The sequence below is a fragment of the Streptomyces sp. NPDC056628 genome (genome assembly GCF_042792555.1).
Taxonomy (GTDB): Bacteria; Actinomycetota; Actinomycetes; order Streptomycetales; family Streptomycetaceae; genus Streptomyces.
Window position 1 is genome coordinate 1 of record NZ_JBHTWG010000003.1, and the last position, 55,661, is coordinate 55,661.

General features: G+C 74.0%; 56 protein-coding genes and 1 pseudogene. 24 read left to right on the top strand and 33 right to left on the bottom strand.

The features are described 5' to 3' along the window. Window positions 1-275: 275 nt before the first annotated feature. Both ACFRAC_RS05605 and ACFRAC_RS05610 read right to left on the bottom strand, forming a co-directional pair. The gene (locus ACFRAC_RS05605) at window positions 276-938 is read right to left on the bottom strand and encodes a response regulator transcription factor (RefSeq protein ID WP_055621971.1); all 663 of its coding nucleotides are present in this window, start codon (window positions 936-938) and stop codon (window positions 276-278) included. A gap of 229 nt (window positions 939-1,167) precedes the next feature. After that, window positions 1,168-1,845 carry a DUF3000 domain-containing protein gene (locus ACFRAC_RS05610; protein WP_382921174.1) on the bottom strand — a complete coding sequence of 226 codons (678 nt, stop codon included), beginning with the start codon at window positions 1,843-1,845 and terminating at the stop codon, window positions 1,168-1,170. Window positions 1,846-1,950: 105 nt separating this feature from the next. Between ACFRAC_RS05610 and hemE the strand changes: the two genes are divergently transcribed. Beyond that, window positions 1,951-3,006, top strand: coding sequence for a uroporphyrinogen decarboxylase (gene hemE / locus ACFRAC_RS05615; protein ID WP_382921177.1), 1,056 nt, complete (start codon window positions 1,951-1,953; stop codon window positions 3,004-3,006). Window positions 3,007-3,043: 37 nt separating this feature from the next. On the opposite strand, the gene ACFRAC_RS05620 is transcribed toward hemE, so the two are convergent. Beyond that, on the bottom strand, window positions 3,044-3,862 hold the full coding sequence (locus ACFRAC_RS05620) for a rhomboid family intramembrane serine protease (protein WP_382921180.1): 819 nt from the start codon (window positions 3,860-3,862) through the stop codon (window positions 3,044-3,046). A 125-nt stretch (window positions 3,863-3,987) separates the two neighbouring features. Between ACFRAC_RS05620 and ACFRAC_RS05625 the strand changes: the two genes are divergently transcribed. Further along, window positions 3,988-4,311: a hypothetical protein gene (locus ACFRAC_RS05625; RefSeq protein ID WP_382921183.1), complete on the top strand. Its 324-nt coding sequence runs from the start codon at window positions 3,988-3,990 to the stop codon at window positions 4,309-4,311. A gap of 17 nt (window positions 4,312-4,328) precedes the next feature. Here ACFRAC_RS05625 and ACFRAC_RS05630 read toward each other — a convergent pair whose 3' ends face one another. Beyond that, window positions 4,329-5,726, bottom strand: coding sequence for an FAD-dependent oxidoreductase (locus ACFRAC_RS05630; RefSeq protein WP_382921184.1), 1,398 nt, complete (start codon window positions 5,724-5,726; stop codon window positions 4,329-4,331). A 27-nt stretch (window positions 5,727-5,753) separates the two neighbouring features. Further along, on the bottom strand, window positions 5,754-6,749 hold the full coding sequence (locus ACFRAC_RS05635; protein WP_382921187.1) for a DUF4349 domain-containing protein: 996 nt from the start codon (window positions 6,747-6,749) through the stop codon (window positions 5,754-5,756). Window positions 6,750-6,936: 187 nt separating this feature from the next. Between ACFRAC_RS05635 and hemG the strand changes: the two genes are divergently transcribed. Next, a complete protein-coding gene (gene hemG / locus ACFRAC_RS05640; protein WP_382921190.1) occupies window positions 6,937-8,415 on the top strand; it encodes a protoporphyrinogen oxidase in 1,479 nt (492 codons plus the stop codon). Between the two features lie 5 nt (window positions 8,416-8,420). Continuing rightward, entirely contained in the window at window positions 8,421-9,152 is a 732-nt protein-coding gene (gene hemQ, locus ACFRAC_RS05645; protein WP_382921193.1) for a hydrogen peroxide-dependent heme synthase, read from the top strand. Between the two features lie 68 nt (window positions 9,153-9,220). Here the strand turns inward: hemQ and ACFRAC_RS05650 are convergent, their stop codons facing one another. The 12 genes from ACFRAC_RS05650 to zapE form a co-directional block, all read right to left on the bottom strand. Then, entirely contained in the window at window positions 9,221-10,864 is a 1,644-nt protein-coding gene (locus ACFRAC_RS05650; RefSeq protein ID WP_382921196.1) for an alpha/beta hydrolase, read from the bottom strand. A 104-nt stretch (window positions 10,865-10,968) separates the two neighbouring features. Continuing rightward, window positions 10,969-11,784 (bottom strand): TIGR04222 domain-containing membrane protein, encoded by an 816-nt coding sequence (locus tag ACFRAC_RS05655; RefSeq protein ID WP_382921199.1) that lies wholly within the window; start codon window positions 11,782-11,784, stop codon window positions 10,969-10,971. Window positions 11,785-11,886: 102 nt separating this feature from the next. Continuing rightward, the gene (locus tag ACFRAC_RS05660) at window positions 11,887-12,696 is read right to left on the bottom strand and encodes a DUF4142 domain-containing protein (protein ID WP_382921202.1); all 810 of its coding nucleotides are present in this window, start codon (window positions 12,694-12,696) and stop codon (window positions 11,887-11,889) included. A gap of 144 nt (window positions 12,697-12,840) precedes the next feature. Then, window positions 12,841-14,148 (bottom strand): DUF692 domain-containing protein, encoded by a 1,308-nt coding sequence (locus tag ACFRAC_RS05665; RefSeq protein ID WP_382921205.1) that lies wholly within the window; start codon window positions 14,146-14,148, stop codon window positions 12,841-12,843. A gap of 168 nt (window positions 14,149-14,316) precedes the next feature. Continuing rightward, the gene (locus ACFRAC_RS05670) at window positions 14,317-15,048 is read right to left on the bottom strand and encodes a peptidyl-tRNA hydrolase (RefSeq protein WP_382921208.1); all 732 of its coding nucleotides are present in this window, start codon (window positions 15,046-15,048) and stop codon (window positions 14,317-14,319) included. Window positions 15,049-15,114: 66 nt separating this feature from the next. Continuing rightward, on the bottom strand, window positions 15,115-15,294 hold the full coding sequence (locus ACFRAC_RS05675; protein WP_382921211.1) for a hypothetical protein: 180 nt from the start codon (window positions 15,292-15,294) through the stop codon (window positions 15,115-15,117). A gap of 18 nt (window positions 15,295-15,312) precedes the next feature. Further along, window positions 15,313-16,173 carry a polysaccharide deacetylase family protein gene (locus tag ACFRAC_RS05680; protein ID WP_382921214.1) on the bottom strand — a complete coding sequence of 287 codons (861 nt, stop codon included), beginning with the start codon at window positions 16,171-16,173 and terminating at the stop codon, window positions 15,313-15,315. Window positions 16,174-16,305: 132 nt separating this feature from the next. Then, complete coding sequence (locus tag ACFRAC_RS05685; protein ID WP_382921216.1) at window positions 16,306-17,703, bottom strand: PhoX family protein; 1,398 nt, start codon at window positions 17,701-17,703, stop codon at window positions 16,306-16,308. Window positions 17,704-17,795: 92 nt separating this feature from the next. Next, window positions 17,796-18,707, bottom strand: coding sequence for a slipin family protein (locus ACFRAC_RS05690; protein ID WP_382921219.1), 912 nt, complete (start codon window positions 18,705-18,707; stop codon window positions 17,796-17,798). 98 nt (window positions 18,708-18,805) lie between these two features. Continuing rightward, entirely contained in the window at window positions 18,806-20,260 is a 1,455-nt protein-coding gene (locus tag ACFRAC_RS05695) for a SulP family inorganic anion transporter (protein WP_382921222.1), read from the bottom strand. Window positions 20,261-20,268: 8 nt separating this feature from the next. Continuing rightward, complete coding sequence (locus ACFRAC_RS05700; RefSeq protein ID WP_382921226.1) at window positions 20,269-20,847, bottom strand: carbonic anhydrase; 579 nt, start codon at window positions 20,845-20,847, stop codon at window positions 20,269-20,271. A gap of 427 nt (window positions 20,848-21,274) precedes the next feature. After that, the gene (gene zapE, locus ACFRAC_RS05705) at window positions 21,275-22,384 is read right to left on the bottom strand and encodes a cell division protein ZapE (protein ID WP_382921229.1); all 1,110 of its coding nucleotides are present in this window, start codon (window positions 22,382-22,384) and stop codon (window positions 21,275-21,277) included. Between the two features lie 126 nt (window positions 22,385-22,510). Here zapE and ACFRAC_RS05710 point away from each other — a divergent pair, with 126 nt between their 5' ends. The 5 genes from ACFRAC_RS05710 to ACFRAC_RS05730 all read left to right on the top strand — a co-directional run bounded on the left by ACFRAC_RS05710 (window position 22,511) and on the right by ACFRAC_RS05730 (window position 26,703). Then, on the top strand, window positions 22,511-23,317 hold the full coding sequence (locus ACFRAC_RS05710; RefSeq protein WP_382921232.1) for a pyrimidine reductase family protein: 807 nt from the start codon (window positions 22,511-22,513) through the stop codon (window positions 23,315-23,317). Window positions 23,318-23,455: 138 nt separating this feature from the next. Further along, a complete protein-coding gene (locus ACFRAC_RS05715) occupies window positions 23,456-23,929 on the top strand; it encodes an indole-3-glycerol phosphate synthase (RefSeq protein ID WP_382921235.1) in 474 nt (157 codons plus the stop codon). Between the two features lie 89 nt (window positions 23,930-24,018). Further along, window positions 24,019-25,410 carry a UDP-N-acetylmuramate--L-alanine ligase gene (gene murC / locus ACFRAC_RS05720; RefSeq protein WP_382921238.1) on the top strand — a complete coding sequence of 464 codons (1,392 nt, stop codon included), beginning with the start codon at window positions 24,019-24,021 and terminating at the stop codon, window positions 25,408-25,410. A gap of 14 nt (window positions 25,411-25,424) precedes the next feature. Then, entirely contained in the window at window positions 25,425-25,832 is a 408-nt protein-coding gene (gene msrB / locus ACFRAC_RS05725; RefSeq protein ID WP_382921241.1) for a peptide-methionine (R)-S-oxide reductase MsrB, read from the top strand. Window positions 25,833-25,956: 124 nt separating this feature from the next. Then, on the top strand, window positions 25,957-26,703 hold the full coding sequence (locus ACFRAC_RS05730; RefSeq protein ID WP_382921244.1) for a PP2C family protein-serine/threonine phosphatase: 747 nt from the start codon (window positions 25,957-25,959) through the stop codon (window positions 26,701-26,703). A gap of 149 nt (window positions 26,704-26,852) precedes the next feature. Here the strand turns inward: ACFRAC_RS05730 and ACFRAC_RS05735 are convergent, their stop codons facing one another. Next, window positions 26,853-27,098: a hypothetical protein gene (locus tag ACFRAC_RS05735; RefSeq protein ID WP_382921247.1), complete on the bottom strand. Its 246-nt coding sequence runs from the start codon at window positions 27,096-27,098 to the stop codon at window positions 26,853-26,855. Window positions 27,099-27,307: 209 nt separating this feature from the next. On the opposite strand from ACFRAC_RS05735, the pseudogene ACFRAC_RS05740 reads away from it, so the two are divergent. Further along, a pseudogene (locus ACFRAC_RS05740) lies at window positions 27,308-27,494 on the top strand (hypothetical protein); the annotation flags it as partial. A gap of 64 nt (window positions 27,495-27,558) precedes the next feature. Then, a complete protein-coding gene (locus ACFRAC_RS05745) occupies window positions 27,559-28,140 on the top strand; it encodes a hypothetical protein (RefSeq protein ID WP_382921250.1) in 582 nt (193 codons plus the stop codon). Between the two features lie 33 nt (window positions 28,141-28,173). On the opposite strand, the gene ACFRAC_RS05750 is transcribed toward ACFRAC_RS05745, so the two are convergent. Next, window positions 28,174-28,923, bottom strand: coding sequence for a DUF4142 domain-containing protein (locus tag ACFRAC_RS05750; RefSeq protein ID WP_382921253.1), 750 nt, complete (start codon window positions 28,921-28,923; stop codon window positions 28,174-28,176). A 140-nt stretch (window positions 28,924-29,063) separates the two neighbouring features. Further along, window positions 29,064-30,440: a hypothetical protein gene (locus ACFRAC_RS05755; RefSeq protein WP_382921255.1), complete on the bottom strand. Its 1,377-nt coding sequence runs from the start codon at window positions 30,438-30,440 to the stop codon at window positions 29,064-29,066. A 114-nt stretch (window positions 30,441-30,554) separates the two neighbouring features. Here ACFRAC_RS05755 and ACFRAC_RS05760 point away from each other — a divergent pair, with 114 nt between their 5' ends. From ACFRAC_RS05760 to ACFRAC_RS05780, 5 genes are all read left to right on the top strand, one after another. Then, window positions 30,555-31,781, top strand: coding sequence for a molybdopterin-dependent oxidoreductase (locus ACFRAC_RS05760; RefSeq protein ID WP_382921258.1), 1,227 nt, complete (start codon window positions 30,555-30,557; stop codon window positions 31,779-31,781). Continuing rightward, the gene (locus tag ACFRAC_RS05765) at window positions 31,781-32,230 is read left to right on the top strand and encodes a hypothetical protein (protein ID WP_382921261.1); all 450 of its coding nucleotides are present in this window, start codon (window positions 31,781-31,783) and stop codon (window positions 32,228-32,230) included. Before ACFRAC_RS05760 ends, ACFRAC_RS05765 begins: the two co-directional genes overlap by 1 nt. A gap of 91 nt (window positions 32,231-32,321) precedes the next feature. Further along, complete coding sequence (locus ACFRAC_RS05770) at window positions 32,322-33,011, top strand: response regulator transcription factor (RefSeq protein ID WP_382921264.1); 690 nt, start codon at window positions 32,322-32,324, stop codon at window positions 33,009-33,011. Then, complete coding sequence (locus ACFRAC_RS05775) at window positions 33,008-34,462, top strand: ATP-binding protein (RefSeq protein WP_382921267.1); 1,455 nt, start codon at window positions 33,008-33,010, stop codon at window positions 34,460-34,462. The genes ACFRAC_RS05770 and ACFRAC_RS05775 overlap by 4 nt, the downstream gene beginning before the upstream one ends. Window positions 34,463-34,514: 52 nt before the next feature. Beyond that, window positions 34,515-35,525, top strand: coding sequence for an NAD-dependent epimerase/dehydratase family protein (locus ACFRAC_RS05780; protein WP_382921270.1), 1,011 nt, complete (start codon window positions 34,515-34,517; stop codon window positions 35,523-35,525). Between the two features lie 33 nt (window positions 35,526-35,558). Here ACFRAC_RS05780 and ACFRAC_RS05785 read toward each other — a convergent pair whose 3' ends face one another. Further along, window positions 35,559-36,671, bottom strand: coding sequence for a sensor histidine kinase (locus tag ACFRAC_RS05785; RefSeq protein WP_382921273.1), 1,113 nt, complete (start codon window positions 36,669-36,671; stop codon window positions 35,559-35,561). Window position 36,672: 1 nt separating this feature from the next. Continuing rightward, the gene (locus ACFRAC_RS05790) at window positions 36,673-37,401 is read right to left on the bottom strand and encodes a response regulator transcription factor (protein ID WP_382921276.1); all 729 of its coding nucleotides are present in this window, start codon (window positions 37,399-37,401) and stop codon (window positions 36,673-36,675) included. Window positions 37,402-37,505: 104 nt separating this feature from the next. On the opposite strand from ACFRAC_RS05790, the gene ACFRAC_RS05795 reads away from it, so the two are divergent. From ACFRAC_RS05795 to ACFRAC_RS05820, 6 genes are all read left to right on the top strand, one after another. Next, window positions 37,506-38,243 carry a glycosyltransferase family 2 protein gene (locus ACFRAC_RS05795; protein ID WP_382921279.1) on the top strand — a complete coding sequence of 246 codons (738 nt, stop codon included), beginning with the start codon at window positions 37,506-37,508 and terminating at the stop codon, window positions 38,241-38,243. After that, a complete protein-coding gene (locus tag ACFRAC_RS05800) occupies window positions 38,240-38,851 on the top strand; it encodes a DUF2064 domain-containing protein (RefSeq protein WP_382921281.1) in 612 nt (203 codons plus the stop codon). The genes ACFRAC_RS05795 and ACFRAC_RS05800 overlap by 4 nt, the downstream gene beginning before the upstream one ends. Then, window positions 38,848-39,567, top strand: a complete 720-nt coding sequence (locus tag ACFRAC_RS05805) for a class I SAM-dependent methyltransferase (protein WP_382921283.1) — start codon at window positions 38,848-38,850, stop codon at window positions 39,565-39,567. Before ACFRAC_RS05800 ends, ACFRAC_RS05805 begins: the two co-directional genes overlap by 4 nt. Window positions 39,568-39,641: 74 nt before the next feature. Then, entirely contained in the window at window positions 39,642-40,778 is a 1,137-nt protein-coding gene (locus tag ACFRAC_RS05810) for an ABC transporter ATP-binding protein (protein ID WP_382921286.1), read from the top strand. Beyond that, on the top strand, window positions 40,775-41,461 hold the full coding sequence (locus tag ACFRAC_RS05815; RefSeq protein WP_382921289.1) for an ABC transporter permease: 687 nt from the start codon (window positions 40,775-40,777) through the stop codon (window positions 41,459-41,461). Before ACFRAC_RS05810 ends, ACFRAC_RS05815 begins: the two co-directional genes overlap by 4 nt. Beyond that, window positions 41,458-42,126 carry an ABC transporter permease gene (locus ACFRAC_RS05820; protein WP_382921292.1) on the top strand — a complete coding sequence of 223 codons (669 nt, stop codon included), beginning with the start codon at window positions 41,458-41,460 and terminating at the stop codon, window positions 42,124-42,126. The genes ACFRAC_RS05815 and ACFRAC_RS05820 overlap by 4 nt, the downstream gene beginning before the upstream one ends. 37 nt (window positions 42,127-42,163) lie before the next feature. Here ACFRAC_RS05820 and ACFRAC_RS05825 read toward each other — a convergent pair whose 3' ends face one another. The 4 genes from ACFRAC_RS05825 to ACFRAC_RS05840 are packed head-to-tail and all read right to left on the bottom strand — an operon-like array spanning window position 42,164 to window position 46,154. Next, the gene (locus tag ACFRAC_RS05825) at window positions 42,164-42,766 is read right to left on the bottom strand and encodes an ATP/GTP-binding protein (protein WP_382921295.1); all 603 of its coding nucleotides are present in this window, start codon (window positions 42,764-42,766) and stop codon (window positions 42,164-42,166) included. Next, window positions 42,753-43,178, bottom strand: coding sequence for a DUF742 domain-containing protein (locus ACFRAC_RS05830; RefSeq protein WP_382921298.1), 426 nt, complete (start codon window positions 43,176-43,178; stop codon window positions 42,753-42,755). Before ACFRAC_RS05830 ends, ACFRAC_RS05825 begins: the two co-directional genes overlap by 14 nt. Before the next feature lie 25 nt (window positions 43,179-43,203). After that, a complete protein-coding gene (locus tag ACFRAC_RS05835; protein ID WP_382921301.1) occupies window positions 43,204-43,686 on the bottom strand; it encodes a roadblock/LC7 domain-containing protein in 483 nt (160 codons plus the stop codon). Further along, window positions 43,683-46,154 (bottom strand): ATP-binding protein, encoded by a 2,472-nt coding sequence (locus ACFRAC_RS05840; RefSeq protein ID WP_382922102.1) that lies wholly within the window; start codon window positions 46,152-46,154, stop codon window positions 43,683-43,685. Before ACFRAC_RS05840 ends, ACFRAC_RS05835 begins: the two co-directional genes overlap by 4 nt. Before the next feature lie 345 nt (window positions 46,155-46,499). Between ACFRAC_RS05840 and ACFRAC_RS05845 the strand changes: the two genes are divergently transcribed. Beyond that, complete coding sequence (locus ACFRAC_RS05845) at window positions 46,500-47,450, top strand: ABC transporter substrate-binding protein (RefSeq protein WP_382921303.1); 951 nt, start codon at window positions 46,500-46,502, stop codon at window positions 47,448-47,450. 74 nt (window positions 47,451-47,524) lie between these two features. Here the strand turns inward: ACFRAC_RS05845 and ACFRAC_RS05850 are convergent, their stop codons facing one another. The 6 genes from ACFRAC_RS05850 to ACFRAC_RS05875 all read right to left on the bottom strand — a co-directional run bounded on the left by ACFRAC_RS05850 (window position 47,525) and on the right by ACFRAC_RS05875 (window position 53,171). Continuing rightward, on the bottom strand, window positions 47,525-47,905 hold the full coding sequence (locus ACFRAC_RS05850; protein ID WP_361351728.1) for a DUF742 domain-containing protein: 381 nt from the start codon (window positions 47,903-47,905) through the stop codon (window positions 47,525-47,527). Further along, the gene (locus tag ACFRAC_RS05855; RefSeq protein WP_361351726.1) at window positions 47,886-48,305 is read right to left on the bottom strand and encodes a roadblock/LC7 domain-containing protein; all 420 of its coding nucleotides are present in this window, start codon (window positions 48,303-48,305) and stop codon (window positions 47,886-47,888) included. The genes ACFRAC_RS05850 and ACFRAC_RS05855 overlap by 20 nt, the downstream gene beginning before the upstream one ends. Before the next feature lie 11 nt (window positions 48,306-48,316). Continuing rightward, a complete protein-coding gene (locus tag ACFRAC_RS05860; protein ID WP_382921308.1) occupies window positions 48,317-50,665 on the bottom strand; it encodes a nitrate- and nitrite sensing domain-containing protein in 2,349 nt (782 codons plus the stop codon). Between the two features lie 204 nt (window positions 50,666-50,869). Then, the gene (locus ACFRAC_RS05865) at window positions 50,870-51,865 is read right to left on the bottom strand and encodes a substrate-binding domain-containing protein (protein WP_382921311.1); all 996 of its coding nucleotides are present in this window, start codon (window positions 51,863-51,865) and stop codon (window positions 50,870-50,872) included. 236 nt (window positions 51,866-52,101) lie between these two features. Beyond that, on the bottom strand, window positions 52,102-52,512 hold the full coding sequence (locus tag ACFRAC_RS05870; protein WP_382921314.1) for a DUF6114 domain-containing protein: 411 nt from the start codon (window positions 52,510-52,512) through the stop codon (window positions 52,102-52,104). Further along, window positions 52,512-53,171: a DUF6230 family protein gene (locus tag ACFRAC_RS05875; RefSeq protein WP_382921317.1), complete on the bottom strand. Its 660-nt coding sequence runs from the start codon at window positions 53,169-53,171 to the stop codon at window positions 52,512-52,514. The genes ACFRAC_RS05870 and ACFRAC_RS05875 overlap by 1 nt, the downstream gene beginning before the upstream one ends. A 604-nt stretch (window positions 53,172-53,775) precedes the next feature. Between ACFRAC_RS05875 and ACFRAC_RS05880 the strand changes: the two genes are divergently transcribed. Continuing rightward, on the top strand, window positions 53,776-54,429 hold the full coding sequence (locus ACFRAC_RS05880) for a Tat pathway signal sequence domain protein (protein ID WP_382921320.1): 654 nt from the start codon (window positions 53,776-53,778) through the stop codon (window positions 54,427-54,429). 18 nt (window positions 54,430-54,447) lie between these two features. Here the strand turns inward: ACFRAC_RS05880 and ACFRAC_RS05885 are convergent, their stop codons facing one another. Continuing rightward, a complete protein-coding gene (locus ACFRAC_RS05885; protein ID WP_382921323.1) occupies window positions 54,448-55,410 on the bottom strand; it encodes a lytic polysaccharide monooxygenase in 963 nt (320 codons plus the stop codon). Window positions 55,411-55,661 lie beyond the last annotated feature (251 nt).

The window sequence follows — 55,661 nt, forward strand, 5'->3', positions numbered from 1 at the left end:
CCCGCGGCCCCGCCGCGGGTGGTTCCCTGAGCTGCTACGGGGGGGCTCCTTGGGGCCGCTCTACTCTTTTCTGGTTAACGGGGTGGGCCCGCCCCCCCCCCCCCAACCTACCGCGCGGCCGCCGCCGGAGGGTCGTAATCCAGTCAGTCCGGTGAGGGAGCGGGTTCACGACGAGGGTGGAGGCGGGAGAGGGGGGAGGGAGCCGTTCGCCTCGGAGGACGGGCGGGCGGATGGGCTGGACGGGCGGGAGCTCAGTCGGCTGGACGGGTGGAAGCTCAGTGGATGATGCCGGTCCGCAGGGCCACGGCGACCATGCCGGCGCGGTCGCCGGTGCCGAGCTTGCGGGCGATGCGGGCGAGGTGGCTCTTGACGGTCAGGGCGGACAGGCCCATCGAGACGCCGATGGCCTTGTTCGACTGGCCCTCCGCCACCAGTCGCAGGACCTCGACCTCACGGCCGGACAGTTCGCGGTAGCCGCCCGGGTGGCTCGGGGCACCCGGGTGGCGGCGGTGCATGCGGGCGGCGGCGGAGCCGATGGGGGCGGCACCGGGGCGGGTGGGGAGCCCGACGTTGGTGCGGGTGCCGGTGACGACGTAGCCCTTCACACCGCCCGCCAGGGCGTTGCGTACGGCGCCGATGTCGTCGGCGGCGGAGAGGGCGAGGCCGTTCGGCCAGCCCGCGGCGCGGGTCTCGGACAGCAGGGTGAGACCGGAGCCGTCGGGGAGGTGGACGTCGGCGACGCAGATGTCGCGGGGGTTGCCGATGCGGGGACGAGCCTCCGCGACGGACGAGGCTTCGATGACGTCGCGCACACCGAGCGCCCAGAGGTGGCGGGTGACGGTGGAGCGGACGCGGGGATCGGCCACGACCACCATGGCGGTCGGCTTGTTCGGGCGGTAGGCGACCAGGCTTGCGGGCTGCTCGAGGAGAACGGACACCGGGCCTCCTGGGGGTGCGGGGACGGCTTTCAAGGTCACAGACGTCTTCGGCACCAAACCTCTGGCCCTTTAGGGAAAGATCACGATTTAGTGAGTAACAATTGGGGCAATTCGGACAGGTGGTCGATCGTTCGAGGCCGGTATCGGTTCGATCGCGGACAGTTTCCTGACCGAAAGTGGCCGTATCGACAAAGTGACGGTCAGGCGGACCCCTCGGTCCGCCCCCGCGTCAGCGTGCCTGCGGGTCGCGGCGCTGGGGCAGCGTCACCACCGAGGCGTCCCCGGGACCCGCCGGCGGCAGCCCCGCGACCTGGGCGAGCAGATCGCACCACGACGTCAGATGGGCCGCCGTGTCGGGGACGCCGCCCAGGCCCTCCCGCGGGGTCCAGGAGGCGCGGATCTCGATCTGCGAGGCCGCCGGGCGCTCCGACAGCCCCCCGAAGTAGTGGGAGCTCGCCCGGGTCACGGTGCCGCTCGGCTCGCCGTACGACAGCCCGCGCGCCTGGAGCGCGCCGGTCAGCCAGGACCAGCACACCTCGGGCAGCAGCGGATCGGCGGCCATCTCCGGCTCCAGCTCCGCGCGCACCAGCGTCACCAGCCGGAACGTCCCCCGCCAGGCGTCGTGCCCGTCCGGGTCGTGCAGCAGCACGAGACGGCCGTCGGCCAGGTCCTGGTCGCCGTCGACGACGGTCGCCTCCAGTGCGTACGCGAAGGGGGCGAGACGCTGGGGTGCCTTGGTCTGCTCCACCTCGATCTGCGGGCGCAGCCGGCTGCCGCGCAGGGCTTCCACCGAGGCGCGGAAGGCAGGCGGGGCCGTACTGCGCGCATTCCGGTCCCCCTCTTCGCCGCCCTTCGTGTCATCCGCTCCGCCAGTGCCGTCCGACAGTCTTCCCTGAGCCGCAGCCATGCCGGGAAGATTAAGGGGAACACGGGCTGCGTGCAGGGAGGGACACCCGGAGATCACCGCCGCCCCCGGCCCCCGGCCCTGTCCGGCCATGCGAGACTTGGGCCCGTGAGTGCCAACCAGACGCCGCCTTCCGCCCCGTACGACTCCGCCTTCCTCAAGGCGTGCCGGCGCGAGCCCGTGCCGCATACACCGGTGTGGTTCATGCGGCAGGCCGGGCGCTCACTGCCGGAGTACCGCAAGGTCCGCCAGGGCATCGGGATGCTCGACTCCTGCATGCGGCCCGACCTGGTCGCCGAGATCACCCTGCAGCCCGTCCGCCGGCACGGCGTCGACGCGGCGATCTACTTCAGCGACATCGTCGTCCCGCTCAAGGCCATCGGCGTCGACCTCGACATCAAGCCGGGCGTCGGCCCCGTCGTGGAGCAGCCCGTGCGCACCCGCGCCGACCTGGCCCGGCTGCGCGACCTCACCCCCGAGGACGTCTCCTACGTCACCGAGGCCATCGGCCTGCTGACGGACGAGCTGGGCACCACGCCGCTCATCGGTTTCGCCGGTGCGCCCTTCACCCTCGCGAGCTACCTCGTCGAGGGCGGTCCGTCCCGCACCTACGAGAACGCCAAGGCGATGATGTACGGCGACCCGGAGCTCTGGGCCGACCTGCTCGACCGGCTCGCGGAGATCACGGCCGCCTTCCTCAAGGTGCAGATCGAGGCCGGCGCCTCCGCCGTCCAGCTCTTCGACTCCTGGGCCGGCGCACTCGCCCCCGCCGACTACCGGCGCTCGGTGCTGCCCGCCTCCGCGAAGGTCTTCGACGCGGTCGCCGGATACGGCGTCCCGCGCATCCACTTCGGCGTCGGCACCGGCGAACTGCTGGGCCTCATGGGCGAGGCCGGCGCGGACGTCGTCGGCGTCGACTGGCGCGTCCCGCTCGACGAGGCCGTCCGCCGGGTCGGCCCCGGCAAGGCGCTCCAGGGCAACCTCGACCCGACCGTGCTGTTCGCCGGGACCGAGGCCGTGGAGACGAAGGCCCGTGAGGTGCTCGACGCCGCCTCGGGTCTGGAGGGGCACGTCTTCAACCTCGGCCACGGCGTGATGCCGTCCACCGACCCGGACGCGCTGACCCGGCTCGTGGAGTACGTCCACACCCGGACGGCCGTCTGACCCTTCCGGGCCCCCGCCCGCTCCCTGCGGCGCCCCCTCACCACCCGGGCCGCGCCCGCCGGCCGAACAGCAGGCCGCGCGGCTCGGGTGGCGGGGGCGTCCCCGGGCGCAGCGGCCACGCGATGGCCATGCCCGCCAGGAAGCCCACGACATGCGCCGCGTACGCCACCGTGCCCGCGTCCGAGACACCCTCGCCGTTGGAGTACACGGCCTGGAGCACGAACCAGAAGCCGAGCACCAGCCACGCCGGCAACCGCAGCGGCAGGAAGACGAGGAACGGCACGAGGACCCACACCCGGGCCCTCGGGTACAGCACCAGATAGGCGCCCAGCACCCCGGCGATGGCCCCGGACGCGCCGATCAGCGGTTCCGCCGAGTCGTCGTTGAGCAGTGCGAAGCCGTACGAGGCCGCGTAGCCGCAGACGACGTAGAAGAGCAGGAACCGCACATGGCCCATGCGTTCCTCGATGTTGTTGCCGAAGATCAGCAGGAACAGCATGTTGCCCAGCAGGTGCAGCCAGCCGCCGTGCAGGAACAGCGCGGTGAACACCGACAGCGCGGGGGACTTGTCGTAGTCCGGCGGGCCGATCACACAGCCCGGGCCGTGCGGCCCGACGGCGACACCGCCCGTGGGGACCACCGCGGGCAGCTGACCGTGTATCAGCTCCTGCGGGACGGCCGCGTACTGCTCCAGGAACGCCTGCAGATGGCACAGCTGCGCCAGGCTGCCCTCCCCGGCCACGGAGCCGGCGCCGCCGGGCATGAAGAGGAAGACCAGGACGTTCGCGATGATCAGCGCGTAGGTCACATGGGGCGTACGGCTCACGGGATTGACGTCATGGACGGGGATGACCACGACACATATGTGCCCCCGATCGCTACGTCGAACCGGTGAACACCGGCGTGTCCCGCTGCGTATGTCTCGGCAACCGCCCGCGGCACGGGGAAGGCGGGCCGCGGGGACGACGTGAGGAACAGGCGATGAGCGACCGAGTAACTCCTCCGATACACGCACTGCCCGACGGGGAGGCCGAGATCGCCGTGGTGCTGCGGCTGCCGTGGGAGGACGTGGCACGGCTGGGCCAGGACGCCGGACGTCTCGCGACGCAGATGCAGCGGCCGGTGACGCTGGACGAGGCGGTCAGCCACCGGCTGCGGTCCGCGCGGCCCGCCGCCGCGCACGCCAAGCCCGCGGCGGAGCAGCCCGCCGCCATGCCGAGCAGCGCGTCCGTGTCCTCGCTGCCCTCGCGGCCGCCGGCCGAGCAGGCGCGGCAGGCCATCGAGAGGATCAACGGCAGCGCGTGAGCCGCCCGGCCGCCGGCTCAGGAGACGCCGTGCACCGCCTTGGACGCCTTGCGGGCCGCCACCAGGACCGGGTCCCACACCGGGGAGAACGGCGGCGCGTACCCCAGGTCCAGTGACGTCATCTGCTCCACCGTCATCCCGGCCGTCAGCGCCACCGCCGCGATGTCGACCCGCTTGCCCGCGCCCTCACGACCGACGATCTGCACGCCGAGCAGCCGTCCCGTACGGCGCTCGGCGAGCATCTTGACCGTCATGGGGGAGGCACCCGGGTAGTACCCGGCCCGGCTCGTGGACTCGATGGTGGCGGTGACGTACCGCAGGCCCGCCCTGCGCGCGTCCCTCTCGCGCAGGCCCGTGCGGGCGATCTCCAGGTCGCACACCTTGCTGACGGCCGTGCCGACCACCCCGGGGAACGTGGCGTACCCCCCGCCCACGTTGGTGCCGATGACCTGCCCGTGCTTGTTGGCGTGGGTGCCGAGCGGAACATGGCGCTCCTGACCGGAGACCAGGTCGAGGACCTCCACGCAGTCGCCGCCGGCGTAGATGTCGACGTGGCCGCGCACCCGCTGGGACCGGTCGGTGAGGAGTCCGCCGTGCCGGCCCAGCGGCAGGCCCGCCGAGCGCGCCAGGGTGGTCTCCGGGCGGACGCCGACGCCCAGGACGACCACGTCCGCCGGGTACTCGGCGCCCTCGGTGGCCACGGCCCGTACGTGCCCGTCGTCGCCCGTGAGGATCTTGGTGACCTCGGTGTCGCCCACCATGGTGATGCCGAGTCCCTCCATGGCCTCGTGCACCAGGCGGCCCATGTCCGGGTCCAGCGTCGACATGGGCTCGCTGCCCCGGTTGACGACCGTCACCTCGTAGCCGCGGTTGATGAGGGCCTCGGCCATCTCCACGCCGATGTACCCGGCGCCGACCACCACCGCGCGCCGGCCCGGCGTGCGCGACAGCGTGTCGATCAGGGCCTGCCCGTCGTCGAGGGTCTGCACCCCGTGCACCCCGGGCGCGTCGACGCCCGGCATGTCGGGCCGGATCGGCCGGGCCCCGGTCGCGATCACGAGCTTGTCGTACGGCGTCCAGGACTCGTCCCCCGAGTGGAGGTCACGCGCGCGTACCCGCCGCCCGGCCACGTCGATCTCGACGACCTCGGTCCGCAGCCGCAGATCGATGTCCCGCGCGCGGTGCTCCTCGGCGGTCCGCGCGATCAACTGCTCGCGCCCGGCGACGTCACCCCCCACCCAGTACGGGATGCCGCAGGCCGAGTAGGAGGTGAAGTGGCCGCGTTCGAAGGCCACGATCTCCAGGTCCCCGGCGTCCCTGAGCCGGCGTGCCTGCGACGCCGCGGACATCCCCGCGGCGTCGCCTCCGATCACGACCAGCCGTTCCCGCACACCCCGCGCAGCGCTCATGTCCATGCGAACACGCTACGGGGGCCCGGCATTTCAGTGCCGCTCGCCACCCTGTTCGCCGCCCGCGCGCGTGGCGTCCGGCGCCGGGCGGGCCGCCGGCAGCGGCCCGGCCGCGCCCAGCGGGTCCGGCACCACGGGCCGGGCCGGCCTGCGCGGCCGCACGACCTTCACCCACAGCAGCACGAGCAGCGCCGCCACCGCCAGGAACGGCAGCACGGCCCCGAACACCACGGCCAGCCAGCGCAGCATCGTCACGAACGCGTCCCAGCCGCCCGCGAGCGCGTCCAGGAAACCCGGGTCGTCGTCCCCGGGAGCCGCCTTCTTCACCGGGGTCTCCGACAGGGACAGGGTGATGGTCGCGAGCCCGGCGCGGTCCTTCAGGGACGCCTGCTGGGCGAGCAGCGCCTCCAGGTCGGCCTGCCGACTGCTCAGCTCACCCTCCAGCGTCACCACGTCGCTGAGCTTGGTCGCGCGGTCCATCAGCTCCCGGATCCGGGCCACGCTGGCCCGCTGCGAGGTGATGCGGCTCTCCACGTCGACGACCTGGTCGGTGACGTCCTGCGCCTTGGCGCTGCGCTCGACGAGCTTCCCCGTGCCCTCCAGGTCGTCGAGGACCTCGGCGTACCGGTCGACCGGCACCCGCAGGACCACGCGCGTGCGTTCGTGGCCGTCGCCGTCCCGGCGGGTGGTCTCCTCGCCGACGAAGCCGCCCGCGTTCTCCACCGTGGCGCGGGCCTTGTCCAGCGCCTCGGGCACGTCCGCGACCCGCACGGTCAGCGAGGCGGTGCGGATGATGTGGGTGGCGGCCTTGGGCGCCGTGGACGGCTGCCTGCGGGCCGCGCCGCCCGACCCGGAGTCGGCGGCGCCGCCCGGGGCGGCCCCCTTGGCGTCCGACTGCGCGGCCTCGCCCGCCGCCGAGTCGGACGAGGAGCTGTCGCCGGCGCCGCTGCATCCGGTGAGCGCGAGTGCGGTGGCCAGCAGGAGGCCGGCGAGGGCCTGGACGGGTCGTGCGGAACGGCGTGCGCGCATGTGGACTGCCCCCGAGGGTTCGTCGTGGACGACTGACGCCTCTTCGACGCCCGGGCCTGCCGGAACGTTGGCGGCGTACGGTCCCGATGAGGTCACGGTCGGGACTCGGCGCGGGCACACCGGGCCCGGCGCGGGTGGGCCGTACGGCCCTGGCGGGGGTGCCGGTGCCGTTTGAGAGAGTGGGATCATGCGCGAGCACACCGAGGAGCATGAGGAGACCCGCACGGGGCCCGGCCGGGTCGTCGTCATCGGCGGCGGCATCGCCGGGCTGGCGGCCGCCCACCGGCTGCTGGCCGGCGGCAGCGACGTCACCGTGCTCGAGGCGTCGGACCGCGTCGGCGGCAAGCTGCTGCCCGGCCGGATCGCCGGTGTGCGCGTGGACCTCGGCGCCGAGTCGATGCTCGCCCGCCGCCCCGAGGCCGTCGGCCTCGCCCGCGAGGTGGGCCTCGCCGGGCAGCTCCAGCCGCCCGCCACCGCGACCGCGTCGATCTGGACACGCGGCGCCCTGCGCCCCATGCCCAAGGGCCATGTGATGGGCGTCCCCGGCACCGCGGCCGCCCTGACCGGCCTGCTCTCGCCGGAGGGCCTGGCCCGGATCGAGCGCGACGCCGACCTGCCGCGCACCGAGGTCGGCGACGACGTCGCCGTCGGCGCGTACGTCGCGGCCCGCCTCGGCCGCGAGGTCGTCGACCGCCTGGTCGAACCCCTGCTGGGCGGCGTGTACGCGGGCGACGCCTACCGCATCTCGCTGCGCTCCGCCGTCCCCCAGCTCTACCAGGCCGCGCGGACGCACGACTCGCTCACCGGGGCCGTGCGCGAGATCCAGGCCGCGGCCGCCGCCCGGCAGCAGACCGGGCCGGTGTTCATGGGCATCGAGGGCGGCGTCGGACAACTCCCGCTCGCCGTCGCCGCGTCCGTCCGCGCGCGCGGCGGCGAGATCGTCACCGGCGCGCCGGTCACCGAACTGCGCCGCGAGGGGCCCACCGGATGGCGCGTCGTCGCCGGCGACCGGGTGCTGCGCGCCGACGCCGTCGTGGTCGCCGTGCCCGCCCCGGCCGCCGCGACCCTGCTGCGGGCCGAGGCCCCCGAGGCCGCCGCCGAGCTCGACACCGTCGAGTACGCCTCGATGGCCCTGGTCACCCTGGCCTACCGGCGCGCCGACGCCGCGACCCTCCCCGACGGCAGCGGCTTCCTGGTGCCGCCCGTCGACGGCCGCACCATCAAGGCGTCGACGTTCGCCTCCCGCAAATGGGGCTGGATCGCCGACGAGGACCCGGAGGTGCTGGTGCTGCGCACCTCCGTCGGACGGTACGGCGAGACGGAGATCCTGTCCCGCGACGACGCCGACCTCGTCGCCGTCTCCCGGCGGGACCTCCAGGAGGCGACGGGCCTCGCCGCCACGCCCCTGGAGACCCGCGTCACCCGCTGGACCGGCGGGCTGCCCCAGTACCCCGTCGGCCACCACGCGCGCGTGGCCCGCGTCCGCGCGCGCGTCGCCGAACTCCCGGGCCTGGCCGTGTGCGGCGCCCCGTACGACGGCGTCGGCGTCCCGGCCTGTATCGCGAGCGCCTACGCGGCGGTCGACCAGCTGGCCGGAGACCTGGGCGGTGTGCAGCAGCTCACCGCCCACCCGGTGCAGAGTCTGCACGGAGGAGCAGGAGAATGAGGGACATGAGTGACGACGCCTCCACCCCCGAGACCGGCAGGATCCCGAACAAGGGCAAGCTGGCCAAGGACCTCAACGAGGTCATCCGCTACACCCTCTGGTCGGTCTTCAAGCTGAAGGACGTGCTCCCGGAGGACCGCACGGGCTACGCCGACGAGGTGCAGGAGCTGTTCGACCAGCTCGCCGCCAAGGACGTGACCATCCGCGGCACCTACGACGTCTCCGGTCTGCGCGCCGACGCCGACGTCATGATCTGGTGGCACGCGGAGACCAGCGACCAGCTCCAGGAGGCGTACAACCTCTTCCGCCGCACGAGGCTGGGCCGCGCCCTGGAGCCCGTCTGGTCGAACATGGCGCTGCACCGCCCCGCCGAGTTCAACCGCTCGCACATCCCGGCGTTCCTCGCCGACGAGACGCCCCGCGACTACGTCAGCGTGTACCCGTTCGTGCGCTCCTACGACTGGTACCTGCTGCCCGACGAGGACCGCCGCCGCATGCTCGCCGACCACGGCAAGATGGCCCGCGGTTACCCCGACGTCCGCGCCAACACGGTCGCCTCGTTCTCCCTCGGCGACTACGAGTGGATCCTCGCGTTCGAGGCCGACGAGCTGTACCGCATCGTCGACCTGATGCGTCACCTGCGCGGCTCGGAGGCGCGCAGGCACGTCCGCGAGGAGGTCCCCTTCTACACCGGCCGCCGCAAGTCGGTGGCGGACCTGGTCGCCGGACTGGCCTGACCCGCGACACACGGAGGCCCGGGGGATCACCCCGGGCCTTCGTGCGAGTGCGGTGGTGCGGTGGCCGGTCAGCCGGCGGCCTTCGGCCGCTCACCCGGCTTCGTCGCGGCCGGCCGCTTGGACGTGCGGGAGTCCGCGCGCTGCGGTTCGGGCTGCGGCCGCCCCTCGCACGACGCCCGGCGCGCCGGGAGCCGCCCTTCCAGCAGATAGGCGTCGACGTGCGCGTTGACGCACGCGTTGGGCCCGTACGCGATGCCGTGCGTCCCGGCGTTGCGCTCGGTCACCAGCACCGAGCCGGCCAGCCGGCGGTGCATCTCCAGCGCCCCGTCGTACGGAGTGGCCGCGTCCCGCTCGGCCGCCAGGATCAGGATCGGGGGCACCTCGCCCGGCCCGGTCCGCACGTCCACCGGCTGCTGCCGCGGCGCCTTCCAGAACGCGCACGGCAGGTTCATCCAGGCGTTGTCCCAGGTCTCGAAGGGCGCCACCCGCGCGAGACGCGTGTTGTCCCGGTCCCAGACCCGCCAGTCGGTCGGCCAGGGCGCGTCGTTGCACTCCACGGCCGTGTAGACGGCGTTGGTGTTCTCCTCCTCGGCCGCCGCCTCCGTCACCGGCGACGCCAGTTCCACCAGCGGCTTGGAGTCGCCCTTCAGATACGCCGACAGCGCCTGCGCGCGCGAGGGCCAGTAGTCGTCGTAGTAACCGGCCTGCAGGAACGCCTCCTGCAACTGCCCCGGACCGATCCGCCCGCCGGCCGGCTTCGCGGCCAGCCGGGCCCGAGTCTTGTCGTAGCTGCGCAGGACCGCCTCCGGGGTGCGGCCCAGCCCGTAGTCGGCGTGGTGCTCGGCCACCCACTCCCGGAAGTCCGCCCAGCGGCTCTCGAACGCCACCGACTGGGCGAGGTTGTTGTGGTACCAGATCTGCGCGGGGTCCGGGTTCACCGCCGAGTCGAACACCATGCGCCGCACGTGCGTGGGGAACAGGTGCGCGTACAGCGCGCCGTAGTAGGTCCCGTACGACGCTCCCATGAACGTCAGCTTCGGCTCGCCCAGCGCGGCGCGCAGGACGTCCAGGTCGCGGGCGTTGTTCAGGGAGTTGTAGTGCCGCAGTGCGCTGCCCGCGCGCCGGGCGCAGCCGCGCGCGTACGCCTTGGCCCGGGCGATCCGCTCCTTCTTGTGCGCCTCGGACGGGTGGACCGGCGCGAGGGTCGGCGCCTTGAGGCGCTCCGCGGGGTCCTGGCAGGACAGGGGAGCGGACGGACCGACCCCGCGCGGGGCGTAGCCCACCAGGTCGTAGGCGCCCGCCAGGCGCTTCCAGGCGGGCAGCACCCCGATCAGCGGGAAGTGCAGTCCCGAGGCGCCCGGACCTCCCGGGTTGTAGACCAGGGCGCCCTTGCGCGGCACCCGGTGCTTGCTGTTGCCCGGGTCCCGGTGGGTGGCGCGCACCCGGCTGACGGTGAGCCGGATCTGCTTGCCGTACGGGCGCGCGTAGTCGAGGGGGACGGACACCGTCCCGCACTTCACGTTCTCCGGGAGGCCCTGGCTCTTGGGGCAGGCGCCGAAGTCGATGCCGGCGGTCTCGGCGCGCAGGGCGGCGATCGCGGTGCCGTGTCTCTCGCTCCAGCCGGGCGCGGCTCCGGTGGCCCCTGCCGGTGCGGCGGACAGGGTCGTCAGGAGCAGTGCCCCCGCGGCCGGATAGAGGACGGCAGCTCGCATCGCGTATCCCTTCGGTGCACGGCAGCAACAGAAGGGATATTTCGTTCGCTGGTTGAAGAAGTAAAGCACCGCCCGCCGGTGTCGGCGTCAATGCCCCCTATGCGTCACGCGATCCCGGATGTGCCGTCGCGGTGACGGTCCGTCCGGTGCGCCGGGCCGCGGTGCGCGAAGGCCGCCCGCAGCTCCGGCTCGCCGACGGCCCGCACCCCGCGTACGGCGACGGCGGTCAGGAAGGTGCGGTCGTCGGAGTCGCGGGAGCGCCGGACGAGGGAGTTCAGCAGCCGCTGCCCGGCCGGGGAGGCCCACTGGGCGTACGGGGAGATCTCGACGCGGGCGATGGCCAGGCAGCTCAGGGCGAGGATCAGGGGCAGCGCGAACCAGAGCGCGACCAGTTCCCCCGGCATGTCCGAGCGGCCGGGCGTCAGCAGCGCCAGGGCGCCGAGCACCGGCACGGCCAGGGCGGCGAACCGCACCTGACGGATCGCCGCCGCGATGTCGCGGCGCGGGCCGTCGGGGACGGCGAGGCCCGCGCCCACCAGCCGGTCGGCGAGGCTGCCGACGGCGTCGGCGGCGGCCGCCGCGTCCCGCACCGGCGCTATCCGCGACTGGCCCTCGGGTCCGATGGCCCCGATCACCGAACGCTCCATCTCGTCGCGCCCGCGCGGGTCGACGACCGTCGCCCACCCGGTGTGCGCGAGCAGGAGCCGTCGCTGCCGGGCCATCGAGACGAGGGTCAGATCGGCGACCCGGCGGGGGCCGCCGGACAGGAACGCCGCCTCGTACAGGGTCAGATCGTGCCGCCGGGCGGCGGGCGCGCCGTTCACGTCCGCGGCCGCGGCGTGCACGGCGGCGAGGCACAGCCGGGTGCAGGCCGTGCCGGCGACGGCCCAGGCCAGCAGCAGGAGGAGGACCCACAACATGCCGTTTTTCTATGCCAGAAGCACGGCGTGGCGCCATGGTTTGTTCACCATCCGGACACGGATGTGCGAGGTTGCGACATTCCGGATCGGGACGGGTGGCGATCAGGAGGTCCCCGAACCGTCCTGCGGCTCCTGGGTGGTGAGCGGGCGCGGACTGCTGGCCGCCGGCGGCAGCGAGTACGTCGGCGACGGATCCGGGTTCGCCGGCACCGCCGGGGACGGGTCGGCGACCGGACCGGGCGGGGCCGGGGAGGGGACGAGCGGAGGCGTGCTGCCGGCGGCCAGGTCCCGGGCCAGCGCCTCGTAGTCGACGTGACCGGTGGCCTCCAGGACCGTGATGTGGTCCAGGACGGTGGTGTTGGCGTCGTCGGCCAGCTTGCGGACCAGCGCGTTGCGGGTGCCGGCCCGCACCTCGGCCACGACCGTGAACACCTTGCCGTGCGCCAGCCGCGCGATGTTGGCGAACTTCCGGTCGAACTCGGTGCCTTCGGCCCCGCTCAATTCCCTCAGCCACGCGCGCTGCTGCTCCGTGGGCTCGTCGGGCAGCTCGAGGCTGAGCTCGGCCGCCACGTCGCGCACCCGGTCGTCGAGGAACGTGTGCCCCTCGACGAGGTGCCGCCCGGCGGTCCGTACGGCGTCGGTGGTGCCCTTCTGCTGGGCCAGCCGGCCGGCGGGCAGCTCCCACAGGCCCGCGAGCCGGACCTTCGTGATGAAGTCGCGGTCGAGGGCCGACAGGGGGCCGTAGCCGGTCGTGACGCTCTGGGCGTCGAGCACGGCGAGCCCGGTCCCCGACCGGTCGGCGTACGACCAGATCGGCAGGATCATCGCCGCGAGGGTGGCCACCAGGCCCGTGACGATGAGACCGGTGCCGCTGAGGACGCCTCGGCCCTTGAGGTGAGGTCGCGGTCGCATGAGGTGCCTCCTGCTGCGGCACCGCACGTCAGTGCGCTTCGGGGATGGGATGGGCATACTACTTCGAGCCCACGCCGGCTGCCGTCGGCCGTCACGGAGTCCGACGTACCGGGAGGAAACGCCCGAACGCGGGCCGGGCGACCGTCAGCGGCGCAGCAGCACCCGGCGCGTGGCCCGCGCCAGCCGTACCGCGGGGCGGCGCGAGCGCGGCTTCGGACCCGACCGCTCCAGCCACCACTCCCGCAGCTCCGCCCGGGCGTCCGCGTCCGCCGGCCGTCCTTCGTCCAGCAGGTGCCCCGCGAAGTCCAGCGCGTCCCGCCGGTAGCCGCCGGTCATCGGGTGCCGCTGCGCGTACGCGAGGAACGCCGGCCGGTAGCCGTCCCCGAGGATCACCGGCAGTTCGGGTGCCACCTTGGCGACCACGTCCGCCCGCTTCCCGGCGAGCGCCCGCGCCTGCACCCCGAGCCGCACCCGGTCGAAGCCCTCCGGCGCGGGGGTCCCCGCGACGAGAGCGGACAGCAGCGCCGTCTGCGCCAGCGCCAGCCGCTCCCGGACCGGCGCGGGGGCCCCGGCGACCACGGGAGAGCCCGTCCGCGCCGGTTCCGCCGGGGCCGCCGCCCGCCGGGCCCCGCCCGTCGCCAGCGCCTCCCGGACGGTGTCCAGCTCCCGCTCCAGCTCCGCCGGCTCGGGGAAGTTCTCGTCCCGCTCCAGCAGCACCCCCGGCGGGGACACCCGGGACGCGAGGTCCGTCAGGATGTCGAGGACCGGCCGCGGCACCGGGTGGGCGTGGCTGTCGTGCCAGACCCCGTCGCGCTCGAAGCCGCCCGCGACATGCACGTACGCGATGGCCTCCAGCGGCAGTTCGGCGAGCGCCTTGGCGGGGTCCTCGCCCCGGTTGACGTGGTTGGTGTGCAGGTTGGCCACGTCGATGAGCAGCCGTACGCCGGTGCGGTCGGCCAGCTCGTACAGGAACTGGCCCTCCGTCATCTCCTCACCGGGCCAGGAGAACAGCGCCGCGATGTTCTCCACGGCGAGCGGCACCGGCAGCGCGTCCTGCGCGATCCGCACGTTCTCGCACAGCACGTCCAGGGCGTCCCGGGTGCGCGGCACCGGCAGGAGGTGCCCCGCCTCCAGACGCGGGGACGCGGTCAGCTCGCCGCCCGCCCGGACGAACGCGATGTGCTCGGTGACCAGCGGCGAGCCCAGCGCCCGCGCCCGCTCGGCGAGCGCGGTCAGCCGCCCCTCGTCGGGCCGTTCGGCGCCGCCCAGGCCGAGGGAGACGCCGTGCGGGACCACGGTCACCCCGCGCTCCCGCAGCCGCAGCAGCGACTCCGGGAGGTGTCCGGGGCAGACGTTCTCGGCGACCGTCTCGACCCAGTCGATGCCCGGCATGCGCTCCACGGCGTCCGCGATCTCCGGACGCCACCCGATCCCGGTCCCCAGCCGCACCATCGTCCCCACCTCCACCTCGTGCCGGTCCGCCGTCCGCCTCCCCGGGCGTGCCGGACGTGCCGGGGGTATGGCCCCGCGCGGACCCGCCCGAACCCTCGGGATGCCACCTTCAGAGCAACATTTGAGGTTCGCCGCCCCCGTCCCGTACGCGGGGGACGCCGGGAATGTTCAGGCGCCGGGCGCGCGGCGCAGCGCCGGGTGGTCGGCGACGACGGTGCAGGAGCCCGGCGCGATCTCCGTGAACCCGGCGTCCCGCACCAGCGGCAGGCCGGACTCCGTCAGCTCGCGCCAGCGCGCCGGGTCCGCGGTCCGCACGGCCAGCGGGAACCCCGCCGCGCGCCAGGCGTCCCGGTCCGCGTCCGGCAGCTCCCACCAGGCGAGCTGCGCCGCGTGCCCGGTCTGCGCCATGGCCTTGCCGGCCGACATGGCGAGGTCGGGGTTGAGCCACAGCACCGGCTCGGCGGGCCCCGGAGGCAGGGGCGACTCCGGGTCGTCGAGGTCGGTGCCGGAGACCTGGAGCTTGGCCAGATCCCTGGGCCAGCCGTCCAGCGGGACCGGCGGGAAGACCCGCACCTCGGCGGACTTGCCGGTGACGGTGATGCCGGGCAGCTCCTGGACGCGCCGCCACTCGGCGCCGCGCGCCCGCCGCACGACCTTGCGGATCCGGGCGTCCTCCCAGTCCCGGACGGCTTGGGCCCACTCGCCCTCGCCGAGGGAGCGCTCGTCGCTCAGGAACACCAGGACGGCGCGCGCCGACGTCTCCAGCGCGTCGGTGCGGGCCGGGGGAGCGGCACGCTCGATCCGTACGACCAGGGGCATGACGAATTGCGGGGCGCTGTCGCGCGCCTCCGACTCGGAGCGGAAGGGGCTGTCACCGGAGGGCGTGGGCTCACTGTTCACACGCTCCAGTCTGCCAACCCGGCGCGCGGACCGACGACGCCGCCGGCATCCGTACGCCCCGCGCGGTCAGCCGGAGCAGGCCGTGCGCTGCGCCTCCTGCCACTCGCAGACGGGGCAGAGGGTGATGCCCTTGTACGACTGCGGGTACTCCGTCGGCTCCCGGCACAGCACGCACTCCGCGTACGGCGGCCCGTCCGCCTTCGGCGGCTTCACCACGTCGGCGATCGTGCAGTAGTCCTCGCTCATGCCTCCAGCGTAGATCGGTCAGCGGCGGCCGCCCGAGGCGCCGATCAGCTCGGACACCCGCACCAGCCGGAAGCCCTTGCGGCGCAGTTCCGGCACCACCTCGCGCACCACGCGCTCGGTCGTGGGGGCCGCGCTCAGTGTGCAGTGCAGCACGACCACGGACCCGGGCCGCACCCCGTCCAGGACGTCCCGGGCGACGGCGCCGGCGTCCGTGGCGAACGCGTCCCCGCTCACCACGTCCCACTGCACGGCCGTGACACCGGCCGGGGTCAGCGCCCGCAGCGCCCGTGCGTCGTGGCAGCCGCCGGGGAAGCGGAAGTACGGCATCGCACTGCGGACGCCGGCCTTGCGGAAGGCCGCGTAGGCCCGCTCCACGTCCGTGCGCATCCGCTCCTCGTCCACGGTCGGCAGGCCGTAGCAGTCCTCGGTGAAGGCGTAGTGGCTGTAGGAGTGGTTGGCGATCTCGAAGAGGGGGTCCCGGCCGAGGGAGCGGGCCTGCCGCGGATACTGCTCGGCCCACCGGCCCGTCATGAACACGGTGGCCGGCACCTTCAGCTCCCGCAGGGCCGCGATCAGCCCCGGGTTGTCGAACCGCTCGCCCCGGGCCGCGCGCGGGCCCTGGTCGGCGGTCATGTCGGCGTCGAAGGTCAGCGCGACGGCCCGGTCGCCGCTGCGGGGCCCGTGCGCGAAGACCGGGGTCAGGCCGGCCGGGCCGGGGGCGAGGGTCGGCGGCCCGGCCGCGGGCGAGGCGGAGGCGACGGCGGAGCCGGGGGTGGCGCGCGGGGCGCGGACCGGCTGCGGTGCCGAGCACGCGGCGAGTGCGGTGAGCGCCGTGCCGAGGGCGCAGACGGCGGCGATGTGCCGGACGCGAGTGATCACCGGTCGACGATATGAGGATCAGATGGACATTCCGGTGCGCCGGCGGGGGTGCCGGGCCGGAGTCACCCGGCCGGTCGGCGGCGGCCGCCGCGCGGCGAGGCCGCCGCGCGGCGCCCGGCCGGGTCCGCCGGGTCAGCGGCGCCAGGGTCCCGTCACCGCGAACGTCGTCCCGGGGTCGTAGCAGTTGACGTACATCGTGTCGCCGTCGGGGGAGAAGGTGACGCCGGCGAACTCGCCCCACTCCGGCTCCTGCGGGGTGTTGATGTTCTGGGCGTTGCGCGCCATCGCGTACACCTCCCCGCGCCGGGTCACGCCGAAGACGTGCTGGGCGCCGTTGCCGTCCTCGCACACCATCAGGCCGCCGCTGGGGGCGAGGCAGATGTTGTCCGGGGACTCGCCGGGGAGCTGGACGTCCGTGTCGGGGCCGAAGACGATCACCAGGGTGAGCCGGCGCTCGGTGGGGTCGTAGCGCCAGATCTGCCCGTAGTGGTCCGCCGCCGAGCCGTCCGAGCGGCGGGCGAAGGAGGAGACGAAGTACACCGCCCGCCCGCCCCAGTAGCAGCCCTCGAGCTTCTGCGCGTGGGTGATGCCCTTCGGGCCGAAGTCCTGGAAGCGGATCGGGGTCCCGGCGGCGAGCGGGTCGGGCACGTCCACCCACTCGATCCGGTCGAAGGTGGTGCCCGTCTCCTGGATCGTGGACAGGTCCGGCACGCCCGGCACCCGCATGGCCTGCAGGCGCCCGCCGGCGCGCAGCGAGCCGAGACCGCCTCGCGGCCGTTCGGGCAGGAAGCGGTAGAACAGCCCGAAGGGCCGCTCGAACGCGTCCTCGGTCTCGTAGACGACCCCGCGCTCGGGGTCGACCGCGATGGCCTCGTGCTGGAAGCGGCCCATGGCGGTGAGCGGGACCGCGCCCGAGCGGTGCGGGTTGTCGGGGTCGACCTCGAAGATGAAGCCGTGGTCCTTGGTGTAGCCGTTCGTGCCGGCCCGGTCCTCGGTCTCCTCGCAGGTCAGCCAGGTGCCCCAAGGGGTCGGGCCGCCCGCGCAGTTGACGGCGGTGCCGGCGATGGCGACCCGCTCGGACAGCACGTGGTTGTGCCGGTCCAGGGTCAGCGCCGTACAGCCGCCCTTGCCCGCCGGGTCGTAGGTCAGGCCCTTGACGGTGGGGACGGCGATCGCGGCGTTCGCGCGGTTCTCGTGGTTGCGGACCAGATGGACGCGGCCGGAGCGGGCGGCGAAGGCGGACATGCCGTCGTGGTGGGAGGGGACCTTGCCCTCACCGGAGCGGAGCTGGTCGCCCTCGCGGGAGAGCACCCGGTAGGAGAAACCTTCCGGCAGGTCGAGCAGGCCGTTCGGGTCGGGGACCAGCGGGCCGTAACCGGAGTGACCCAGGTTCTGTGCGGCGGCGGTGCCGGTGAAGAGTTCGGTGACATTGCCGGCGAAGGCGATGGAGACGCCCAACGCGCCGGTACGGGCCAGGAGCTGACGGCGGGTCGAGCCGGAGCCGCCGGGTGCGGACGCGGTTGTGGACATGGGGAACAACCTTCCTGCTGGCGGACAGGAGCTGTGACCCAGCCGTGTCTATCACCTGGCGGGACTCGCGGGAACCACGCGTGTAGCTCGTGTCACTTCCCTTGCGCGTCACCGATGATATCGTCGATCGTCCGTTCGACCTCGCGCTCCGGCGGGTCCCCGGCCTTCGGCGGCTCCACGGCCTCCGGAGGGTCCTCGGCCGGGCGGCCCGCGGTCGCGGGCGCGGGCGCCTGGCGCTCCCCGTGGTCCTCGCCCCGCTCCAGGAAGCGCAGCAGCTCCACCGGGATCGGCAGGACCAGCGTCGAGTTCTTCTCCGCGGCCACCGCCATCACCGTCTGCAGCAGCCGCAGCTGGAGCGCGGAGGGGGTCTCGGCCATCTGGCGGGCGGCGTCGGCCAGCTTCCGGGAGGCCTGGAGCTCGGCGTCCGCGTTGATGATCCGGGCCCGCCGCTCACGGTCCGCCTCCGCCTGGCGGGCCATGGAGCGCTTCATCGACTCCGGCAGGGACACGTCCTTGATCTCGACGCGGTCCACCTGCACGCCCCAGCCGATCGCCGGGCTGTCGATCATCAGCTCCAGGCCCTGGTTGAGCTTCTCCCGGTTGGAGAGCAGGTCGTCCAGGTCGCTCTTGCCGATGATGGAGCGCAGCGACGTCTGCGCCATCTGCGAGACCGCGTACTTGTAGTCCTCGACCGTGATCAGGGCGCTCGCGGCGTCGACCACCTTGAAGTACACGACCGCGTCCACCCGCACGGTCACGTTGTCGCGGGTGATGCCCTCCTGGCCCGGCACCGGCAGCGTGACGATCTGCATGTTGACCTTGTGCAGCCGGTCCACGAACGGAACGATCATCGTGAACCCCGGAGGGCGCACGTCCCCGGCGAGCCGCCCCAGCCGCAGCACCACCCCGCGCTCGTACTGCTTGATGACACGGGCCGCGGCGGACACGTAGACGGCTCCGGCGGCGGCCACTCCGGCGACGGCGCCCAGCAGCTCCTCGACCATGTCGACCTCCTCGCTCAGAGGCCCGCTCGCATATCCCTGCCACGATATGCCCGCCCACCGGTCCGGGGCCATCAGTGCGCCGGACCGGCGGGCGGGGGTCAGCGCGCGGTGAGGCGCACGGGCGTGGTGCCCGCCGCGCTGTGCCGTTCGGCCCAGGTCTCCAGGGCCGTACGGCAGGCGTGGTCGAGGTGGTGCAGGCCGGACAGGTCGAGCTCCACCGGGCGGTCCTGCGGCAGGGCCTCCAGGCTGTCGAGCATCTTCGGCAGCCGTAGGAAGGTCGCGTTGCCCGACAGCCGCGCCCGGACCGGTCCGGCGCCCAGGTCCCGCACCTCCAGCCGTACCTGCGAGGCCCCCCAGGCGGCCTTGGCCACCGACAGCACGAGACCGACGAGCACGCCCTCGAACATGTTCAGCGCGACGATCGACACCGCCGTGGCGACGAGGATCAGCGCCTCGCCCCGCTCACCCCGCCACAGCGTCAGCAGCCCCCGGAACGGGATCAGCCGCCAGCCCGCGTGCAGCAGGACACCGGCCAGGGCGGGCAGCGGCAGCAGTCCCAGCGTGGCGGGCAGCAGCGCCGCGAACACCAGCAGCCACACGCCGTGCAGGACACGTGCCGCCCGGGTCCGCGCCCCCGCCCGCACGTTGGCGGAGCTGCGCACGATGACCGCCGTCATCGGAAGGGCGCCCAGCAGTCCGCAGACGGTGTTGCCCGTGCCCTGCGCCATCAGCTCCTGGTCGTAGCGGGTGCGGGGACCGTCGTGCATCCGGTCCACGGCCGCGGCGCTGAACAGCGACTCGGCGGAGGCGATCAGCGTGAAGGCGACGATCGTCGCGCAGACCGCCGGGTCGGCCAGGGCGGCGAGGGCGTCGGCGCCCGGCGGCTGGACCGCGCCCAGCAGGCCCTCGACCTCGACGGTCGCGACCGGCAGCGAGAGGGCGGCCGCGGCCGCCGTCGCCAGCGCGACGGCCGCGAGCGGACCGGGGACCGCCCGCACCCGGCGCGGCATCCGCGGCCACAGCACCAGGACCGCGACGGTGCCGGCGCCCAGCCCGATCGAGGCCAGCGTCTCCGCGTCCCCGGCGGCCCGGGCGAGCGTGCCGGGCAGCCCGGCGATCCGCTCGGTGCCCGAGGCGGGCGCCTCGGCGTCGGCGACCGAGTAGAGCTGCCCGGCGATCAGCACGAGACCGATCCCGGCCAGCATGCCCTCGACGACGGAGACCGAGATGGCCCGGAACCAGCGACCCAGCCGCAGGGCGCCCATGAGGATCTGGAACAGACCGGTGGCGAGCACCAGGACCCCGAGGACCGGCAGCCCGAACTCCCGCACCGCCTCCAGGACCAGCACGGTCAGACCGGCGGCGGGACCGGAGACCTGCAGACTGCTGCCGCGCATCAGGCCGGTGACGACGCCGCCGACGATCCCGGTGACGAGCCCGAGCTCGGCGGGGACCCCGGAGGCGACGGCCACCCCGACGCACAGCGGCAGCGCGACCAGGAACACGACCAGGGAGGCGGCCAGGTCCTGCCGTATGTGGGGGAACGCGGGCATACGGGCGGTCACAGCGCCTCGAAGGTGTCGGTCGCCGGGTAGTGGACCCGCACGCTTCCGCGGTGCACCTCGTAGTACCAGGCGCGCACGGTGAGCCGGCCCGCCTCCAGCCTTCTCCCGACGCAGGGGTACGAGCGCAGCCTCAGCACCTGCGCCAGCACATGGGCCTGGACGCCCTCGGCGACCTCCGGGTCCTCGGGGGTGCCGGCCGGGGGCGGCGCCGCGTGCGCCAGCCAGTCGCGGACGGCGGGCACGGCGTCCAGGTCGTCGCCGCGCACCAGCGCGCCCACCGCTCCGCAGTGGGAGTGGCCGCAGACCACGACGTCGCGGACGCCGAGGACCTCCACCGCGTACTCGATGGTGGCGGCCTCGCCGGTGGGCTGCCCGGAGCCGTACGGGGGGACGATGTTGCCCGCGGTGCGCAGCTCGAAGAGCTCGCCGGGCCGGGCACCCGTGATCAGGGCCGGTACGACCCGGGAGTCGGAGCAGGTGATGAACAGGACCTGGGGCGACTGTCCTGCGGCCAGCGCGGCGAACTCCTCAGGGCGCTGTCCGAACAGACGGGCGTTGTCGATCAGGGGCTGCATGTGTGGTGACTCCTCCTGGCGCGCCTCGGCCGGCGCGTCGGGGTGTGCGTGACAGAGGTGGGGGGACCGCCTTCCGCACCGCCCGGGGGAGGTCGCCCCCGGGGTTGGTCCTGGCCTTCGCCTCACGTCCCGTGTGCGCGGGCGCGAAGAAGACGCCGGGTGCGAAGAAGGGGGGCGTGGACCGGACGGCGGCGGGGGGCGAAAGCCTGGTCCGGGTCGTCTCACCTCGGAACATGCGCCCCCTTCCAGCCGGTCCACACCTCATGTGTTGACCAACGGTTGGTCAACCGTTGGTCAAGAAAGAAGGTAACCCTGCGAGGTTGTTTGCAAGCTCAACCTGACGCCCCGCGTCGCGAAGCGCCTCGAAGGAGAGGGTGATATGGCCTGAACTCCCGCTGTGCGCCGGAGGGTTGCGCCGAGGCGGCCGTCAGCCGGCCACGAGCCCCCGCGCGTCGCGGGCCAGCGCCGTCAGCCGGGAGATGGCTCGGAAGTACTTCTTGCGGTAGCCGCCGTTCAGCATCTCCTCGCTGAACAGCCGGTCGAAGGGCAGCCCCGACGCCAGGACCGGGACCTCACGGTCGTAGAGGCGGTCGGCGAGCACCACCAGCCGCAGGGCGGTGGACTGGTCCGGGACCGGCTGCACCCCGGTGAGGCAGACCGCCTTCAGGCCGTCCGTCAGCGCGCCGTAGCGGCTCGGGTGGACCCGTGCCAAGTGGTCCAGCAGCGTGGGGAAGTCGTCGAGCGAGGCGCCCTCGGTGGCGTACGCCGCCCGCGTCACCTGGTCGTCGGAGTACGGGTCCGGAGCCTGCGGCAGACCGCGGTGGCGGTAGTCCTCACCGTCGATGCGCAGCGTGCGGAAGCGGGCGGACAGGCCCTGGATCTCGCGCAGGAAGTCGGCCGCCGCGAAGCGGCCCTCGCCGAGCTTGCCGGGCAGGGTGTTGGAGGTGGCGGCCAGCGCGACCCCCGCGTCGACCAGCTTGCCGAGCAGGGTGGAGACGAGGACGGTGTCGCCCGGGTCGTCCAGCTCGAACTCGTCGATGCACAGCAGGCGGTGACCGGAGAGCGTCTGCACGGTCTGCTGGAAGCCGAGGGCGCCGACCAGGTTCGTCAGCTCCACGAAGGTGCCGAACGCCTTCAGGGACGGCTCGGCCGGGGTGGCGTGCCACAGGGAGGCGAGCAGGTGGGTCTTGCCGACGCCGTAGCCGCCGTCGAGGTAGACGCCGCGCGGTCCCGCCGGGGCCTTGGGCGCCTTCGCCCGGCCGAAGCCGAGCAGGCCGCGCCGGGGCTTGCCGCCGCCGCTCGCGTGGGCTCCGCCGAGTCCGCCGGCGAAGGACTCCAGGACCTGGACCGCCTCGGTCTGGCTGGGCTGGTTCGGGTCCGGGAGGTACGTGCCGAAGCGGACCGAGTCGAAGCGCGGCGGCGGGACCATCTCGGCGACCAGCCGGTCCGCCGGTACGTGCGGTTCGCGGGCGCACAGGGAGAGCGGGCTCGCTTCGGCTATCGGGCTCGGCTGGGACGCGGCGGAAGAGGACGACACGGTTCACCATGGTAGGGCCTGCCGGGCGCGTCCCGGTGTCCGCCCGGACGGCGGCCACGGTGGTGACGTGCGCGAGCGCGCGGCCGGGGCGGGGCGGTGGCCGGGTGCCGTGCCAGACTCCTTGCCATGCGACGCCTGTTCCCTGTGACCGACGAGACGACGCCGAATGCCGCCGGGGGAAGCGGACCCGTGGCCGGCCGGGAGTGGAGCCTGGCCGAGCTCGCCGCCGCGTACGCCTACCCCGACGCCGGACCCGGCGGGAGCACCCCGTGGCTGCGGGGCAACATGGTGTCCACGCTCGACGGGGCCGCCCAGCACGACGGGCGGTCGCAGCCCATCTCCTGCGCGGCCGACATGCGGATCTTCGGCACGCTGCGGGCGCTGGCGGACGTCGTGGTCGTCGGTGCGGAAACGGTCCGCCAGGAGGGGTACCGCCCGGCTCGCGCGCGAGCCGAGTTCGCCGGGGCGCGGGCCGCGGCCGGGCAGGGGCCCGCCCCGGCCATCGCGGTGATCAGCGCGAGCCTCGACCTGGACTTCGGTCTGCCGCTGTTCACCTCGCCCCTCGTGCCGACCCTGGTGGTGACCGGCGCCGCGGCGCCCGCGGACCGGGTCGCGGAGGCGGAACGGGCGGGCGCCCGGGTGGTGGTCGCCGGTGACGGCGCCGGCGTCGACCCCGCCCGTGCCGCGGGAGCGCTCGCCGGGCTCGGCCACACCCGGCTGCTGACCGAGGGCGGCCCGCGGCTGCTCGGGCAGCTGGTGGCGGCAGGGGTGCTCGACGAGTTGTGTCTGACGATCTCGCCGATGCTCACCGCCGGGGACGCCCAGCGCATCGCCGGAGGACCCGCGGTGGCCGTGCCGCGGCGGTTCGAGCTGGTCTCCCTGCTGGAGGAGGACGGCTTTCTGTTCAGTCGGTACCGGCGGCCGCGCGGGTAGGGGGACGGCAGGGGGTTCGCCGAGCCCTGGCCGGGAAACGGCGGAATAGACCGTTCCGCTTGGCTTCCGCCGGGCAGACTACATTTCGCAGTCCCCGTGCCAGCACGGGGCAGGATGGTTTCCGCAGAAGGGGCGCCGGTGTTCACAAGCGTTTTGATGATCGAGAAGGCCATGACGTCCGCCGACGTGGAGTTCGTCACCACCTTGCACGGCGACGAGGAGGTCTCCTTCCACGTGCTGCTCCAGCCGCGCGGCGAGCAGGCCGACCGGCTGCTGCGCGCCATCGACGACATCGCGCTCGGCGAGCTGGACGAGGCGGTGCGCGAGGGCGAGACCCCCGAGGGCGAGGAGGCGCTGAGCACGGGCGTACGCGCCCTGGAGGTGTCGCTCACGGCCCTGCGCACCGCGGGGGCGCAGGCGGAGGGCCGGCTGCTGGAGGACCATCCGCTGGACGCGCTGAAGGACGTCGTGCGCGAGGTCGGGGCGGACGAGGTCATCGTGCTGACCGACCCGCACTACGTCGAGGAGTTCTTCCACCGGGACTGGGCCTCGCGGGCCCGGCACAAGGTGGGCGTGCCGGTGCTGAAGCTGTTCTCGCACAGCAAGGCGTAGCGGACGCCGCGAGCGCCCCCGGGCGGTGGGCCCGCCGCCTGCCAATAGGCTGGGGCCTCACCGTCGTATCGCACTCCTGGGAGACACGCATGGCACCCGGCCTTCCCCCCGCCATGGACCGACCGCACTTCATCGGCATCGGCGGGGCCGGCATGTCGGGCATCGCGAAGATCCTCGCGCAGCGCGGGGCCGCGGTCGCCGGCAGCGACGCCAAGGAGTCCGCGACCGCCGAGGCGCTGCGGGCGCTCGGCGTCACCGTGCACATCGGGCACGCCGCCGAGCACCTCGCCGACGACGCCAGCTGCGTCGTGGTGTCGTCGGCGATCCGGCGGGACAACCCCGAGCTGGCCCGCGCCGCCGAGCGGGGCATCCCCGTGGTGCACCGCTCCGACGCGCTCGCCGCGCTGATGGACGGGCTGCGCCCGATCGCCGTCGCCGGCACCCACGGCAAGACGACCACCACCTCCATGCTGGCCGTCTCCCTCACCGAGCTGGGCCTGCGCCCGTCGTACGCCATCGGCGGCGACCTGGACGCCCCCGGCTCCAACGCGCTGCACGGCGACGGCGACATCTTCGTCGCCGAGGCGGACGAATCGGACCGCAGCTTCCACAAGTACGCCCCCGACGTCGCGATCGTCCTCAACGTCGAACTCGACCACCACGCGAACTACGCGTCACTGGAGGAGATCTACGACTCCTTCGTCACGTTCGCCGACCGCGTCACCGAGGGCGGCACCCTGGTGATCTCCGCCGACCAGGACGGCGCGCGGGAGCTCACCCGCCGCGTCGCCGGGCGCGGGCCGCGCGTCGTGACGTACGGCGAGGCGCCGGACGCCGACGTGCGGGTCCTGTCCGTGGTGCCGCAGGGCCTCAAGAGCGAGGTCACCGTCCTCCTCGACGGGCAGGAGCTCACCTTCACGGTCTCCGTCCCGGGCCGCCACTACGCCCTGAACGCCGTCGCCGCCCTCGCGGCGGGCGCGGCGCTGGGCGTCCCGGCCGCCGAGCTGGCCCCCGCGATCGCCGCGTACACCGGCGTGAAGCGGCGGCTCCAGCTCAAGGGCGAGGCCGCCGGCGCCCAGGTCATCGACTCCTACGCCCACCACCCGACCGAGATGACGGCCGACCTCCAGGCCATGCGGGCCGCCGCCGGCGACGCCCGCATCCTGGTCGTCTACCAGCCCCACCTCTTCTCCCGCACCCAGGAGCTCGGCAAGGAGATGGGCGAGGCCCTGGCCCTGGCCGACGCCTCGCTGGTCCTGGACATCTACCCGGCCCGCGAGGACCCGATCCCCGGCATCACCAGCGAGCTGGTCGTCGAGGCCGCCCGCGCGGCGGGCGCCGACGTGACCCCCGTCCACGAAAAGAGCGAGGTTCCCTCGCTGATCGCGGGAATGACGAAGCCCGGTGATCTCGTTCTCACCATGGGCGCGGGCGATGTCACCGACCTCGGCCCGCTCATCCTGGACCGCCTGTCGAAGTGAGGGGCAACACACCCATGTCGTACGACGTAGAGAAGCCGGACGAGCAGTGGCGCGCGGAACTGAGCTCGGCCGAGTACGCCGTGCTGCGCCAGGCCGGTACGGAACCCGCCTTCATCGGTGAGTACACCGACACCAAGACCGAAGGCGTCTACTCCTGTCGCGCCTGCGGGGCCGAGCTGTTCACCTCCACCACCAAGTTCGAGTCGCACTGCGGCTGGCCGTCCTTCTACGACCCGAAGGACACCGACGCGGTGGAGCTGATCGAGGACCGCTCGCACGGGATGGTGCGCACCGAGGTGCGCTGCGCCCGGTGCGGGTCCCACCTCGGGCACGTCTTCGAGGGCGAGGGGTATCCGACCCCGACCGACCAGCGGTACTGCATCAACAGCATCTCGCTGCGGCTGACGCCGGCCGAGGGCTGACGGCGGGGCGCGCGCGCCCGGGGCCGGCCCCCGGCCGCGCGTGCGCCCGGGCGGTGCACCTTCCTAGACTCGTAGCAGGCCCCTTTGCCGGCGGTGCACCCGGTACGGAAGGCGGTGGAACCGCATGCCGTATGTCGCGGTGAGCGCGCTCAGCCACCCCGGACTGCTGCGCGAGCGCAACGAGGACAGCCTGGCCGTCGGGCCGTGGACGCTGTGCGCCACGGTGACCGAGAGCCCGCAGACCCTGGTCTTCCCGCTCGGCACCCCGGTCGTCGTGGCCGTCGCCGACGGGCTCGGCGGGCATCCCGGCGGTGACCTGGCCAGCTCGCTGGTCGTGCGCCGGATCGCGATGCTCGGACCCGCCCTCGGCACCGAGGCCGCCGTCCGCGACGCCCTGAACGCCTGCAACCGCGCCGTCTACCAGGCCGCCGGCGGCGACGAGCCGACCGAGCTGACCGGGATGGGGACCACGGTCGCCGGCGTGGTGGTGCGCGAGGACTCGGTGCTCGTGTTCAACGTGGGCGACAGCCAGGTCCTCGCGGCCGACGGCGACGGCCTGCGGCAGGTCAGCGTCGACGACAACCCGCCGCACCCGCCCGGCCGTACGACGTCCGTGGTCACCCAGTGCCTCGGGGGCTCACCCACCTTCCGCGAGATCCACCCGCACATCAGCACCGAACCCCTCGCGGCCGGCACGCGCTACGTCGTGTGCTCGGACGGCCTGACGGACCCGGTGCCCCCCGACACGGTGGCCGCGATCCTGCGCGAGCACGACGACGGCCGGGCCGCCTTCGAGCTGTGGCGGGCCGCGATCGAGGCGGGCGGGCCGGACAACATCACGGTGGCGGTGCTGCGCTTCGGCGAGGAGTAGCGCGGCGGGGCGGCGGCCCGGCCGGTGCGCCCGCGTACGTCGTCGGCGTGGACGCCGGGGGCACCCGCAGCCGGGCCGTCCTGGCGCCTCTGGCCACGGCGGGCCGGGGAACGCGCTCACCGCGCCCGAGGCCGAACTCACCGGCCCTCTCACCGCCGCGCCGGCCGGGGCGGCCCCACCGGAGCTGTGCGGCCGGTGACGCGCACGGCGACGGCACCCGTACCGGCGAGGAGGGCGATCCCGTCGGCGGGGCCGCCCGGCGCGGAGGCGAACGCGGCCTCGCCGTCGCTGTGGATCTCGACGGCCGCGGCCGTGATCCCCACCTGGTGCAGCGCGGCGGTGAGGGCGGCGTGCGCGCGGCTGGCCGGGTTCGTCGGGCGCCAGCCGGGGGACACCGGCGAAGCCGCCCGCGACCGCCACCACCCGGCGGGTCCGCGGCGCCACCGCGGGCGGCGACGGGGCTGCTCGTCGACGACGGTGCCGGGTCCTGGCCCGGGCGCGAGGCGGTGCGGGCCGCCCTGCGGGCGGTGGACGGCCGGGGCGGGCCGACGGCCCTGGCCGGGTCGGTCGGGCGCGCCCTCGGGCTGCCCCCTGACCTGCTGCCGCCCGGGCGTCCGCCCTGCTCCTCGCCGCCGGGGAACGTCCGCCGGTCCACGTCTCGGCCGATGTGCCGGGCGGCTACGAGGGCAATCTGAGAGCCGGAGAAGCCGTACGCCGGACGCATCCGCCGCACCGCGAGCCGACCGACCCGAGGGCCGCGCGCCAGGGGGCCGCCGGGGCCGCTCGGGTGAGTGCGGCGGCCCGTGAATGGGCGCACACTGGAGGGGTGCTGTCGGTGCTCAAGGGGGTGTCGGCATGGCGGCGACCGAGTGCACGAAGGTCCGGCTGTGGCGGTGGCGGCGCAATCCGCTGAAGCGGCGCAGCGACGTCATCGAGGCGTGGGTGGTCCTGGGCGTATGGCTGCTCGCTGTGCTGGGCGGTGTCTTCGCCGGCCTCGCGGCGGCGGACGCCGTCGTCGGCTCCGCCGGGCGCGTCCGCGCCGAGACCCGTCAGGTGACCGCCGTCCTGGTGCGGGACGCCGAGGACCCGGCGGCCGGCCGCGTGACCGGCGACCACCTGGTGTGGACCAAGGTCCGCTGGACCGAGCCGGACGGCACGATCCGCACCGACGAGGCGCGGGTCCCGCCGAAGGCGAAGGCCGGCGGCCAGGTCCAGGTGTGGACGGACCGGCACGGCACCGTCGTCAACGAACCCCTGTCCGGGGCCGAGACGACGCTGCACGCGGTCACCGGCGGCCTGCTCGCGGGCGCGGGCGCGGCCGGTCTCGTGCTGGGCGCCGGCTGGGTGGTGCGCCTGGTGATGGAGCGGCGGCGGCTGGAGCAGTGGGCCGCGGAGTGGGAGCGGCTGGACACCCCGTGGGGCTGGAAGACCGGCTGAGCGGTGGTGCCCCCGGCCGGCGGGGGCACCCGGTCACTTCACGTCCGCGCTCGGCAGCGCCGTGGGAGACCTGGTGTCCAGGTTCTCCAGGCCCTTGGGGATGCTGAGCGTGAGGATCGGCGCGCCCGGCTGCGGCGGGGGCGGCGTCAGCTGGTCCTGGGGCAGCTTCGGGGGCGTGGTCTGCTGGAAGTTGTTCTGATCGAAATTGACCAGTCCCGTCTTCTCCAGGATCGTGATGTGGTCGAGAACGGTGTCGTTCGCGAGGTCGGCCAGCTGACGCACCATGGTGTTCTGCGTGTTCGCCCGGATCTTCGCGATCACCGGGAAGATCTGACCGTGCGTCACCCGCATGATCGCCACGCCGGTCGAGTCGAACTCCTTGCCGGTCTTGGAGTCCACCGTCGCGACGAACTGCTGCTGCTGCGGGCTCGCCTGGTTCGGCAGCGTGATGTTCAGCTGCGCGGCGGCCTTGCGGCAGGCGAGGTCGAGGCGGGCGTGACCGACCACCAGGTGCTGGCCGGCCTCCTTCATGGCCGGTGTCGTGCCCCGCTGCATCGCCATCATGCCCAGCGGGTGCTCCCAGAGCCCCGCCGCGCGCACCTTGACCACGAAGTCACGGTCCGCCTCGGTCAGCGGCCCCCACTGCGTGTTGGCGATGACCCGGTCCTGGCTGGCGGATGTGGTCTGCACACCCAGCATGGCGGGGTAGGCGAGGGCGGAGAGGGTCAGGACCAGGGCGCCTCCCACAAAGACGGTGCCAACCATGCGGCGCGAGACGGGCATCGTGCCTCCAGACGTGAACGGCTCGTACTCCCAGAGGTACGGACGGGACGGCGAGAACAATCACCGCTACGGGAAAAAACTTGCGATCCGCTGATGCGGCGTGCGTCACACAGCCCCCAGCCCGCGCTGCCGCGGCCGTCTCACCAGCCCGTCAGCAGCAGATGGTTGACGAGCAGGGCCACCAGCGCCTGGGCCGCCAGCCAGCCCCGGGCCCCGGTCAGGAACGCCGTCGCGGGCAGCAGCCACAGGGCGAACGGCAGCCAGATCCGCTCCGTCTCCGCCTTGCTCATCCCGGACAGGTCGGCGACGAGCAGCGCGGCCAGCGCGGCCAGGACGAGCACCCCGAGACGGCTGTCGGGGGCGGTACGCGCCCGGCGCAGCGGCACGGCCCCGGCCCGCCGCAGGCCCGCGACCACCGCCACCCCCACCACCGCCACCAGGCAGGCCAGGTTGGCCCACACCCAGTACAGCTGCGGCCGGTCGCCGCCGACGCCCTGGTGGTAGCGGGTGACCAGGAGGCCGTACGCCTCCCACCAGGAGAAGCCGAAGGCCGTGAACACCAGCGGCACCACCGCGCACCCCGCCAGGACGTAGGGCAGCGGCCGCACGCGCGCCGACCCCAGCCACAGCACGGCCGCGCCGATCACCACGATCAGCGTCAGCCCGTACGACAGATATACGGCGAGGCCGGCCGACAGTCCGGCGGCCAGGCCGGCCGAGCGGGGCCGGTGCCCCGTCACCGCCAGCGCGAGGAACGCCAGCGCCCACGCCGCGACCGCCGCGAAGTACGCGTCGGCCGAGGTGCCCAGCCACACCGCGCCCGGCACCAGGACGAGGAACGGCGCGGCGCGCCGGGCGTGCCGCTCGGAGGCGAGCGCGCGGACGGCGACGAGGACGGCGACCGCCGCCGTGGTGCCGACGGTGATGCACCATGCCCCCGCCCAGGCCCCGCCGCCCAGACCGGCCCGGTCCAGGTACACGAAGGTGAGCGTGGCCGCCGGCGGGTGCCCGGCGACATGCGCGGGCCAGTGGTCCGGCGTGCCGAGCAGGATGTGCCCGGTGAAGTCCCGCAGGGTCGCCGGGATGTCCTGGAAACGGCCGACGGCCCGGAGGTACTCGTGCCGTGTCGTCAGCCGGCCGGCGACACCCCGCTGCCAGCCGTCGGCCAGCGCCAGCGACCAGGTCCAGGCCAGGGCGGCCCCCCACACGGCCGCGAGCAGCCGGCGCCAGGGCAGCCGGGCGGCCAGGACGGGTCCGTACGCCACCACCGCGACCGCGACGAGGAGCGCGGCCGGGGTGCCCGGACCGGCGTGCGGATGCCAGGTCGCCAGCAGCGGCGGCCAGTTGACGTGGAGGGTGCCGTCGCGGCGCTCGACGACGGTGCCGACCACCGCCGCCACCGCGAACAGCAGCACGGCGGCGCCGGCCGCGTACAGGTCGCGGCGCAGCGCCCGGCGGTCGCCGGGGCTCGCGGCCGGGCGGGTCTCAGGCGTCTCGGGCAGGAGATCACGGGTCACGTCAGCACGCTAGGACGACCAGGGGTCCGCTCCCCGTGTGACAAGCGGGGACGTCAGTGAACCGTCATGGTTCGCCTCGGGCTCCGGCGGGCCGCCGCGGCCTACGGTCGGCACATGGCACGGTCCCCGTTCGCTTCCTCGTTCTGGCGCAGTCCGCTGCGCGGGCTCTGGCTGACCTCGGTGCTCGGCGTCGTCCTGCTCGGCGGGATCACGGTCCTGTTCGTGACCGGGCTGCTGTCGTACGCCGCCTACAACCCCGACCTGTCGCCGGTGAACGACAAGACCCCCGGCAAGGGCGTCCTCGGCTTCTACCTCTTCCCCTGGCCGACCGGCCCGCGCTGGCTGTACCGGCTCACCCAGGGCGTCCACGTCACGCTCGGCGTCACCCTGGTCCCCGTGCTGCTGGCCAAGCTGTGGTCGGTCGTCCCCCTGCTGTTCAGGCTGCCGCCCGCCCGGTCCCTCACGCACGCGCTGGAACGCCTCTCGCTGCTGTTCCTGGTCGGCGGGGCGCTGTTCGAGTTCGTGACGGGCGTGCTGAACATCCAGCTGGACTACGTCTTCCCGGGGTCCTTCTACCCGCTGCACTTCTACGGGGCGTGGGTCTTCTTCGCCGCGTTCGCCGTCCATGTGCTGCTCAAGGCGCCCGCGGCCCGGCGTGGTCTGCGGGGGCTGCGGGAGGAGTCCGGCGGCCTGGCGGCGCCGGAGCCCGCCGAGCCGACCGTCTCGCGGCGCGGCGCCCTCGCGTTCGTCGGGGGCGGCTCCCTTCTGCTGTTCGCCACCACGGTGGGGCAGAACGTCGACGGGGTGCCGCGCAGGACCGCCCTGCTCGCCCCGCACGGCGGCGCCGAACCGGGCAGTGGCCCGGGCGCCTTCCAGATCAACAAGACGGCCCGGTACGCCGGGATCAGCGCGGCCGACACGTCGGAGGAGGCGTGGCGGCTCGTGGTGACGGGCCGCGCCGGCCGCACCGTCCGCCTCTCCCGCGCCGACCTGCTCGCCCTGCCGCAGCACGAGGCGGCCCTGCCCATCGCCTGCGTGGAGGGCTGGTCCACCTCCGACCAGCGCTGGCGCGGGGTGCGGCTGCGCGACCTGGCGGCGCTCGCCGGCGACGAGGGGGACCCGGCCGACGTCCTCGTGGAGTCCCTCCAGCGGCACGGCGCCTTCCGGCGGGCGGCCCTGCGCGCTAACCAGGTCGCCGACCCGCGCAGCCTGCTCGCCCTCGCCGTCAACGGCGGCGAACTCACCCCCGACCACGGGTATCCGGCCCGGGTCGTCGTGCCCGCCGCGCCCGGTGTGCTGAACACCAAGTGGGTGGCGCGGCTGACCTTCGAGGACCTGTGATGCGCCCGCCCCTCGGCAGCCCCCTGCGGCTGCTCCTGCTCGCCTGCTCCTTCGCGCTCACGGCGTACGCGGGGGTGCGGCTGCTCGCGGAGGACCCGTTCGCGGTGGCGCTGTGGTTCGCGGGCGCGGCCGTCCTCCATGACCTCGTCCTCGTGCCGTTGTACGGGGCGGCGGACCGCGCGCTGCTGCGGGGCATGGAACGCTCCGGCCACCGCGCCCGCACGATGTACGTCCGGGTGCCCGCCGCGCTGTCGCTGCTGCTCCTGCTGGTGTGGTTCCCGCTGATCACAGGCCGCGTCGCGGACCGCTACGCCCGTGCCACCGGCCTGTCCCCGGACGGCTTCCTCGCCCGCTGGCTCCTGATCACGGCCGCGCTGTGCGGGGGTTCCGCGGCGGTGTACGCACTGCGCCGCCGCCGGCCGCGCACCGGAAGGCCGCCCGGCGCCTGAAAGCTGTCGGCCACCTGTCGGCCACCTGTCGATATGGCCCTCACCGCACCCGCCCCTCGGCGTACCGCGTCAAGTGCCGCACTATGAACGGGTGGAGAACGTACGCCTGCTCGTCGTGGACGACGATCCGCCCATCGCCGACCTCGTCGCTACCGTCGCCCGCTACGAGGGCTGGGAGGCGGTCACGGCGAACTCCGGCGCGGAGGCGCTGCGGAGGGCCGCCGCGTTCCACCCGGACATCGTGGTGCTCGACCTGATGCTGCCCGACGTCGACGGCTTCGGGGTGCTGGACCGGCTGCGCGCCACGGGGCGGATGGTGCCCGTGGTGTTCCTGACCGCCCGCGACGGTGTCGCCGACCGGGTCGCCGGACTCACCCGCGGCGGCGACGACTACCTGGTCAAACCCTTCGCCGTGGAGGAGCTGATGGCCCGGCTGCGCACCGTGCTGCGGCGCAGCGCGGGACCCGGCTTCCAGCGCTTCGTGCTGCGGGTCGCCGATCTGACGATGGACGAGGACACCCGCGAGGTCCGGCGCGGCGACCGGCCGCTCACCCTCACCCCGACCGAGTACGAGGTGCTGCGCTATCTGATGCGCGGGTCGCCGGCCGTGCTCACCAAGGCCCAGATCCTCGACCACGTCTGGGAGTACGGCTTCGGCGGCCGGTCCAACGTCGTCGAACTCGTCGTCAGCAGGCTGCGCCGCAAGCTGGACGACACCGGCGCCCCGCTGATCCACACCGTGCGCGGCTTCGGCTACGTGGTCCGGGAGGCGTCGGGGTGATCGGGCGGCCGCGCCGGGCGTACCGCGCGATGCGCCTCGGGACCCGGCTGGCGCTCGGCCTGGCCGTGCTGTCGCTGACGGTGTTCGCGATGGTCGGCACCGCGCTGACCACGTATATGCGCGACTACCTGGCCACGCAGCTCGACACGCAGCTGGCGCAGGGGCAGATCGCCCAGTCCCGGTCCATCGCCGACCACGGCACGCTCAGCGGCAAGAAGTACTACAGCTGGTTCTACGCCGTGTACGACGTGACGGACGGCCAGGCCGTGCTGCGCACCCCGGAGGACCCCGCCGATCTGCCCGCCGACGTCGACGACTTCACGGCGCTGGCCCGCACCCAGGCCGGCGCGCACCGGGAGGTGCTGCGCACCGCGCATCTGCGGGGCGACGGCGAGTACCGGCTGCGGGCCTGCGAGGTGGAGCCCGGCGTGATCCTGGTCAGCGCCGCCCCCCTGGAGGGCATCGAGGACACCGTCGGCCGGCTGATCACCCTCCAGGCGGTCACCTTCGGGCTGGCACTGGTCGCCCTGGTGGCCCTCGGCCGGGGCATGCTGCGGCGCGGTCTGAAACCGCTCAGCGACATGGCGCACACCGCGCGGGACATCGCCTCGCACGACCTGACCGACTCCGCGCGGCTGCCGGTGCGGCACGACCGGCGCGGCGGCGGGCCCGAGGTGGAGGAGCTGCGCACCGCGTTCAACACCATGCTGGAGCACATCGACGGCTCGCTGGCCGTACGGGCGGCGGCGGAGCAGCGGTTGCGCCGGTTCGTGGCGGACGCCTCGCACGAACTGCGTACGCCCCTGATGTCGGTGCGTGGCTACGCCGACCTCTTCCGGTACGCCGCCGCCAACGCCCCCGAGGAACGCGAGCGGCATCTCGCGCGGCTGCGTGCCGAGGCCGCCCGCATGGGCGTCCTCCTCGACGACCTGCTGCTGCTCGCCCGGCTCGACGCCGCCGACGTGGAGACGCCTCTGCGCCCGGTGGAGGCCGACCTGGTGGACCTGGTGGGGCAGGCGGCGGACGCCTTCCGGACCACCCGCCCCGGCCACCCGCTGACGGTCGTCCCCGGCCCCGGCTCCGTGCCCCTGCGCCTGGACCCGCAGCGCGTCCGACAGGTCCTGGACAACCTCCTCACCAACGCGGCCGTGCACACCCCGCCCGGCACCCCGGTGTCGGTCGCCGTGTCCGTCGCGGACGGCTCCGCCCGGATCTCCGTCACCGACGCCGGGCCCGGCATACCGCCCGCCGACGCCGAACGCGTCTTCGACCGCTTCTACCGCGTCGACAAGGCCCGCAGCCGCGACCGCGGCGGCAGCGGACTCGGGCTCGCCGTCGCGCGGTCCCTGGTCGAGGCCCACGGCGGCCGCATCACCGTCTCCGGCGAACCGGGAGAGACCCGGTTCACGGTGACGCTCCCGCTGACCGCCCCGGCCCTTACGAACCCATGACATGGGGGCCGCGCGACGGCCCCGGGCAGCGGCGGCGCCCTAGCGTGAAGGCATGCGTGTACTGGTCACCGGCGGCGCCGGGTTCATCGGGTCCCAGATCGTCCGGGCGCTCGCCGCGCGCGGGCACGACACCGTGGTGTACGACGTCCGCACCGATCCCGCGGCGGACGTGCGCGACCCCGAGGCCGTGCGCCGCGCCCTCGCCGGCGTCGACGCGGTGTGCCACCAGGCGGCCATGGTCGGCCTCGGCACCGGCTTCGCGGACGCCCCGGAGTACGTCTCCCGCAACGACCTCGGGACGGCCGTGCTGCTCACGGAGATGGCCGGGGCCGGTGTACGCCGGCTGGTGCTGGCCGGGTCGATGGTGGTGTACGGCGAGGGCCGCTACACCTGCGCCCGGCACGGCGTCGTCCGGCCCGGCCCGCGCACCGTCGCCGCCCTGGACGCGGGCCGCTTCGAGCCGCCCTGCCCGGTCTGCGGTGCCGATCCGGTCCCCGGGCTGGTGGGGGAGGACGCCCCGGCCGACCCGCGCAACGTGTACGCGACGACCAAGCTCGCCCAGGAACACCTGGCGGCCGCCTGGGCGCGCGCCACCGGCGGCACCGCCGTGTCGCTGCGCTACCACAACGTCTACGGCCCGGGCATGCCCCGCGACACCCCCTACGCCGGGGTCGCGTCCTTCTTCCGCTCCTCCCTCGCGCGCGGGGAGGCCCCCCGCGTCTTCGAGGACGGGCGCCAGCGACGGGACTTCGTCCATGTGCGCGACGTGGCCGCCGCGAACGTGGCCGCGCTGGAGGCGAGCGGCGGGGACCTTCCGCCGGGCGCGCTGACGGCGTACAACACCGGCAGCGGGGAGCCGCACACCGTGGGCGAGATGGCCCAGGCGCTCGCGACCGCCCACGGCGGCCCCCAGCCGGTGGTGACGGGGGAGTACCGCCTCGGGGACGTCCGGCACATCACGGCCGACTCCGCGCGGCTGCGCGCCGAGCTGGGCTGGAAACCGCAGGTGTCCTTCGCCGAGGGGATGCGGGAGTTCGCCGGGGCGGAGCCGCGCGACGGGTGACCGCCCCGCACCGGCCGGTGGTGCTGCCCGCGTTCAGGAAGCGGCGGCGGGCAGCACCACCTCGAAGCGGCAGCCTCCGGGGACATTGCGCACGGTCGCCCGGCCCTCGTGCGCCTCCACGATGCCCCGCACGATGGCGAGTCCGAGCCCGGCGCCCGCCGGGGGCGTCCGGGCGTGCGTACCGCGCCAGCCCGTGTCGAAGACGCGCGGCAGGTCCTCCTCCGGGATGCCGCCGCAGCCGTCGGTCACCGACAGCACCACGCCGTCCGGGGAGCGTTCGGCGGCGACCGCCACGGTGCCGTCCGCCGGGGTCCGGCGGATGGCGTTGACCAGCAGATTGCCCAGCACCCGGCTCATCTCCCGGCCGTCCACCTGCACCGGCAGCGCCTCCACCCGGTCGCCGACGAGCCGCACGCCGTGTTCCCGGGCCAACGCGTCCGCGCCCGCGAGGGCGTCGCCCACCAGGTCGTACAGGGACATCCGGGCGAACGACAGCTTCAGCGTGCCGGCGTGGATCCGGGACAGCTCGAACAGGTCGCCCACCATGCCGTCGAGGCGTTCGACCTCCATCCGGATCTGCCGCAGATAGCGATCCGGGTCGGCGGCGACCCCGTCCTCCAGGGCCTCCGCCATCGCCCGCAGACCGGCCAGCGGGGTGCGCAGGTCGTGGGAGATCCAGGCGACCAGTTCGCGCCGCGAGGACTCCAGCGCGCGCTCCCGCTCCCGGGACTCCGCGAGCCGGGCGCTGGTCGCCTCCAGTTCCCGGCTCAGCGCGGCGAGTTCCGCCGTGGCGGGCCCGTCCGGGGAGGTGAAGGCCCCGCCGTCGCCGAACGACCGGGCGGCGAGCGCCAGGGCGTGGCTGCGGGCGGCGACCCAGCGGCCCAGCAGCAGCGCGGTCGCCAGGGAGACCACCGCGGCCATCGCCACGACGGTCGTGACGACGCTCAGGTCGTGCCCCGAGAGGAACATCGCCTGCGCCACGGCGAGCGTGCCCGCCAGCATCGCGGTGACGCCGACGCCCGCGACGACGGCGAGGTGCGTGATCAGCGAGCGCCGCCGGATCAGCAGCAGTACACAGGCGCCCAGGACGCCCGCCGCCGCGGCGCCCAGGAACGCGAACAGGGCGATGAGCAGCGTGTCGCGCACGTCAGCGCTCCTCGGCGGGGGCGGCGCCGTCGGTGTCGAAGCGGTAGCCGACGCCCCACACGGTCTGGATCAGCCGGGGCCGGGCCGGGTCGTCCTCGACCTTGCCGCGCAGCCGGCGCACATGGACGGTGACGGTCGACAGGTCGCCGAAGTCCCAGCCCCACACCTCGCGCATCAGGTCCTCACGGCCGAACACCCGGCCGCGATGGCGCAGGAAGAACGTCAGCAGATCGAACTCACGGATCGTCAGGGCGAGTTCGGCTCCGTCCTTGGTCGCGCGGCGGGCCGCCGGGTCCACCGACAGGCCCCCGGCGCGCAGGACGCCGGACGGCTGGGCGGGGCGGGCGCGCCGCAGCACCGACCCGACGCGCAGCACGAGTTCCCGGGGGCTGAACGGCTTGGTGACGTAGTCGTCGGCGCCGACCTCCAGGCCGAGGACGCGGTCCTCCTCGTCGCCGCGCGCGGTCAGCATGATGACCGGCACCGGTCCCTGCCCGCGCATCCGGCGGCACACCTCCAGACCGTCCATGCCGGGCAGCATCAGGTCGAGGACGACGAGGTCCGGGCGGCGTGCGGCGGCCGCCGCGAGGGCGGCGGGCCCGTCGCCCGCCCGGTCCACCACGTACCCGGCGCGGTCCAGGTACCCGGAGACGATCTCGGCCACGGTGGGGTCGTCGTCCACGACCAGGACCCGCGCCCCGGCCCCGCTGCTCGGCTCTTGCTGCTTCATACGGCCACCCTCGCACCCTCCGCGCGCGCGAGACGCCGCCCGGACGGCGACGTCCGCGTTCCGTAAGGAGCCGTCGTCCGAAATGCCCGGTTCGCGCTCGTAGGGTGAATGCCGTGACGACCTCCTCACCCCGAGCCACCCCCGCGGACCCCGCACCCGTCGACGTCGTGCTGCCCTGCCTCGACGAGGCCGAGGCGCTGCCCTGGGTCCTGGAACGCGTCCCGCCCGGCTGGCGGGCGATCGTCGTGGACAACGGCTCCACCGACGGCTCCGCGGACCTCGCGGCCCGCCTCGGCGCCACCGTCGTCCGCGAGCCCCGGCGCGGCTTCGGCGCCGCCTGCCACGCGGGCCTGACCGCCGCCACCGCGGACATCGTCTGCTTCTGCGACTGCGACGCCTCCCTCGACCCCGGGAACCTGGTGCCGTTCGTGCGACGCGTCGCGACCGGCGAGGCCGACCTGGTCCTCGGGCGCCGCAGGCCCCGGCGGCGCGGCGCCTGGCCGCCGCACGCCCGCGCCGCCAACCTCGCCCTCACCCGGCTCCTGCGCCGCCGCACCGGGCTGCGGCTGCACGACCTCGGCCCGCTGCGCGCCGCCCGCCGGGAGGAACTGCTCGCCCTGGACCTGACGGACCGGCGCAGCGGCTACCCCCTGCAGATGGTGGTGCGGGCCGCCGACGCCGGCTGGCGCATCACCGAGGACGACGTGCCCTACCGGCCCCGCACCGGCGCCTCCAAGGTCACCGGGACCTGGCGGGGCACCTGGCACGCCGTCCGGGACATGAGCCGTGTGCTGGCCGAGGAACCCGCCGCACCCGGCGTACGGGAAGGGGCCCGCCCGTGACCACCCTCCTCGTCATCGCCAAGGAGCCGCTCCCCGGCCGGGTCAAGACCCGGCTCACCCCGCCCTTCACCCCCGAGGAGGCCGCCGCGCTCGCCGAGGCCGCCCTCGCGGACACCCTCGACACCGTCGCGCGCACCCCCGCCCGGCGCCGCGTCCTCGTCCTGGACGGCACACCGGGGCCCTGGCTGCCGCCCGGCTTCGACGTCGTCCCGCAGGGCACGGGCGGACTCGACGAACGGCTCGCCGGCGCGTTCGCCGCCTGCGACGGCCCGGCCCTGCTCATCGGCATGGACACCCCCCAGGTGACCCCCGACCTGCTCACCGTCGACTGGGCGGACTGCGACGCGTACTTCGGCCGCGCACGCGACGGCGGGTTCTGGGCGCTGGGCCTGGCCGAGCCCGACCCGGACCGGCTGCGGGGCGTCCCCATGTCGCAGCCGTACACGGGGGCCGCCCAGCGCGCCCGGCTCGCCGGACTGCGGGTGCGGGACCTGCCCCGCCTGCGGGACGTCGACACCGCGCACGACGCCGGCCTGGTCGCCGCGGCGGCACCCGGCGGACGGTTCGCAGCGGCCCTGGCCCGGCTCGGCCCGGCGGCCCGCCGATGAGCGGGCTCAGGGAGGCCCCGGCGCCCGCGGACCCGGTCGCGCCCTGGTCCGCCGACCCGTACGCGCGTGCCCTCGGCAGCGGCCGAGGCCCCCTGTTCCTGCGCCGGGCCGACGGCTGGCTGCTCCCGCTGGACGTGGAGCGCTGGTGCGCCGACGCCGACGCGGTGGACCGCGAGGTGCTGCGGCGCTGCGAGGGCGCGGTGCTCGACGTCGGCTGCGGCCCCGGACGGCTGGTCGCGGCCCTGGCGCGGCAGGGCCGTACCGTGCTCGGCATCGACGTCAGCGACGCCGCCGTCGCCCGCACCGCGCGGCTCGGCGGTCCCGCGCTGCGCCGCTCCGTCTTCGAACCGCTGCCCGGCGAGGGCCGCTGGGGCACCGCCCTGCTCCTCGACGGCAACATCGGCATCGGCGGCGACCCGGTGGCCCTGCTGGAGCGCCTGGCCCGACTCGTGCGCCCCGGCGGACTGTTGCTCGCCGAGACCGTGCCCGGCCTCGACCTCGACGAGCGCGTCCAGGTCCATGTCACCGACGCCCGGGGCGCCGAGGGCCCCCTCTTCCCCTGGGCCCGCCTCGGCACCCCCGCCCTGCTGCGGCACGCGGCACGGGCCGGATGGCGGCCCGCCGGTCAGTGGACGGTGGACGGCCGGGCCTTCGCCGCGCTGCGTGCCCGCGCGATACCGGACCAGCGCAAAGGTCCCGCAACACAAGGCGTCTAGACTCGGGCCCGATCGGCCCGGCCCGTGGGTCGCACGCGGGCGAAACCTGCCAGACCCGAAGGGTATTCGGCGTTTTGATACGGATAGATGCAGTCACCAAGCGATACCCGGACGGCACGGTGGCGGTCGACCGGCTGTCGCTGGAGATACCCGACCGTTCGATCACCGTCCTCGTGGGCCCGTCCGGCTGCGGGAAGACGACCACGCTGCGGATGATCAACCGGATGGTCGAGCCCAGCGAGGGCACCATCCTCCTCGACGGTGTGGACGTCCAGCGGCAGCCGGTCAACACCCTGCGCCGGTCGATGGGGTACGTCATCCAGAACGCGGGCCTCTTCCAGCACCGCACGATCCTCGACAACATCGCGACCGTGCCCCGCCTCCTCGGCTGGGGCAAGGAGAAGTCCCGTGCCCGGGCACGGGAGCTGATGGAACGCGTCGGCCTCGACGGGTCCCTCGCCAAGCGCTACCCGTACCAGCTCTCCGGCGGCCAGCAGCAGCGCGTCGGCGTCGCCCGCGCGCTCGCCGCCGACCCGCCGGTGCTGCTGATGGACGAGCCGTTCTCGGCCGTCGACCCCGTGGTGCGCAAGGGACTCCAGGACGAACTCCTGCGCATCCAGGAGGAGCTGGGCAAGACCATCGTCTTCGTCACCCACGACATCGACGAGGCCGTCAAGCTCGGCACCATGGTCGCCGTGATGCGCACCGGCGGCCGGCTCGCCCAGTTCGCCCCGCCCGCCGAACTGCTCACCGACCCCGCCGACACCTTCGTCGAGGACTTCCTCGGCGCCGACCGCGGCATCCGGCGGCTGTCCTTCTTCTCCTCGGCCGGCCTCGACCTGCTCACCGGGCCGATCGTCGCCGTCGACGCCTCGGCCGAGCAGATCGCCGACGCCCGCCGGGCCGGCGCCCCCTACCTCCTCGTCGTCGACACCGACGGCCGGCCCGTCGGCTGGGGCGACCCCGCCGAACTCACGGCCGGATCGATCGCCACCGGCGAACTCCTCTCGCACGGACGGCCGTTCACCGCCGGCGCCGACTCCCTGCGGGCCGCCCTGGACTGCGCGGTGCTCTCGCCGACCGGCTGGGCCGTCGCCGTGGACGGCGAGGGACGGGCCACCGGGGTCGTCTCGCAGACGTCCATCGGCGACGCCATCCGCGGCGCGCACGCCGGCCGCGCCGCCGGGACGGCCCAGAAGGTCGCCCCGTGAACGACCTCTTCGACATGCCGAGCTATCTGGAGCACAGCTTCCTCGGCCTCGTGGGGCTGCATCTGCGCGAGGCGCTGGTGCCGGTGCTGGCCGGGCTCCTCCTGGCGCTGCCGCTCGCGCAGCTGTGCGTCCGCTTCCGCTGGCTGTACCCGCCGGTGCTGTGGGTGACGACCGTGCTCTACGCCATCCCGTCGCTGGCGTTCTTCGTCGTCCTCATCGACTACACCGGGCTGAGCGAGCTGACGGTGATGATCCCGCTGGCCGTCTACAGCCTGGTCGTGCTCGTCCCGGCCATCGTGGACGGGGTGCGCTCGGTGCCGCAGGAGACGCTGGCCGCGGCCACCGCCATGGGCCTGGGACCCGTACGCCGCTACCTCCAGGTGCAGTTGCCCATCGCCGCGCCCGCCATCCTCGCCGGGCTGCGGGTCGCGGCCGTCTCCAGCATCTCCCTCGTCAGCGTCGGCATGCTCATCGGCAACGAGGGCGCCCTCGGCAACATGCTCGACGCCGGACTGAAGTACAACCAGCCCCGGCTGGTCTGGCTGTCGGTGATCTCCACCGCCGTCCTCGCCATCCTCGTGGACGCCCTGCTGATCGTCCTGCGGGTGTGGGTGACGCCCTGGATGCCGCGCGGCGGCGGCCGGGGCGCCCGGACCGTCCTCGCGAAGGGAGCCGCCCGGTGAACATCCTGAACTACGCCGACGCGTTCTTCAGCGACAGCGCCCACTGGCAGGACTACGACGGCATCCCGGCCCGGCTCGGCGAGCACGTCCAGTACACGCTCATGGCCCTCGGCATCGCCGCCGCCATCGGACTCCCCGTCGGACTGCTCACCGGCCACACCGGGCGCGGCGGCAACGCGCTCGCCCTCATCGCCACCTCCGGCCGGGCGCTGCCCAGCTTCGGCCTGATGGTGCTCATGTTCATCCTGCTGGGCCTCGGCATGGCCCCGGTGATGATTCCGCTGGTGGTGCTCGCCGTCCCGCCCATCCTGGTCACCACCAACGAGGCGATGCGGTCCCTGGACCCGGCGCCCGTGGACGCGGCGCGCGGCATGGGCATGGGCGAGGCCCAGGTGCTGTTCCGGGTCGAACTGCCCACGGCGCTCCCGCTGATCCTCAGCGGGCTGCGCTCCGCCGCCATCCAGATCGTCTCGACGGCCACCATCGCCGCGTACGTCAGCTTCGGCGGCCTCGGCCGCTACATCGTCGACGGCCTCTACCAGCGGGACTACGAGAAGGTCGTGGGCGGCGCGACGCTGGTGGCCGGGCTCGCGGTGGCCACCCTCCTGGTGTTCTGGGCGGTGGCCCGGCTCGCCGTCTCCCGGGGCGTGCGCAGGCCCGGCTAGCGGCCCCGGACGGCGGGCCGCCCCCGGTGGCCCGCCGTCAGCCCTCCGTGCGCGCCAGGGCCAGCTCCAGGACGACGAGCAGCGCGTCCCGCACCGAGCCGGTCTCCCGGGCGTCGAACACGACCACGGGGACGCCCTCGCTGACGTCGAGCGCCCAGCGGACCTCGTCCAGGGTGTGCTCGACCCGGCCGTCGAAGGCGTTCACGGCGACCGCGAAGGGGATGCCCTTGTGCTCGAAGTAGTCGACGGCGGCGAAGCAGTCGTCCAGCCGCCGGGTGTCGACGATGACGAGGGCGCCGACCGCGCCCTCGACCAGGTCGTCCCACATGAAGCCGAACCGCTCCTGCCCGGGCGTGCCGAACAGGTACAGCTTCAGGGTCGGGTCGATGGTGATGCAGCCGAAGTCCATGGCGACCGTCGTCGTGGACTTCTGCGGGGTGTGCGTGAGGTCGTCCACCCCCGCCGCGACCTCCGTGATGGCCGCCTCCGTGGTGAGCGGCTCGATCTCGGATATGGCCCCCACGGCGGTGGTCTTGCCCACGCCGAAGCCGCCCGCGATCACCAGCTTGACCGGCAGCGGCGGCCGTGCCGTCGCCGTCGTTCCGGCCGTGGCGCCGGCGGCCGTTTCAGTCGCTGTCACTGAGGACCCCTCGTGCGTCGGGGATGGCGCGCAGGCCCTCGATGACCCTGCGCAGGACGGAGGCGTCGTGGACGACGCCGGAGTCGGGCACGTGCACCGTGAGCCGGCCCTCGTCGCGCAGGTCCTCGGCGAGGACCCGCACCACGTTCAGATGAAGCCGCAGCCGGGCCGCGATCTCCGCGAGGGACTGCGGCAGCCGGCACACGGCGACGATGTCGCGCCGCTCGAAGGCGAGCCGGTGGAGCCCGTCCAGTCCCTCGGCGGTGGCCACCACCTGGGTCTCGACGGGCATCGCCCGGTCGCCGGTGGTGTCCGCGACCCGGCCGGCGGTGAGCAGGAACGGCCGCACGGCGGACGCCTGCCCGACCGGTTCCGGGCCGCTCGGGTCCGGCGGTGGGATGTCGTCCGCCATGGGGTGTCCGCTCCTTCCGGCCAGGTCAGCGGGCCGAGGCCGCACCGACGCTGTTCTTGAGCTCCAGGACGAGCTGCGGGCTCAGGGCGGCGCCGGCCCGGTTCGCGAACACCGTCATCTCGTAGGCGATGTTGCCCAGCTTGGCCTCCTTGTCGGTGACCACGCCGAGCACGGCGCCGCCGCCGATCGCGGAGACCAGGACATGGCCGCCGTCCAGATCGATGATGACCTTGTTGAGCGCTCCGAGACCGTAGTTGCCGGACGCGCCCGCGGCCAGGCTGGTGATCCCCGAGACGATCGCCGCGAGCCGCTCGGAGTCGGCCTGCTGCCGCAGCTCCGACACGGCGATGAGCAGCCCGTCCGAGGAGACGGCGATGGCGTCCACGACACCGGCCGTCTCGGTCGCGAAGCGATTCAGCAACCAGGTGAAGTCGGCTGCGGCGGCCGCCAGTTCGGCTGACGAGGCATCCGTGCCTCCTGCCGGGGTGCCACCTGTCGACGTGCTCACTGCTCCGCTCCTTCCGGGGGGTCGTTCTGGTCCTGGGCTGGGGGGTTCGGTGCCGGGACCGGGATGGCCCCGCTCTCACGGTGCGCGCGCTCCACGGCGGCCTCGAACGCGTCGAGTTCGTCGCGTACGGCGGCGGCGTCGACGACCCGGGCCCGGTCCGGCACCACGGCCGGCCGGTCGTCGCCCGGCCCGCCCTTGCGCAGGGTCGCGCCCCGGACCCGCCGCCGCAGCGGGCGGGCGGAGGACGAGGCGCCGGGACCGGCGGGGGCGTGTGAGGAGCGGGGCGCGGGCACGGCGGGTGCCGGGCCGGCGCCGGACCGGGTGGCGGTGGCGGTGGCGCCGGGGTCCGGTTCGCCGCCGCGGGCGTGGTCGGCCGGTGCCGCGGGGCGCCTGGAGCGCCGCGGGAGGGGGTCGAGTCCCGCGGTGTCCGCCGGTACGGCGGCCGAGCGCACGGGCGGCGCGGGCACCGGTCCGGTGGCGGGGGCAGCCGACGGCCCGGCATCGGGCAGCGCGGTGCCGGCCAGGGCCGACAGCGCCGGGGTGGACGTCGCCGCCGTCGTGCTGCCGGTCACCAGTCGGGCCGAGGGGATCGTCACCTCGGCCGTGACACCGCCGCCCGGGGTGCGGGACAGGGTGACGCCGATCTTCCAGCGGCGCGCGAGCGTGCCGACCACGAACAGGCCGAGCACCTTCGTCGGTACGAGGTCGAGCCGTTCGCGGCGGATCAGGCGGGCGTTCTCCTCCGCCAGGCGCGCGGCGCTCATGCCCAGGCCGTGGTCGCTCACCACGATCACCGCGTCGGAGCCGTCCGCCGCCACCGTCACCTCGACGGGGCTGTCCGCCGGGGAGAACGACACGGCGTTCTCCAGGAGTTCGGCCACCATCAGCGTGAGGTCGCCGATGACCTCCGGTTCCAGGACGGCCTCGGACCGCACCCGCAGCTCCACCCGCTGGAAGCCCTCGATCTGGCCGAGCGCCGCCCGCACGACGTTGGTGAGCGAGGTGGGACCGGAGTCCAGGGCGGCCTCGTGGATGCCGGCCAGCAGCATCAGGCTGTCGGCGTTGCGCCGCAGGCGGACGGCGATGTGGTCGATGGAGTAGAGGCGTTCGAGGAGCGCGGGGTCGGTCTCGCCGCGCTCCACCGCGTCGATCAGCGAGAGCTGACGGGACGTCAGGTTGCTGACGCGGCGGCCGACGTTGCCGAACATCTCGGCGACGTTGCGCCGGCTGAGCACCTGCCGCTCCAGCAGCGCCGTCGCCGTCGTCTGCACGTCGTTGAAGGTCTCGGCGAGCTCGCCGATCTCGTCGCGCGCGGTGACCGGCATCTCGCGCAGCCGGGGCGGCCCCTCGTCCTCGGCGTCGTCGTCCGCGACCCGGGCCAGTTCGCGCCGGGCCACGTCGGCGACCTGCCGCGCGGCGCCGGTGAGGGCGACCACGGGCCGGACCACGGAACGCCGTACGAGCACGGCGAGGACCAGCCACAGGGCGAAGCCGATCAGGGCGGACCCGAGGAGCAGCAGCGCCCGCCACGCGGCCGTGTCGGACGCGTGCTGCGCCCGGTCGGCGATCTGGTCGATCAGCGAGGTCGTGATCGACAGCCGGGTCTTCGCCTGGTCGCGGTAGGCGTCGTAGGAGTCGAGGGCGCGGTCGAGGGACTCGCGGACCTCGGCGGGGGAGCCGGCCTGCGCCGCGCCGGGGTCGATCTGGAGCTCGGCGTACTGCCGGCTGATGGTGGACTGCGCGGTGGTGTACCGGATCCCGGCGAACGTGTCGGCCTGCGCCTCGGTGGCGAAGCGGGTGAACCGCTCGGCCTGGTGCGTGAACTCGTCGTAGGCGCCGATCGCGCCGATGACCTCGATCAGCGCGTTGGAGTCGCCGGTCGACGCGGAGAAGACGGCCGTCTCGAACTCGCTGTGCGCGGCGGCCGACCGCAGCAGCGAGTCCAGCAGGTTGCCGGTGAAGGTGGTGGCGAGTTCGGGGTTGCGGTCCAGGGCCAGGCCGTCGATCAGCTGACCCGAGGCGTGGGTGTAGGCGGGGTCGATGTTGCTGGCCGGCAGGTACCCGTCCTCGATGGTGTCCCGCAGTCCGGCGAGGCCCTCGACGTTCTTCAGGGCCTGGGCCTCGGTCTGCGGCAGCCGCTCGCCGAACGCCTCGCGCACCCGCTCGACCTGGGCGTCCACCCGCTCCTGGGCGGTGCGGTAGGCGGACGTCGAGGAATCGCCGCCACCCGCGGCCTCGTGCCGTACGGAGAGCAGCACGGCCTGCTGGTGCTCGCCGGCCAGCCCGTCGACGAGTTTCGCGACCTCCACGCTCTCGCGGACCAGCCGGGCGGCGTTCGCGGCCTCGCGCGACTGCCCGGTCTGCTCGGCGATGAGGTAGGCCAGCAGGGCCGCGACGACCGTGAGCGGCACACCGACCAGGAGGTTCAGCTTGTGCCGGAAGGGCCAGCGGTCGGGGTGACCGCGCATCCGGCGTGGGCGGGGTCCGCCTGCCTCGCTCGTGGGCACCGGGATTCCTCCTTCGTGGGCGCCGCACCTGGTGCGCACACCTCACGTGACCGCTGTTGCTGACTTCCGATCGGTTCTGTGCGGGACAGTACCGTCCCTTCGGTGCTGTGATCGGAACTGTACGTCAAGATTCCGTTACACCACCCGAGCACCCCGGTCGTCCCGCCTTCACGACGCGCACAACTCCTCGACACATGGAGGATTTTGAGGCCAATCGGTGACCTGGCAGCACTTGACTCATCGAGAACCCGCTGGATTGGATCAGTGGAAAAGCTATCCCAACCCCACCGAACCGGAACGGGAATCGTGACTTTCACCCAGCGCAGCAGCTCCTTCAGGAACCATCCCGGCGCGGCCGCCCTCGCGCTCGCGGCCGCCGCGGCGCTGCTGACGGGATGTTCCTCCGGCGACAAGTCCGACCCCCTCGCCGAGGACAAGGCGAGCGGTGACACCGTCGTCGTCGGTTCGAACAACTTCGCCGAGAGCGTCCTGATCGCCGACATCTACGGCGAGGCCCTCAAGGCCAAGGGCATCAAGGTCAGCTACAAGCCCAACATCGGCAGCCGCGAGACCACGTACGGCCTGCTCAAGAACGGCTCCGTCACGGTCCTGCCGGAGTACAACGGCTCGCTGCTCGCCTACCTCGACCCGAAGGCGCCGCAGAAGTCCGCCGAGGCCGTCAACACCGCAGTCAAGGCCAAGCTGGACGCCAAGCTCACCCTGCTGGAGTCCTCCCCGGCCGAGGACAAGGACTCCGTCAGCGTCAACGCCGAGACGGCGAAGAAGTACAAGCTGACCGCCGACTCCACCCTCGCGGACCTCAAGGACGCGGCGCCCGAGCTGCTGATCGGCGGCTCGCCCGAGTTCCAGACCCGCCACCAGGGACTGAAGGGCCTGGAGACCGAATACGGCCTGGAGTTCAAGTCCTTCAAGGCGCTGGACGCGGGCGGCCCGCTGACCCAGGCGGCCCTGACGAAGAACACCGTGCAGGCCGCGGACATCTTCACCACGGACCCCACCATCACCAAGGAGGGCTTCGTCGTCCTCAAGGACCCGAAGAACCTCTTCGGCTTCGCCAACGTGACCCCGCTCGTATACAAGAGCGGTCTGTCCGACGAGGGCGTCGCGGCGCTCAACGCCGTCTCCGCCAAGCTGGACACCAAGACGCTCCTCGACCTGGACTCCCAGGTCCAGCTGGAGAACAAGGACCCGCTCGACGTGGCGAAGGCCTGGCTGAAGTCGGCCGGCCTGGACTGACGACGCTCCCGGCGCGCCGGTGACGGGCGAGGGCCCTCACCGGCGCGTCCGCGTGTCCGGGCCGCCCCGCGCCCTCAGAGCCGGTCGAGGCCGTCGCGCACCTTCTCCAGCAGGCCCGGTTCGGCCGTGCCGGGCGTCACCGGCCGCGGCCGGTGCACGGTGATCAGACCGGCCTCCAGCAGATCGCACAGCATGATCGCGACGACGCTCACCGGCAGGTCCAGCCGGGCCGCCAGCTCCGCGACGGCGACCGGGCGGGCACAGCGCCGCAGGATCCGCAGCTGCTCGGGCTGCGGGCGCGGCGCCCGCTCCGGCGGCGGATCGACCGCCGTCACCCGCGTGATCAGGGTGAAGTCGCCACGGCTGGGCCGGGTCCGGCCGCCCGTGAGGGTGAAGGGACGTACCAGCCGGCCCGCCGTATGGTCTGGGCCCACCTCACGCACCCGGGCCGACATGGGCCCGCGGTGCCGCCGACAGGTGCTCACCGATCTTCTTCACCAGCATGTTCATCTGGTACGCCACCACCCCGACGTCGGCGCCCTGGTTGGTCAGGACGACCAGATGGGCGCCCGGACCGGCCGTGGTCAGGATGAGATAGCTCTGGGCCATCTCGATCAGCGCCTGGCGCACCGGACCGCCCCGGAAGTCCATGCTGACGCCCTTGCTCAGACTCATCAGACCGGACGCGGTCGCCGCCAGCCGCTCGGCGTCGTCGCGCAGGAAGCCCGTCGACTTGCTCACCACCAGCCCGTCCTCGGAGAGCACGACGGCGTGGTTGACGTCGGCGACCCGCTCGACGAGTCCGGTGAGCAACTGGTCGAGCTGGGCGTCGGTGGCGGGGGTGGGGCGTGTCATGGCGGAGTCCTTCATGAGCGGTCGGACGGGCTGGCGGGCGTGGGGGACGTGGGGGAGGGGCAGGCGCCGGACGGGGCGGGGTCGCGGTCAGGCGGGTCGGTGGGGCGGTCGTCGGCGGGCTCGGAGCCGTCCTCGGCCCGGGCCCGGAGCGTGCCGCGCTGGAAGCCGCCGAGGGACGAGGCGGCCCGCTCGGCCGTGAAGTCGTCGTCCCCGGAGCCGTCCTCGTCGGCGGGCGGGGCCCCGTCGCGCGGGCCCGCCGCGGGAGCGGCCCGCCGCACCCGGCGGGGCAGGGGCGTCAGCTCCTCCTCCGGGTCCGGCCGGCGGGCGGCCGGGACCTCGGGCTGCCCCGCCGCGCCGAGGTCCCGCGGGTCGAGGTCGTCCTCGCCGGCGTCCCGCGCGTCGAGGTCCTCCTTGTCGGGCTCCTCGTCCGGCACGTCCGTCACCACGACCTCGTGCGGGACGAGCACGATCGCCGTGGTGCCGCCGTACGGCGAGGGGCGCAGGGTGACCGTGATCCCGTGCCGCCGCGCGAGCCGCGCGATCACGAACATGCCGAGCCGCAGATCGTCGGCGAGTGCCACCACGTCGAACTTCGGCGCCTCGGCCAACTGGTCGTTGAACGCGGTGTAGTCCTCCCCGGACAGACCCAGACCGCGGTCCTCGACCTCCACGGCCAGCCCCTTGACCACCAAGGTGGCCCGCACGGCGACCGGCGCGGGCGGCGGCGAGTAGAGCGTGGCGTTCTCGATCAGCTCGGCCAGCAGATGGATGAGGTCGGCGACCGCGGGCGGCGCGATGTGCACGTCCTCCTCGGTGTGCACCTCCACCCGCCGGTACTCGGCGACCTCGCCGACGGCGCTGCGCAGGATGTCGATCAGGGCGACCGGCTCGCTCCAGCTGCGGCCGGGCCGCTCGCCGCTGATGATCACGAGGTTCTCCTGGTAGCGGCGCAGCTGGCTGGCCGTGGAGTCCAGCGCGTACAGCCCCTTGAGCACGTCGGGGTCCTCGTGCGCGCGCTCCAGCGCGTCGAGTTCGGTCAGCTGCAGATTGACCAGATTCTGGCTCTGCCGGGCGATGCCCAGGATGACCTTCTGGAACCCCCGCCGGGTGTCGGCGAGTTCGACGGCGGTGTGCACTGCGGTGCGCTGCGCGGTGTTGAACGCCTGTGCCACCTCGCCGAGTTCGTCGCGGCCGTAGTCGAGCGGCGGTGTCGCCAGCTCGACGTCGACCTTCTCGCCCCGCTCCAGCCGGGCCACCACGTCGGGCAGCCGCTCCTCGGCGAGGGCGAGGGTGGCCTCGCGCAGGCCGCGCAGCCGCCGCGACAGCGAGCGGGTGATCCGCCAGGACACCGCGAGGCACAGCAGCACCGCCACCAGACCGCCCGCGCTCAGCAGCGCGGCGGTGACCAGCAGCCCGCGCGCGTCGTCCGCGCTGCGGTCCAGCAGGGCGGACGTCTGCCCGCGGATGAGATCCGTGTACGCGTCGGACACCTGCAGCAGCGCGGCCCGCCACTCCCTGCGCACGTCCGGGATCGCGACCTCGCCGCCGTCCCCCGTGGGGCGGGCCGCGAGTACCCGGTCCTCGACGGACTGCAGGGTGAGCCACTGCGGGCTGCCCAGGATCCGCTCGGTGCGCGCCTTCGCGTCGCCCGTCAGCGACGGGAGGATCTGGTCGCCGACGAGCCAGCGCCGGGTGCCGACCAGCTTCCCGAACTCCGTCCACGTCGCGGCGTCCATCCGCCCCGCGGGACCGGCCAGGGTCAGCAGCGTGTCCTCCTGGGACATCAGCTCCGCCGCGTGCTCCAGCGAGACGAGCGGCGCGGCCTGCGAGGTCAGATCGCCGTCGTCGACCTGGGAGAGCTCCCGGAAGACGTGGATCTGGTCGTCGATGATCGACGTGTACTGGCCCAGCGCCTGCGCGGGTGTGATGTCGGTGGGGTGGTCCACCTGGCCCCGGTAGTACTCCAGGCTGCCCGCCGACGCGACGACCGAGTAGAGCCGGTCCTTGATCCGTCCCGGCGCCAGCTTGATGTCCTCCGACCGGTCCAGGAGTTCGGTGACCGCGTCGTCCGTACGGACGCGCTGGTCGTCGAGCGCGTCACGGGCCGCCTTCTGGCGCGAGGCCAGCCACACCGCCGAGTAGCTGCGCTCCCGCTGCAGGGCGAGGGTGGCTTCGGTGCCCATGGCCCCGGTCGACTCGCTCAGCTCGGTCTGCGCCCGCAGCCGCAGCCCCTCGGAGAACATCTGGACCGTCGTCACGCTCCACACGGCGGTGAGCGTCACGCCGGGCACCAGGGCCAGCAGGAGCAGGGAGAGGCGGATGGAGCCGAGGCGGCGCCGGGGACCTGTCCGTGGAGACATCGTCGTCCTTGGGCGTTCAGCGGAGGGCGGAGGCGGGCAGTGCGGGGGTGTGGCCGTACGAGGGTGTGGCCGTACGGGGGGACCGGCGCCGGGGGTGACGGCGCGGCCGGTACGGCGCGGGGGGTGCGCAGGATGCTATCCGCACCTGTGACCGTCCGTGTCACGCGTGACGAAACTTTGGCACCACCGAGCGAAGTGTCCGGTTCAGCGGGTCCCGGCGCCGGCGAACCGGGCGACCGCGGCCACGTTCTTCCTGGTGACGAAGGCCGGACCGGTGAGCACCGGTTTCTCCCCGCCGCCGAGGGTGTTGCCGTTGGTCCGGTACAGCCACAGCGCGTCGACGGCGAGATAGCCCTGCAGATAGGGCTGCTGGTCCACGGCGAACCGCACGTCACCGGACTGGACCGCCGGCACGAGGTCCTTGCTGAGGTCGAAGGTCGCGACATGAGCCCGGCTGCCGGCCTCCCGCACCGAGCGCACCGCGGCCAGCGCGAACTGGGCGCCGTTGGCGATGACTTCGTCGATGGTCGGGTCCTGGCCGAGCCGGGCCGCGACGGCCGTGGTGACGGCGTCCAGGTCGGTGCCGTCCACGTACAGGTTCTCGCTCTCCCCGCCGAACGCCTTCTTCACGCCCGCGCAGCGCGCCTCCAGGGAGACGTTGCCGCGTTCGTGGACGACACACAGGGCGTGCCGCGCCCCGAGGCCGTCCAGCTTGTCGCCCACGGCACGGCCCGCGACGCTCTCGTCCTGGCCGAAGAAGCCGAGCAGGCCCGCCGAACGCCATTCGCCGATACCGGAGTTGAGACCGACCACCGGGATGCCGGCCGCCCGTGCCTCGGCGACGGCCCGCGCCATCGCCCCCGGCTTCGCCAGGGTCACCGCGATGCCGTCGACCCGCTGCCGGACCACGTCCCGCATCAGGGCGGCCTGGCCGGCCGGGTCGGCGTCGCTGGCGTACGTCAGGGCGACGCCGTCCTTCGCGGCGGCCGCCTCGGCGCCCTTGCGCACCAGGTCCCAGAAGTCGTCGCCCTCCCCGCCGTGGGTGATGAGGGCGATCCTCGGCCCGGAGGGGCCGCCCGCCGCGTCCGTGTCCTCCTCGTCGCCGGTCCCGCCGCCGGAGCACCCGGCCAGTACCAGGCAGACGGCGGCCATCCATATCGCGACCCGGACGGAGGCGGACGACGGGCGTGGGGTGTTCATGGTGGTGCGGCACCTCGCTGTGCGGCCGAGCAGGAGGAACGAAGGGGAGCACGGCCGGCGTCGCACGGCTGGGGTCCGCCGGTCCGCTGAACTCCCGCTGGGGCGGAGCCAATCGCGTGCGGCCACCGGTAGTCAAGTGCGTCACCACACGGGGTGAGCCGCCGCCGCCACATCGTGATGAAGCGCCCGCGCGGACACACCCGGAGCCGCGGCCCTCCCGGCGAGCCCGCGTTCGCTCAGCCCGTCTTCACGGCGGCGCGGCGGCGCTTCCGCCGGCTCGTGCGCGGCTCCTGGTCCGGCAGCCACCCGAACACCAGGCAGCTCCCGACCACCCCGAGGAGCAGCCCGACCATGAACCCGCCCAGGTTGGAGGTGAGCCAGGTCCCCAGCGAGACCAGGACACCGGTGATCGAGTAGAAGAGCCGCTGTGCCGGGTTGAACAGGGTCAGCAGGCCCAGCAGCACCATCAGCACGGGCAGCAGATACCCGGCCAGCCCCTGCATGCCGATGTGCAGGACGACCTTCAGGGAGGCCTTCATGGTGAGCAGGATCCAGGCCCCGCCGAGCGCCAGCAGCAGCCCGCCCCAGAAGGGCCGGCCGGACCGCCACCGGCGGAAGGCGGCCCGCGCGCCCGCCCGCCCGTCCATCAGCACCCCGAGCCGCTGAATCGCAGCTTCAGTCCGGGCAGCTTGAACACCCCGGCGGTGGTGGCGTAGTTGGTCTGCCGCAGATGCGCGATCCGCACGGTGTCGGCCTGCTGGCTGAAGACGCCGATGGGGCCCTTCACGCCGGCCTTGGTCAGGGTGCTGGCGTCGTTGCCGATCTCGATGTTGCTGAACGCCGCGTCGCCGGACAGCTCGGTGGAGTCGGTGGTCAGATCGCGGGCGGTCACCTTCTCGGCCCCGCCGCCCGCGGTGATGAGCAGGTTCGTGCCGCCGAGGTCGACGCTCTGGCACAGCTTGGTGAGGGTGGCGTTCTTGATGGCGGAGGTGACGATCAGGACCTGGCCGCCGGTGTCGCCCTCGTTGGGGCTGCCCGGGGCCATCTCGTCGAGACCGCCGAACTGCGCGAAGCCGGTGCCGTCGAGCTCCGTCGCGGTGACCGTGAACGGCATGCCGGAGATGGCGAACTGCACACCCAGCGCCCCCTCGGAGGTGAGCACCGCGAGGCCGGCGGCGACCAGGGTCGCCGGCACCGCCATCACGGCGGCCCGGCGGGCCCGGACGCGCCCGCGGCGTACGGAACCGCTTTCCGGCCGCTCGGGGGTGTCACCGGAGGACGAGGTGACGTCGGAGGACGAGGCCATGACTGCTCCCAGGTGCGAAGGACACGGGTAGGGCATCAGCGGCACGTTGTCCTGGCGCGGACAGCGCCCGCGGCGCACGTCCACTCGCATCTCCCGGCGGATGCAAGGGCTTTCACGTACTCCGCGGTAGCCAAAGCCGGAAGTTACCGGTGGTTACACCTGAGGGTCAAGGCAGTTGTGGAAAAACGGTGTCGATGATGTGCCGCCCGCGCCCGGCGGGCATCCCGCGACCTCGTGAACCGTCGGAAGGCACGACAACTCCCGTACGGATGCTTGACGTTGACGGGCACTCAGGTCTACAACTCTCGCAGGTTCCCCCCTGGATCCGTGGCGCCGGATCCCCGTCGCGTGGCCCTTGCCCGCGCTCCCGGACCGCATCTCCTTCACACTTCGCCTCCGCGAGATCCTCCCCGCGCACCGTCACGGTCGCTCCCCCCTCGACCCGTGCCGGGCCGCCGCTGCCGGTCCCTGACGTACGGAGAAGGCGCCATGGACCGGCGGCGGCGCACGCAGCGCACCCCCACGGCCCCCCACAGGACTCCCCGACTCCCCGGGCGACCTGAACCGCCCGGGGCTCCCCCTACGAAAGTCGAGGTACACCCGCATGCGCACCCGCACCCTCACGACCCTGGCCGGCGCCGTCGCCGCGCTCACCCTCCCGTTCGCCGTCCCCGCCTCCGCGGCCGACGGCGCCGTGCTCACCGTCGGTTCCCCCGGCGGCGCGGCGGTCGCGGCCGGTGACGTCCTCACCGCTCCGCTGGCCGCCGGCACCACCGCGACCTTCTACTCCAGCGTCACCGGAACCAGCGGCCTGACCTGCACGTCGTCCCAGTTCACCGCCGCCGTGACCGACAACCCGGCGGCGCCCGGCACCGCCACCGAGTCGGTCACCGCGCACACCTTCTACGCCGCCAGCTGTTCCACCAACGTGGTGGGCGTCCTCGGCGTCACCAGCATCACGGTCAACAACCTGCCGTACGACTCCACCGTCGCCTCGGACGGCACCGTCACGGTGACCCCGCCCGCGGGCTCCACCGTGCGCACCACCGTCGTGCTGCGCACCCTGCTGGGCAGTGTCAACTGCGTCTACCAGGCACCGGGGCTGACGGGCGCGGCGAGCAACGACGACCACACCATCACCTTCACCCGTCAGCAGTTCAGCAAGGTCTCCGGCTCGTCCCTGTGCTTCGCCAACGGCTACTTCACCGCCAAGTACGCGCCCGTGAACGCGGACGGCGAAGTGGTGTACGTCAACTAGGCCATGGCGCGCCGGAGTTCATTTCCGGCGCAGGCGCAGGGCCAGTGCGGCGCCCCCGGTGAGCACCAGCACCGCGGCGGCGCCGCCCGCGACCAGCGGCGCCGAGGCCCCCGTGGAGGACGTGCCGGTGGACGCCACCGGAGTGCCGGCGGGGGCCTCGGCGGCGCGCGGGGCCCCGGAGGCGGCCTTCTCGGCGGCGTCGGTGGCGGAGGCCGTGGGCGAGACGGAGGACGGCGCCTTCGTCGTGGGCTTCGCGCTGCCCGGGGTGCCCTTCGCGCTCGGCCCCGACCCCGCGTCACCTGTCGCCGCGCCGCCCCTGCCGCCCACCGCCGCGGCCGGGAACACCACGTCGGAGCACGAGTAGTAGGTGTCCGGCGTACTGGTGTTGCGCCACACCGTGTACAGCACATGGCGGCCCGACCGGTCGGAGGGCAGTTTCGCCGTGATCCGGTACGCGCCGTTCGTCAGCGCCGGGTCCTTGACCTCGGCGAACGGCCGGTCCGGCAGATCCGACCAGGTGAGCGGTTGCGCCGGGTCGTAGCCGGCCTTGGTGAGATAGAGCTGGAACGTGCCGGTGTGCGGGATCGTCGAGGAGTACCGCATCGTCAGGGTGGCGCCGGGCGTGAGCCGGGTCGACGGCCAGTCGGACCGCGCGAGGTCGAGCCCTCGGTAGGCGGGCAGCCCGCCGCTGCACAGTCCGCCGTCGGGCACCACCTGCCGGTCCCGCCCGTTCACGTTCGCGATCCGCAGGTTGTCCCAGGCCGTGAAGGGCGCCCCGTTGGCCGCGACGGCCGCCCGGCACGCCGCCGACCGGGACGCGGCACCGCCTTCGGGGGAGCAGGCGTACACCCGGCTCACCGGATCCGTCGGCGCCCCGTGCGCCCGGGCGGGCGTCGCCGCCCACACCGTGAGCAGCGACGGCACGGCGACGGCGGCCGCCAGGGCGGCGCGATGCGAACTGATCCAGGGCATCCGGGACATCCGGAACGACTCCTCGGCCGACGGCAACGGTCCCTGTGCAGTACGGGAATTCGGCCCGGCGCGTTCAGTGCGCGACGAGCCGGGGCAAAGCCCGCCATTACCGGTCGGGTACCGGACATCGAGGGTGGGTTTCCGGCCTGGTCGAGGGTTTCCCCTGTATTCCGATGACCTTCCCTTTGCCTATCGTTCCACCACAGCTGACCCACAGGTAACCCCGGACAGGTCCCAGCTCGCGCCAGGCCGGCCGCCGC

Coding starts and splice junctions, on each gene's coding strand:
- ACFRAC_RS05610 (WP_382921174.1), bottom strand. CDS start 1,845: ATGGCTGCGGCTCAGGGAAGACTGTCGGACGGCACTGGCGGAGCGGAT.
- ACFRAC_RS05625 (WP_382921183.1), top strand. CDS start 3,988: ATGAGCGACCGAGTAACTCCTCCGATACACGCACTGCCCGACGGGGAG.
- ACFRAC_RS05630 (WP_382921184.1), bottom strand. CDS start 5,726: ATGGACATGAGCGCTGCGCGGGGTGTGCGGGAACGGCTGGTCGTGATC.
- ACFRAC_RS05635 (WP_382921187.1), bottom strand. CDS start 6,749: ATGCGCGCACGCCGTTCCGCACGACCCGTCCAGGCCCTCGCCGGCCTC.
- hemG (WP_382921190.1), top strand. CDS start 6,937: ATGCGCGAGCACACCGAGGAGCATGAGGAGACCCGCACGGGGCCCGGC.
- hemQ (WP_382921193.1), top strand. CDS start 8,421: ATGAGTGACGACGCCTCCACCCCCGAGACCGGCAGGATCCCGAACAAG.
- ACFRAC_RS05650 (WP_382921196.1), bottom strand. CDS start 10,864: ATGCGAGCTGCCGTCCTCTATCCGGCCGCGGGGGCACTGCTCCTGACG.
- ACFRAC_RS05655 (WP_382921199.1), bottom strand. CDS start 11,784: ATGTTGTGGGTCCTCCTCCTGCTGCTGGCCTGGGCCGTCGCCGGCACG.
- ACFRAC_RS05660 (WP_382921202.1), bottom strand. CDS start 12,696: ATGCGACCGCGACCTCACCTCAAGGGCCGAGGCGTCCTCAGCGGCACC.
- ACFRAC_RS05665 (WP_382921205.1), bottom strand. CDS start 14,148: ATGGTGCGGCTGGGGACCGGGATCGGGTGGCGTCCGGAGATCGCGGAC.
- ACFRAC_RS05675 (WP_382921211.1), bottom strand. CDS start 15,294: ATGAGCGAGGACTACTGCACGATCGCCGACGTGGTGAAGCCGCCGAAG.
- ACFRAC_RS05685 (WP_382921216.1), bottom strand. CDS start 17,703: ATGTCCACAACCGCGTCCGCACCCGGCGGCTCCGGCTCGACCCGCCGT.
- ACFRAC_RS05690 (WP_382921219.1), bottom strand. CDS start 18,707: ATGGTCGAGGAGCTGCTGGGCGCCGTCGCCGGAGTGGCCGCCGCCGGA.
- ACFRAC_RS05695 (WP_382921222.1), bottom strand. CDS start 20,260: ATGCCCGCGTTCCCCCACATACGGCAGGACCTGGCCGCCTCCCTGGTC.
- ACFRAC_RS05700 (WP_382921226.1), bottom strand. CDS start 20,847: ATGCAGCCCCTGATCGACAACGCCCGTCTGTTCGGACAGCGCCCTGAG.
- ACFRAC_RS05710 (WP_382921232.1), top strand. CDS start 22,511: ATGCGACGCCTGTTCCCTGTGACCGACGAGACGACGCCGAATGCCGCC.
- murC (WP_382921238.1), top strand. CDS start 24,019: ATGGCACCCGGCCTTCCCCCCGCCATGGACCGACCGCACTTCATCGGC.
- msrB (WP_382921241.1), top strand. CDS start 25,425: ATGTCGTACGACGTAGAGAAGCCGGACGAGCAGTGGCGCGCGGAACTG.
- ACFRAC_RS05730 (WP_382921244.1), top strand. CDS start 25,957: ATGCCGTATGTCGCGGTGAGCGCGCTCAGCCACCCCGGACTGCTGCGC.
- ACFRAC_RS05745 (WP_382921250.1), top strand. CDS start 27,559: ATGGCGGCGACCGAGTGCACGAAGGTCCGGCTGTGGCGGTGGCGGCGC.
- ACFRAC_RS05750 (WP_382921253.1), bottom strand. CDS start 28,923: ATGCCCGTCTCGCGCCGCATGGTTGGCACCGTCTTTGTGGGAGGCGCC.
- ACFRAC_RS05760 (WP_382921258.1), top strand. CDS start 30,555: ATGGCACGGTCCCCGTTCGCTTCCTCGTTCTGGCGCAGTCCGCTGCGC.
- ACFRAC_RS05765 (WP_382921261.1), top strand. CDS start 31,781: ATGCGCCCGCCCCTCGGCAGCCCCCTGCGGCTGCTCCTGCTCGCCTGC.
- ACFRAC_RS05780 (WP_382921270.1), top strand. CDS start 34,515: ATGCGTGTACTGGTCACCGGCGGCGCCGGGTTCATCGGGTCCCAGATC.
- ACFRAC_RS05790 (WP_382921276.1), bottom strand. CDS start 37,401: ATGAAGCAGCAAGAGCCGAGCAGCGGGGCCGGGGCGCGGGTCCTGGTC.
- ACFRAC_RS05805 (WP_382921283.1), top strand. CDS start 38,848: ATGAGCGGGCTCAGGGAGGCCCCGGCGCCCGCGGACCCGGTCGCGCCC.
- ACFRAC_RS05830 (WP_382921298.1), bottom strand. CDS start 43,178: ATGGCGGACGACATCCCACCGCCGGACCCGAGCGGCCCGGAACCGGTC.
- ACFRAC_RS05840 (WP_382922102.1), bottom strand. CDS start 46,154: ATGCGCGGTCACCCCGACCGCTGGCCCTTCCGGCACAAGCTGAACCTC.
- ACFRAC_RS05850 (WP_361351728.1), bottom strand. CDS start 47,905: ATGTCGGCCCGGGTGCGTGAGGTGGGCCCAGACCATACGGCGGGCCGG.
- ACFRAC_RS05855 (WP_361351726.1), bottom strand. CDS start 48,305: ATGACACGCCCCACCCCCGCCACCGACGCCCAGCTCGACCAGTTGCTC.
- ACFRAC_RS05860 (WP_382921308.1), bottom strand. CDS start 50,665: ATGTCTCCACGGACAGGTCCCCGGCGCCGCCTCGGCTCCATCCGCCTC.
- ACFRAC_RS05865 (WP_382921311.1), bottom strand. CDS start 51,865: ATGAACACCCCACGCCCGTCGTCCGCCTCCGTCCGGGTCGCGATATGG.
- ACFRAC_RS05870 (WP_382921314.1), bottom strand. CDS start 52,512: ATGGACGGGCGGGCGGGCGCGCGGGCCGCCTTCCGCCGGTGGCGGTCC.
- ACFRAC_RS05875 (WP_382921317.1), bottom strand. CDS start 53,171: ATGGCCTCGTCCTCCGACGTCACCTCGTCCTCCGGTGACACCCCCGAG.
- ACFRAC_RS05880 (WP_382921320.1), top strand. CDS start 53,776: ATGCGCACCCGCACCCTCACGACCCTGGCCGGCGCCGTCGCCGCGCTC.
- ACFRAC_RS05885 (WP_382921323.1), bottom strand. CDS start 55,410: ATGTCCCGGATGCCCTGGATCAGTTCGCATCGCGCCGCCCTGGCGGCC.